This is a genomic window from Mesorhizobium sp. AD1-1 (assembly GCF_020164655.1).
Taxonomy (GTDB): Bacteria; Pseudomonadota; Alphaproteobacteria; order Rhizobiales; family Rhizobiaceae; genus Mesorhizobium; species Mesorhizobium ciceri.
In genome coordinates this window covers 1-56769 of sequence record NZ_JAIUGP010000022.1, presented here as the reverse complement: position 1 = coordinate 56769, position 56769 = coordinate 1, and the positions used below count along the sequence as shown (strand labels likewise).

Below are 56769 nucleotides of genomic sequence, written 5' to 3'. Positions count from 1 at the left end.
GCCAAGGCGAAGGCGCTGATGGCGGAAGCCGGCCAAGCCGACTTCGAACACGAGCTGATCACCGTCGACGAAGACTGGCACAAGAACACCGGCGATGCGATCGCCGCCCAGCTGCGCGACGCCGGCATCAAGGTGAAGCGCACCGTTTTGCCGGGTTCGACGTTCTGGAACGACTGGACGAAGTATCCGCTGTCGATGACCAACTGGAACATGCGTCCGCTCGGCGTCCAGGTTCTGGCCATCGCCTATCGCACCGGCGAGGCCTGGAACGAGGCCGGCTGGTCGAATCCGGACTGGGACGCCAAGCTCAATGCGGCGCTCGCCGTTGCCGACGCCGCCAAGCGCAAGGACATGATGAAGGACATCGAGCAGATCCTGCAGGATTCCGGCATCATGATCCAGCCGTACTGGCGCAAGCTCTACAGCCACTCGGTGAAGGCGGTGCAGAACTACAAGATGCACCCGACCTTCGAGCGCGACTACGGCAAGGTCTGGCTCGACCAGGCTTGATATCGCATCGACATGGAGGGAAGGGGCTCGCTCCCTTCCCTCGCTCTTTGCATTGTCCGTCCCTGCTGGTCCGCACATTCTCAAAAAAGTTGCGGACTCGCGGGCAAGGCCATGCAACAAAAACAGGGTTGATCGCATCCGAAGGCCTGTTTGACAGCCAGCCCCGCCGGTCACGGCAGGGTTGGCTTTCATAGCCGGCTCAAACCCCAACCCATCGGCAGGGGGCCGCCATGCTTTCCTTCGTTATCAGGCGTCTTGGCACCATGGCATTGACGATGCTGTGCCTGACCATGGTCGTCTTCTTCCTGATCAACCTCGAACCCAATCTGAAGAAGCTGGCGATCAGCCAGACCGAAATGCATACGTCGGCCGAGCAGCTCGAGAACTGGCTGGTCAACCATGGCTACCGGCAGAACTTCTTCGTCCGCTACGGCCAGTGGCTTGGCGTCTTGCCCAAGCAGCCGGTAACCGACCCGGCGACCGGTAAGCCGGCGCAGCGTTTCTCCTTCTGCAACGATCCGCTCGTGCCGACCTTTGCCGGCGTTTTCCAGGGCGATTTCGGCTGCTCGACCAAGTTCAAGGCGACCGTCGCCTCAAAACTGTTTCCGGCACTCGGCGCTACCGGCATCCTGATGTTCTGGGTGCTGGCGGTGATGGTGCCGATCTCGCTGCTGATCGGCATTCTGGCCGGCATGCGTGAGGGGTCGCGAACCGACCGGGTGCTGTCCGTGGCGTCGATCGCCTCGACGGCGACGCCTGAATATGTGTCGGGCGTCATCTTCACCGTCATCTTCGCCTCATGGCTAGGCTGGCTGAACGGCTCGGCGGCTTCGGCCAGCCAGGGCATCACCTTCTACAATTTCACACTGCCGGTGATGACGCTGGCGATCTACGGCATCGGCTATATCGCCCGCATGACGCGAGCTTCGATGGTCGAAGTGATGACGCAGCAATATATCCGTACCGCGCGGTTGAAGGGTCTCTCCTTCGGCAGCGTGGTGGTCAAACATGCCTTGCGCAACGCGCTGATCGCACCGTTCACCGTCATCATGCTGCAGTTCCCTTGGCTGCTCACCGGCGTCGTCATCGTCGAGGTGATGTTCCGCTACCAGGGCTTCGGCTACACGCTGGTCGAGGCGGCCGGCAACAACGATATCGACCTTTTGCTCGGCTGCTCGCTGGTCTCGGTGTTCATCGTCTTGATCACGCAGCTCATTTCCGATGTCGGCTACGCATTTCTCAATCCGCGTATCAGAGTTCAGTAGGGAGCGAAGCCGATGCCGGTTCAATACATCAGTGGCTTCACCGTCGTTTTCGAAGTGCTGTCGCGCTTCTGGCCGGTCTGGATCGCGCTCGTCATCGTCATGGGCGCGAGCTTCGCCTACAAGAAGAAGCTGGCGCTCTACGGCCAGCTGTTCGACAGCGGTGTCGGCATCGTCGGCGTCGGCATCTGCCTGTTCTGGCTGTTCACGGCGATCTTCGCCGCGACCATATCGCCCTTCGATCCGCTGGCCCAGATTCCGATCATGAAGGACGTGCTGCCGGGCGCCGTCGAACCGCAGTCGGGGCTGACCTATCTGTTCGGCGGCGACAAGCTGGCGCGCGACGTGTTTTCGCGCATGGTCTATGGCAGCCAGATCGTGCTGATCATCGCGCCTGCCGCGACCGGCTTCGCGCTGATGGTCGGCATCACGCTCGGCCTGCCCGCCGGCTATTACGGCGGCAAGATCGACACCGTGCTGTCGTTCCTGGCCAACCTTGTGCTCGCCTTCCCGGTGATCCTGCTGTTCTACCTCTTGGTGACGCCGGGCATCATGGACACGCCGATCCCCTATGGCATGGCCGGCGTCTTCTTCCTGTTCCCGATCATCTTCTTCAGCGTGCTGTTCTGGACCCGCTACAAGAATCGGCCCGACCGGCTCTACATCCTGCTCGGCATCACCCTGATCCTCGGTGGCTGGATCTATCTCGGCCTTGTGTTCGATAAGGACCCGCTGCACATCGTCCATATCGATCCAAACCAGCTCAACATCTTCGTGGCGGTGGTGTTCGCCTCCAGCCCCGGCGTGTTCCGCATCGTGCGTGGCCTGGTGATGGACATCAAGACGCGCGACTATGTGGCGGCGGCGCAGACGCGCGGTGAATCGCCCTGGTACATCATGCTGTGGGAGATCCTGCCCAATGCGCGCGGGCCATTGATCGTCGATGCCTGCCTGCGCATCGGCTACACCACGATCCTGCTCGGCACACTCGGTTATTTCGGCCTTGGCCTGGCGCCGGAAAGTCCGGACTGGGGCACCGCGATCAAGGACGCCAGCCGCCTGCTGCGCTCCTTCATCCATCCGGCGCTGCCGCCGACCATCGCACTGATGTCGTTCGTGCTGGGCTTGAACCTGCTCGCCGACTCGCTGCGCGAACAATCGATGAAAGACTGATGTCGCGGGTTTCGACCCGATGGGCCTGAGAGAAACAGGCCTGGAAGAACCAGGATTGGAGCGACCCATGAACGAGGCAGTTCGAAATCCCGCCAAGCCGACCCCCGGGCCAACCAAAGGGCCGATCATCGAGATCGAGAACCTGTCGATCTCCTTCTTCACCCGCAAGGGCGAGATACCGGCGGTCATGGATTTTTCCTGCACCGTCATGCCGGGCGAGGCGATGGGCATCGTCGGCGAATCCGGCTGCGGCAAGTCGACCGTGTCGCTCGGCATCATGCGCGACCTCTCCAACATCGGGAAGATCGTCGGCGGCAAGATCAAGTTCCAGGGCAAGGACATGGGCGAACTCTCCGACGAGGAGTTGCGTTCCATCCGCGGCAACAAGATCGCCATGATCTACCAGGAGCCGATGGCGAGCCTGAACCCGGCGATGAAGGTCGGCCAGCAGCTGATGGAAGTGCCGCTGATCCACGACAAGGTGTCGAAGGAAGAGGCCTATAAACGCGCCCTCGATATGGTGCGCTCGGTCAAATTGCCCGATCCCGAGCGTATGATGCGCTCCTATCCGCACCAGCTCTCCGGCGGCCAGCAGCAGCGCATCGTCATTGCCATGGCGCTGCTGTCGAAGCCGGCGCTGCTTTTGCTCGACGAGCCGACGACGGCGCTCGACGTGACGGTGGAGGCGGGCATCGTCGATCTGGTCAAGGGGCTGGGCGAAAAGTTCGGCACGTCGATGATCTTCGTGTCGCACAATCTCGGCCTGATCCTGGAAACCTGCGATCGCATCACGGTGATGTATTCGGGCGAAGCGGTGGAGACCGGCAAGATCAAGGACGTGTTCGACCGGATGCGCCACCCCTATACGCAAGGGCTGTTCCGCTCGATCCCGCTGCCGGGCGCCGACAAGAACTCACGGCCGCTGATCTCCATCCCCGGACAGCTGCCGCTGCCGCACGAGCGGCCCAAGGGCTGCAATTTCGGCCCGCGCTGCCACCATTTCGTCGAGGGTGTCTGCAACGCCGCCGAAATCCCGATGATCGAGGTCGCTGGTCACGAAGGCCATTTCTCGCGCTGCGTGCGCTTCAACGAGATCGACTGGGAAGCGCTGCCACCCGGTGCCAAGAAGGTCAATGAGCGCGTCATGCCCGGCGCGCCGGTGCTCAAGATCGAGGACCTCAGAAAATATTACAGGGTCGGCGGCAGCGAGGTGTTCGGCTCGAGCGAGGGCCGCGTCGTCAAGGCCAACGAGACGATCTCGTTCATGGCGCGCGAATCCGAGACGGTCGCCATCGTCGGCGAATCCGGCTGCGGAAAGTCGACGCTGGCCAAGGTGCTGCTCGGGCTGGAGACGGCAAGTGCCGGCACGGTGACGCTGGGCAACACGGAAATCCAGTCGACGGGGATCGACAAACGGAGCGTCGACACGGTGTCGTCGATCCAGATGGTGTTCCAGAATCCGTTCGACACGCTCAATCCCAGCCATTCGGTCGGTTCGCAGATCATCCGCACGCTGGAGAAGTTCAATGTCGGCAAGACGGTTGCCGATCGCCGCAAGCGCATGCTGGAGCTGCTCGACCTGGTGAAGCTGCCGCGGGCATTCGAAACCCGCAAGCCGCGTCAGCTTTCGGGCGGCCAGAAGCAGCGCATCGGCGTGGCGCGAGCCTTTGCCGGTGACGCCAAGGTGGTGGTGGCCGACGAGCCGGTCTCGGCATTGGACGTGTCGGTGCAGGCGGCGGTGACCGAACTGCTGATGGACATCCAGCGCAAGAACAAGACGACGATGCTGTTTATCAGCCACGATCTGTCCGTCGTTCGCTACATCGCCGACCGCGTCGTCGTCATGTATCTCGGCTACATCGTCGAGCAAGGCACGACCGACCAGATCTTCGCACCACCCTATCATCCCTATACCGAGGCGCTGCTGTCGGCGATTCCGATCGCCGACACGAGTGTCGTGAAGAAGCACATCGTGCTGGAAGGCGACATCCCGTCGGCGATGAACCCGCCATCCGGCTGTCCGTTCCAGACCCGTTGCGGCTACAAGAAGCTGGTGCCGGACAATCTCTGCGAGACCAAGGTGCCGCCGGTCAAGCATCTCGGCGACGGTCATATGAGCCTGTGCTGGCTCTCCGACGACGTGCTGGCCAAGATGGAGCCCGTGATCAAGTTCGACAAGGAACACGCCGCGCACGAAGGTATGCCGGACGACGCGCCGCATGGCGATGGCCCCGGTTTTGCTGGCACGCCACCAAAGCGTCCGCGTGGCAAAAGGCCGAGCTGACCGTCCGAAGATCGAGATCAACGATGCGGCAAGATCAGTTCCCGCACTCGCTCAACTGCTGGGCATAGTCCCGCGCCATCTTGTCGGTGGCCCGGGCATAGCCCTGCACACCGGCATCGCCCCTGTTGCCGCGGCCATAGGCGGTCCAGCCGAGATAGTAGGCAAGGTAGAGATTGTAGGTGTCGTTGCGGGCGACGCCGTAGGTGTCAGATGTCTTGGAATGATACCAGCCGACGAAATCGACCGCATCGGCGAATTTCGTCCGCCGCGCCGCCCAGTTGCCGGTCTCGCGCTGATATTGCGACCAGGTGCCGTCCAGCGCCTGCGAAAAGCCGGTGGCCGTGGAGACGTGCTTCCACGGAATGAAGCCGAGCAGCTTGGTACGCGGCGGCCTTGCATTGCTCTTGAAGCCCGATTCCTTGCGCACCGTCGCCATCAGTACGGGAACGGGGATGCCATATTTCTGTTGGGTGCGCTCGGCGGCAGACTGCCAGTTGTCGAACCAGCCGTCATTCTGGTCGAAGACGGCGCAGACATTGTTGATGTGATTGGGCGGCGTGGCGCAGGCCGAAAGCGCCAGCAGCACGCAAACCGCACCAATTTTACTAAAACTCGAACTACGCATCGGCAGAGCAATAGGCCGAAATCATAAAGGGAATCTTGCAGCGTCCATTAACGCTTCGCCCGAGCGGTCGCTCGGGGAAATCCCATATCAACAATCCGACATATTTCGTCGTGTTCTCTAAATGGATACTGCGGAAATGCCGCCGTGGCTAAAATCACGCCCGCAAACGGCGTATTTATGACAGCTTGCCTGGTTTGCCGGGGCTTTGATGCCAGGCATGAACGAACCAAGACGCAAACGCGGCGCCGAGCGCACCAGCAATCGGGGGCCATCGGCCATTCCGCAACTGCCGCTCAGGCGGGTGACCAATCCCTATCCGCCAATGGCCATGCTGTCGCCCGATCAGATCGAGCAGATCCATCAGGCGTCGATGCACATATTGGAGAATTTCGGCATCGAGGTGATGAGCCCGCGGGCGTTGTCGCTGTTCGAGAAGGCCGGCGCCAGGGTCGACCATGCCTCAGCGAATGTCCGCATCGATCGCGGTCTGATCGAAGACGTGCTGAAGACCACGCAGCCCAGCTATGTGTTGACGCCGCGCAACCCGGCCAACGCGGTTCATCTGGGCGGCAACACCATTAATTTCACCCTCGTTGCCGGGCCGCCCAATGTCCATGACATGGAGCGCGGCCGCCGCGCCGGCAATTTGCGCGACTATTCGGATCTCACACGGCTGGCGCAGCATTTCAACTGTATCCACATGCTGGGCAACCAAGTCTGCGCGCCGGTGGAGCTGCCGGCAAACTCCCGCCATCTCGACACTTATTTCACCAATCTGACGCTGACCGACAAGAGTTTCCACGTCTCGGCGATCGGCCGGGGCAGGGCGCTTGATGGCATCGAGATGATGGCGATTTCGCGTGGGCTGACGCTCGACCAGATGCGCGACGATCCCGGCATCACCACCATCATCTCGGTCAACTCGCCGCGCCGCTTCGACGAGATGATGGCCGAAGGCCTGATGACCATGGCCGAGTTCGGCCAGTCGGTGGCGGTGACGCCGTTCACGCTGATGGGGGCGATGAGCCCGGTGACGCTGGCCGGGGCGCTGGCGCAGCAGAATGCCGAGGCGCTGTTCGGCGTCGTGCTGACGCAGCTTGTCCGTCCGGGCGCGCCGGTCATGTATGGCGCCTTCACCTCAAATGTCGACATGAAGTCGGGCGCGCCGGCCTTCGGCACGCCTGAGAACACCAAGGCCAACATTGCGTCAGGGCAACTGGCGCGGCGCTACGGGCTGCCCTACCGCACGACGCCGGGCTCGGCCTCCAACGCCGCCGATGCGCAGGGCGCCTATGAGACGCTGATGGCACTGTGGGGCGCGGTGCTCGGCCACGGCAATCTCGTTTACCACGCCGCCGGCTGGCAGGAGGGCGGGCTGACGGCGTCGTTCGAAAAACTCATCATCGATGTCGAGATGATCCAGCATATGATGGAGTTCTTGCGCCCGATCGAAGTCAATGAGGCGGAACTCGCCGTCGAGGCTTTGGGTGCGGTGCCAACCGGTGGGCATTTCTTCGGCGAGCCGCACACGCTGGAGCGCTACGCCACTGCCTTCTACCAGCCGATGCTGTCCAACTGGCAGAATTACGAAGCCTGGCAGGAAGCCGGCGGCCTCGACGCCACGGCACGCGCAACGCGGCTGTGGAAGAAAGCGCTGGAGGACTATGTCGAGCCGGTGATGGATATCGCCGTGCGCGAGGCACTAGAGGCTTACATGGCCAGGCGCAAGGAAGCGATCGGGCAGGGCGAGCCGTGATCGTTCCCCAGCTTGAATCCATTCACCCATTCAACTCACTGATATCAGAGAAAAAATCCATGAAATCGCATGCAAAGGTCGTGGTCATTGGCGGTGGCGTCGTCGGATGCTCCGTGTTGTTCCATCTCGCCCGCCACGGCTGGACCGATGTTGTCCTGCTGGAGCGCGACGAGCTGACCTCAGGCTCGACCTGGCACGCGGCCGGGGGCATGCACACCATCAATGGCGACCCCAACGTCGCCAAGCTGCAGAAATACACGATCAATCTCTACAAGGAGATCGAGGAGCTTTCCGGCCAGGCGACCGGCGTGCATCTGACCGGTGGCGTGCTTCTGGCAGCGACCGAGGCGCGGCTCGACTGGCTGCGCGGCGTCGTCGCCAAGGGCCGCTATCTCGGCATAGAGCTCGAGGAGATCTCGCCCAACGAAGCGGCCGAACTGATGCCGCTGCTCGATCCCAAGCAGTTCGTCGGCGCGGTCAGGAACAAAGAGGACGGCCATCTCGATCCCTCCGGCGTCACCCACGCCTATGCCAAGGCCGCGCGGAAACTTGGGGCGGAAGTGGAGCGTTTCACCAAGGTCGAGGACATCGTGCGGCGCCCTGACGGGCTGTGGCGGGTCATCACCAACAAGGGCGAGGTGGTGGCCGAGCATGTCGTCAACGCCGGCGGCCTGTGGGCGCGCGAGGTCGGCCGCATGGTCGGCCTCGAACTGCCGGTGCTGGCCATGGAGCACATGTACCTGATCACCGAGGACATGCCGGAGGTCGCCGCCTGGAACGCCAAGACCGGCACCGAGATCATCCACGCGGTCGACTTCGATGGCGAGCTTTACCTGCGCCAGGAGCGCGGCGGCATGCTGATGGGCACTTACGAAAAGGCCAACAAGCCATGGTCCGAATACCAGACGCCATGGAATTTCGGCCATGAATTGCTGGCGCCCGACATCGACCGCATCGCGCCGTCGCTTGAGGTCGGCTTCCGCCATTTCCCGGCCTTCCAGAACACGGGCATCAAGCAGATCATCAACGGGCCTTTCACCTTCGCGCCCGACGGCAACCCATTGGTCGGGCCGGTGCGCGGGCTGCCGGGCTTCTGGGTCGCCTGCGGTGTCATGGCCGGGTTTTCGCAAGGCGGCGGCGTCGGCCTCGCTTTGTCGAACTGGATGATCGAGGGCGATCCCGGCGCCGACATCTGGGCGATGGATGTCGCGCGCTACGGCGACTGGGCGACGATGGCCTATACCAACGCCAAGGTGCGCGAGAATTATTCCAGGCGCTTTTCGATCCGCTTCCCCAATGAGGAGCTGCCCGCCGGGCGGCCGCTGAAGACGACGCCGGTCTACGACCTGCTGTCGGCCAAGGGTGCGCAATGGGGCGTTGCCTATGGGCTGGAAGTGCCGCTGTGGTACGCGCCGGAAGGCGTCAAGGACGAATTCTCCTGGCGCCGCTCGAGCGATTTCACGCAGGTCGCCAAGGAGGTCGCCACAGTTCGCGACGGTGTCGGCCTGTCGGAGATTTCGAGCTTCGCCAAATACAAGGTGACGGGTGAGGGAGCGGCCGCTTGGCTCGACCGGATGCTTGCCTGCAAACTGCCCAAGCCCGGCCGCATGACGCTGGCGCCGATGCTGAAGGAAGACGGCAGACTGATCGGCGATTTCACCCTCGCCAATCTCGGAAGCGAGGGCTGGTTCCTCGCCGGCTCCGGCATCGCCGAGCAATACCATATGCGCTGGTTCGAGAAGCACCTGCCTGACGATGGATCGGTCCGCATCGAGGCGCTGGGCGCGAAGCTCACCGGTCTGTCGATCGCAGGCCCGAAGGCGCGGGATGTGCTGGCAAAGGCGACGCGCTCGGATGTCTCCAATGCGGCCTTTTCCTTCATGGCCATTGGCCGGATGGATATCGGCATGGCGCCGTGCCTGGTCGGCCGTGTGAGCTATACCGGCGATCTCGGCTACGAGATCTGGGTGGCGCCGGAATACCAGCGCGCCGCCTATCAAGCGCTGATGGCGGCGGGCGGGGAATTCGGCATCGGCCTGTTCGGCTCGCGCGCCCTCAATGCGCTGCGGCTGGACAAGAATTACGGCTCATGGGGGCGCGAGTACCGGCCGATCTACGGGCCGCTGGAAGCGGGGCTCGACCGCTTCGTTGCTTACGGCAAGGACGCCGATTTCATAGGCAAGGCCGCGGCGCTGGCCGAGCGCAGGCAGGGCGGCAAACTGCGCCTGCGCGCTTTTATCGTCGATGCCGATGATGCCGATGTCATTGGCGATGAGCCGATCTGGTTCGATGGTGCGGTGCGCGGCTGGGTGACGTCGGGCGGCTATGCGCATCATTCGAAGAAATCAGTCGCCGTCGGCTATGTGCCGAAGGAGATCGCTGATGAGGGCGACGGCTTCGAGATCGAGCTGCTGGGCAAGCGCCATGCGGCGCGCATTCAGGCGGTGCCGCTGTTCGACGCCAATTTCGAACGGATGCGTGCTTGAAGCGCTTCGGCTTCGCCGATGCGCTTCAGATTCCTGTTTTGTGCATGTCGTTGTCCCAAAACCGCCGGGCACTTTTGGGCAACATGCACCAGGCCCGCATCCTCTTTCTGGCGTCAGGCGCTGCGGCGGCTGTCCAGCGCGAAGGCGCCGGCGCCGGCAAACACCAGATAGAGGAAGATGAAGCAGAACGAGATCGCCGAATCGCCGCCATTGTTGACCGGGAAGAAGTCGCGCGGCATGTGCGCCATGAAATAGGCGATCGCCATTTCGCCGGCCAGAAGGAATGCCACCGGTCGCGTGAACAGGCCCAGCGCGAGCAGGATGCCGCCGGCGAATTCGAGGATGGCGGCAGTCGTGGTCAGCCCGGAAAGGGCGTGGGGATCGACGCTGACGGGGAAGTTGAACAGTTTCTGGCTGCCATGCTCGATGAACTGCAGCGCGGTCATGATGCGCAACACGCCGAGCGCCTGCGGCTGGTATCTGGAGAGGCTTTCGAAAAGCTTCATAATGACTCCATTTTCAATCCGTCCGGCCATAGATTATCGCCCAGGAATGGACCATTCACTTCCCATGGCCTGGCGTCAACAATCGGTGATCGAAAATGTCCCCAGCTTGACCCTTCATATTTTTCCCGCAAGGGTTGCATTTCTATCGTTGCGGTTGTATTAGTGCGGCCACTCTAGAAATGTGGGTTCCCTTTGCCATGAAAAAAGTCGCCAGCAGCCTCTTCGCAATTCTTGCAGGCACCAGCTTTGCCATGGCCGAGGACGCCGGCTGTGAGGCCTTCAAGTGGCCCGTGACGCGGGAGCAGACCCTGTTTGCCGCGGCACCGGCAACGCCGTCCGGAGCGGCACTGGCGGTTGGTGCGGCTGCGGATCTGGCGCTGGTGCCGGTAGAGAAAGCCGGTTTTGCGGTAGCGCCCGAACGTGCGCCGGCATCAGACAGTTTCGGGGCCGTCGCCAGCGTGGAGGTGCCATCCGAGGGAGCCATCCAGATAAGTCTCTCGGGGGAGGCCTGGATCGATGTCATCCAGGATGGCCAGGCCATCAAGTCGGCGGGCTACAGTGGCGTGAAAACATGCCCTGGCATCCGCAAGAGCGTGCGCTTCAAGCTTGCGCCCGGCCCGGCCACCGTCCAGTTCAGCGGCGCGAAAAAAGCTGAGTTGAAGGTTGCGGTGCTGGCGCCGGAATGAGGCGGCGCCAGGCAGGGGGAGAGGCCTTCATCGGTGGTCCGATGAAAGCCCGCACTTTGTGTCAGCGGTGTTCGATCGCCGTCAGCGGACTGGCGCCATCAAGGCGAAGTGCGCGCCTTGCGGGTCCTGGCACTGCACGATCCAACTGCCGCCGGGGACCTCCATCGGCCCCATCAGGATCTTGCCGCCATTGTCGGTGACCCGTTTGGCCGCCGCGTCGATGGCCGCAACGTTGAAGTAGAATTGCCAGACCGGCACCGGGATCTGCGCGGGCTTGTTCATGATGCCGCCGCCGGATTCGGGGCCGGCCGTAAAAGTCTGGTACGTGCCCATCGGGCCCATGTCGAAATCGCCGGCGTCGACCCAGCCGAACTGGTCGGAATAGAAATCGAACGCGGCTTTCCAGTCCGACGTGTAAAGCTCGTGCCAGCCGATGTGGCCCGGCGTGCTGGCCGGCACGACAGGCTGGTCGGGACCGTTCGGCTGCAGGAACATGAAGGTCGCGCCTTGCGGGTCGGCGACGACGGCAAAGCGGCCGACGCCCGGAATGTCGTCGGGCTGGCGGTGAACGGTGCCGCCGGCTTTCTCCAGCGATGCAGTTGCGGCATCGACATCCCTGGTGTGGATATAGCCGAGCCAGGCAGGCGGCATGCCCATCTTGGCGGCATCCTCGGGCAAGGTCATCAGGCCGCCGACGCCACGTTCGCCGACATTCATGACGATGTAGCGCGGCATGCCGGGTGCCTTATCGAAGGGCTGCGCCGTCCAGCCGACCACTTGGGTGTAGAACGCCTCGGCGGCGTCGAGATCTGATGTCATCAATTCGTACCAGAAGAAGGGCATCGGGGTTTTTGGCATTTTCGGTCTCCTCACCTTTCATGGATCGATCGTCGTCCATCATAGGACGATCCTCACGACGGAAATCCGACACCGCCCGGACAACAATGGGTGTGTGTGCCAAGCGTTCCCTGATTGCGCATCCAGCGGTTTTCGATTTCTCTGCGGTCATGAGGGGTTGTCGTCCATGCGCTTGATGTCGCTCACGCCCGAGCTTGTCGCACTGTGCCATCGGGAAGAGGCCGATCCCGGTCCGGACCCGAGCTGGACAGACATGAACGACGAGGACTTTCGAACCCTCGCCTTGCGACTGTCCAATGAAGCCGATGAGGGACCGTTATGGGTGTTCGCCTATGGGTCGCTGATCTGGAAGCCGGAATTCGAGTCGGTCGAGCAACAGCTCGCCACGGCCTTCGGCTGGCACCGCTCCTTCTGCCTCGACATGGTGCGCTGGCGCGGCAGCGCCGAGCAGCCTGGGTTGATGATGGCGCTCGAGCGGGGCGGGCGCTGCAACGGCGTGATCTATCGCTTGCCGGAGGGTGAGAAGCCGGCGCAGATCGAAAGGCTGTTGCGGCGCGAGATCAGCGACCATGAAAGCATCGAGACGGTTCGCTGGCTGCCGGTGCATACGCCGCAGGGTAAGCTGCGCGCGCTCGGCTTCTGGGTCGGCGTGAAGGGCAGGGGAACGTCGCTGAACCAGCCGCTGGACAGAGTGGCGAGCGTGCTGGCCAGAGCCTGCGGGCATATCGGATCCGGCGCCGAATATCTCTACAACACGGTCAGCCATCTCGAAGCATTCGGCATCCGCGACCGCAATCTGTGGCGATTGCAGGAATTGGTGGCGCAGGAGGTCAGGGCCATCCATGGCCGCAAGCTTGAGCCTGGCCTTTCGCTCGCACTGCAAGCCCGACCGCAGTCGCAATAATATGAGTAAAAAAATCATATTATTGCCGAGCCTTTTCAGTGACTTGCGCCGAAAATTGACCAATTGATAAAAAAATAAAACGTGCTAGCCTTCCCCAAAAGAAAACATGGGGAACTGACGATGCCAGAAGGCCAATTCAGGGAAGGCATTGCGGGCGGCAGGCTCTCGGCCGACCAGTATGCGGATAATTTTTCCGACCTGCATCCGCCGCTCGATCACCACGAGGCGCTGGTCGAATCCGATCGCTGCTATTTCTGCTACGACGCGCCGTGCATGAATGCATGCCCGACCTCGATCGACATTCCGCTGTTCATCCGCCAGATCTCGACCGGCAATCCGATCGGTTCGGCCAAGACCATCTTCGACCAGAACATATTGGGCGGCATGTGCGCCCGCGTCTGCCCGACCGAGACGCTGTGCGAGGAAGTCTGCGTGCGCGAGGTGGCGGAAGGCAAGCCGGTGCAGATCGGCCGCCTGCAGCGCTACGCCACCGACGTCGCCATGGGCGAGAACAAGCAGTTTTATCCGCGCGCCGAGCCGACCGGCAAGACGGTCGCCGTGGTCGGCGCCGGGCCGGCCGGCCTTGCCGCCGCGCACCGGCTCGCCCGCCACGGCCATGACGTGACCATCCTGGAGGCGCGCGCGAAGGCCGGCGGCCTCAACGAATACGGCATCGCCGCCTACAAGAGCGTCGACGATTTCGCCCAGGCCGAAGTCGACTACGTGACCGCGATCGGCGGTATCGACATCCAGAACGGCAAGGCGCTCGGCCGCGACTATCAGCTGTCGGATCTGATCCGCAATTACGACGCGGTGTTTCTCGGCATGGGCCTTGGCGGTGTCAATGCGCTGCGTGCCGATGGCGAGGACGCTGACGGCGTCATCAACGCGGTCGAGTTCATTGCCGAGCTGCGCCAGGCCAGCGACCTTTCCGGCCTGCCGGTTGGTCGCCGCGTCGTCGTCATCGGTGGCGGCATGACGGCCATCGACGCCGCGGTACAGTCGAAGCTGCTCGGCGCCGAGGAGGTGACGATCTGCTACCGGCGCGGCCAGGAGCACATGAATGCGTCTGAGTTCGAGCAGGATCTGGCCGCTGCCAATGGCGTCAGCATCCGTCACTGGCTGCAGCCGAAGCGGGTGATCGCCGAGAGCGGCAAGGTCACTGCCGTCGAACTCGAATACACCGCCCTCAACGGCGACAGGCTTGCCGGCACCGGCGAGACGCTGACGCTCGTTGCCGACCAGGTGTTCAAGGCGATTGGCCAGAGTTTTGTCCCGGCCGCCCTCAACGGCAGCGGTGCATCGATCGACCTCGAAGCCGGCCGCATCAAGGTGGATTCGGAAGGGCGCACGTCGCTTGCCAAGGTCTGGGCCGGTGGCGACTGCATCTTCGGTGGCGACGACCTGACCGTCTCGGCGGTCGCGCAGGGACGCGACGCTGCGGAGAGCATCAATCGGGCACTGACCTCGAACGGGAGGGCATGAGCATGGCGGATATCAGAAACAATTTCGTCGGCATCAAGTCGCCCAATCCGTTCTGGCTGGCCTCGGCGCCGCCGACCGACAAGGCCTACAACGTCATCCGCGCCTTCAAGGCCGGCTGGGGCGGCGTGGTGTGGAAGACGCTGGGCGAGGAGGGCCCACCGGTGGTCAACGTCAACGGTCCGCGCTACGGCGCGATCTGGGGCGCCGACCGCCGCCTGCTCGGCCTCAACAACATCGAACTGATCACCGACCGCGACCTGCAGGTCAATTTGCGCGAGATCAAGCAGGTCAAGAAGGACTGGCCCGACCGCGCCATCGTCGTCTCGCTGATGGTGCCCTGCGTCGAGGAAGCCTGGAAGGCGATCCTGCCGGTGGTCGAGGAGACCGAAGCCGACGGCATCGAGCTCAATTTCGGCTGTCCGCACGGCATGTCGGAACGCGGCATGGGCGCCGCCGTCGGCCAGGTGCCGGAATATATCGAAATGGTAGTGCGCTGGTGCAAGCAGAACACCCGTATGCCCGTCATCACCAAGCTGACGCCCAACATCACCGATGTGCGCAAGCCCGCGCGCGCAGCACATGCCGGCGGCACCGACGCGGTGTCGCTGATCAACACCATCAATTCGATCACTGGTGTCGATCTCGACAGCTTCGCGCCGCAGCCGACCATCGACGGCAAGGGCTCGCATGGCGGCTATTGCGGGCCGGCGGTAAAGCCGATCGCCATGAACATGGTGGCCGAGATCGCGCGCGATCCGGAAACGCAGGGCCTGCCGATCTCCGGCATCGGCGGCATCACCACCTGGCGTGACGCGGCCGAATTCATGGCGCTCGGCGCCGGCAATGTGCAGGTCTGCACGGCGGCGATGACCTACGGCTTCAAGATCGTGCAGGAGATGATCGCGGGCCTGGAAAACTGGATGGACGAGAAGGGGCACGCCTCGCTCGACGACATCGTCGGCCGCGCCACGCCCAATGTCACCGATTGGCAGTATCTCAACCTGAACTACGTCGCCAAGGCGCATATCGACCAGGATGCCTGCATCAAGTGCGGCCGCTGCCACATCGCCTGCGAGGACACTTCGCACCAGGCGATCACCAGCATGGTCGACGGCGTCAGGCACTTCGAGGTCATCGAGGCCGAGTGTGTCGGCTGCAATCTCTGCGTCAATGTCTGCCCGGTCGAGAACTGCATTACCATGGAGCCGCTGGCAGCCGGTGTGATGGACCAGCGCACCGGCAGGCCGGTATCGCCGGTCTACGCCAACTGGACCACGCACCCGAACAACCCGATGGCCAAGGTGGCTGCGGAGTAGGAACTACCCCCAAGAGAAAATCGGCGCTTTCGAGCGCCGTTTTTCATTTTCCTATTGCAGATATGAATTATCCACGATAGTATGTATCCATGAATAAGGAACCTGTTCGATGAAGCTGGGCGAGGGTGTTGAAGCAGCCATCCATTGCGCCGCCACGCTGGCCAGTGTGGAAGGCAATAGCACCATGCCGGGCGCCGCTCTCGCCGAGGCCTTTGGCCTTTCGCCGAGCTATCTGCTCAAGCATCTCAACATGCTGAGCGCGGCGCGCGTCCTGGAATCGGTGCCCGGGCCTGCCGGTGGCTATCGGCTGGCGCGGCCAGCCGAGCGCATCACGCTGCTCGACATCGTGCTGGCCGTCGAGGGCCGCGAGCCGGCCTTCCGCTGCGGCGAGATCCGCCAGCGCGGTCCGGTGAAGCTCGATGCGTCGGCCTATGTGAAACCCTGCGGCATCAACGCCGCGATGCTGAAGGCCGAACGCGCCTATCGCGCCGCGCTCGCCGAGACCAAGCTGTCCGATATCGTGGCCACCTACGCGGCAGAAGGCGATCCCAGGTCGCTTGCTGCGAGCTGCGCCTTTGTCGAGCGCCACCAGCGGCCGCAGAAATCCAGTTAACCCCAAAACCTCAAAACCCAAGCAGACGTGAAAGGACGAGACGATGAAACAGAGGCTGCAATTTTTCGCCAAGGCGCCGGAGATCATGAAGGCGGTGTCGGCGCTCAACAAGGCGGTGGACGAATGCGGGCTCGAGGTGAGCCTGCTGCACCTGATCAAACTCAGGGCTTCGCAGATCAATGGCTGCTCGTTCTGCGTCGAGATGCACAGCCGCGAGGCCAGGCGCGACGGCGAGACCGAGCAGCGGCTCTATCTGGTTTCAGCCTGGAAGGAATCGCCGCTGTTCTCGGAGCGTGAACGCGCGGCTTTGGCCTGGACCGAAGCCGTCACCCTGATCGCCAACAACGGCGTGCCGGACGAACTTTATGCACGTACGCTGGAGCATTTCTCAGAAGAGGAGCTGGTCAAGCTGTCCGTTGCGCTCGGCATGATCAACACCTGGAACCGGCTGTGCATCCCGTTCCAAGCCATACATCCGATGCCGGCGGCCAAGGCCGCCTGATTGTCCAATCATGTTGGGAGCGCCGTGGAGAGCGCGCTCCCACTGCCTTAAACCTTTAAAGGGGAGAGTTTGATGCCTGCGGATTTGCCTTCGACCTTGTTGTTTCTCGCTCGCTTGCTGCTCGGCGGCGCCTTCGTTTTCGCCGGCCTGCGCAATATCCAGAACGCGGCCTTCCTGACCCAGCTGATGGCCGCGCGCGGTGTGCCGCAGGCGCGGTTGGCACTGTGGACTGGTATCGTGCTTCAGGTCGCCGCCGGTGTGCTGGTCATCGCAGGATTGTGGACGGCACTCGCGGCCACGGTGCTGCTGCTGTTCCTCATCGTCGCCACGCCGATGTTCCACAATTTCTGGGACCATCAGGGTCCGGACCGTGCGTCCCGCATCAATGGCTTCGTCGGGAATGTTGCCCTGAGCGGTGGCTTTCTGACCCTGATCGCGCAATCCGTTTGACGCACAGTTCCATGCCGACTGCGGCCTCTGGTGCCGACGGCTCAACCATAAAATCGGAACCAATCGAGCCGTTGACGCATTTCACACCTGCATGCCCAGCATCCAGGATGAAATATGAAAATCGCCCATGTCGCGCCGCTTTATGAATCGGTGCCGCCAAGGCTCTATGGCGGCACCGAGCGCATCGTCTCGTATCTGACCGAAGCGCTGGTCGATCTGGGTCATGAGGTGACGCTGTTTGCCAGTGGCGACAGCCAGACCTCCGCGAAGCTGGTACCCAGCCGGGAACGCGCGTTGCGCCTCGATCCGCGTCCGCTCAAATCCGAGATCGCGGCGCATCTTTCGATGCTTGCGCAGGTGAGGGAACGGGCGTCGGAGTTCGACGTCATCCACTTCCACCTCAGCCACTTCCTGCATTTTTCCTTCTTTGAGGATATTGCGGAGCGGACGGTGACGACGCCGCATGGCAGGCTGGATTATGTCGACCTGGCGCCGGCCTATGAAAGGTTCCCGCGCTTTCCCCTGATTTCCATTTCGCACAGCCAGAAGGCGGGCCTTGCCAACGCCAACTGGTTGGCGACGATCCATCACGGATTGCCGACTGCTCTCTACGAACCGACGTTCGAGACGGCCGCCGAAGAACCCTACCTTGCCTTCCTCGGCCGGTTCTCACGCGACAAGCGCCCGGATCGCGCCATCGAGATCGCCTTGCGTTCGGGGCTCAAGCTCAAGCTCGCGGCAAAGATCGGCGACGACGATCGCGCCTATTTCCGTGAGGTGGTCGAGCCTTTGATCGATGGCGATCGCGTTGTCTATGTCGGTGAGATCGAGGAAAACCAGAAGGCGGAATTTCTCGGCAAGGCGGCCGGCCTGCTGTTCCCGATCGACTGGCCGGAGCCGTTCGGCCTTGCCGCCATCGAGGCAATGGCCTGCGGCACACCGGTCATCGGCTGGAGTTGCGGTGCGCTGCCGGAGATCATCGATCAAGGCGTCACCGGTTTTATCGCTGACACAATGGATAGCGCGGTCGCTGCGGTGCCGGACTTGCTGCAACTCGACAGGCGAAAGGTGAGGGCCGTTTTCGAAAAGCGGTTCTCCGCCCGAAGAATGGCCGGCGACTATCTGGCCGCCTATGCGGGCCTGATCGGCGTCCCGAGCACGGCGAAGGCGTCTTGAGCAGCGACGTGCTCGAGCCACGGCAACGAAACAACAGGGATCTTTGACGAATGGCCCAACTCGATGAGCGCCAGCTCGATCCTGCGGTTGCGCTTGCATCGCTCGACGCCACCGCCCCTCGCGAGCCGCATCGGTTGTTTGCGCTCAAGCAGGGCGATTGCTTCGCCGTTGCCGACGCCTATGGCGACATACGTGGCGCCGGCGACGGTTTCTTTCGCGACGACACGCGGGTTCTTTCCGAGTTCCGGCTGACCGTCGGCGGCAGGCAGACATCTCTGCTCGGCGCCTCGCTCAGCCAGGACAATGTGCTGTTCACCACCAATTTGACCAATCTGCCGATACAGAGCGCCGGTGGACGCGACATCCCGCAGGGAGCCATTCACATCGAACGCGTCAGACTGCTTTGGCAGGACAGGCTGTTTGAACGCATCACCCTTTCCAATTACAGCCGGGAACACTCGACGATCAGCGTTTCCCTGCACTATTCCGCCGATTTCCGCGACATGTTCGAAGTGCGTGGCTCGACACGGCCGAAGCGCGGGCTGGCCCATGCCGCCGAAACAAACGCGACGTCGGTCCTGCTGCGCTATGATGGGCTCGATGGCCTGGCCCGCCTCTCGGCGATATCGTTCTCGCAGGCGCCGGACCAACTGAGTGCCAACCGTGCCGATTTCCTGATCGCCGTGACCAAGCGTAGCAGGAAGGTGCTTTATGTCGAGGTCGGTCCCGAGGTGGCCGACAAGCCCGACCGCGACCGGTTCCGCGCCGCTGCCGCCCGCGCCCGCTTTGGCATGCGGGCCAAACGTCGCCATGGCGCGACGGTGCGCAGCTCGGGCCGTGTCTTCAACGACTGGGTCGAGCGCGCCCGCGCCGATGTCGCGCTGCTGACCACCGAGCTGGCGACCGGCCCCTATCCCTATGCCGGCATCCCCTGGTTCTCGACGGCGTTCGGCCGCGACGGCGTCATCTCGGCACTGCAGATGCTGTGGCTCAATCCGGGATTGGCGCGGGGCGTGTTGGCCTTTCTGGCCCAGCATCAGGCGACCGAGACATCGCCGTTCAGCGATTCGCAGCCGGGCAAAATCATGCACGAGACCCGCAAGGGCGAAATGGTGGCGCTGCGGGAGCTTCCCTTTGGCCGCTACTACGGTGGCGTCGATACGACACCGCTCTACATCTATCTTGCCTGTGCCTACGCCGATCGTACCGGTGACATGGCGTTCATCGACGGCCTGTGGCCGTCGCTGTGCGCCGCGGCCGAATGGACGGAGGAGGCGGGCCGGGAGACCGGATTCGTGACTTACCAGCGAGCGGCGGAGTCCGGCCTCGCCAACCAGGGATGGAAGGACAGTTTCGATTCGGTCTTCCATGCCGATGGCCGCATTCCCAAGGGCCCGATCGCCCTTGTCGAAGTGCAGGGCTACGTCTTTGCCGCCTTCCGGGGGCTGGCGGCACTTGCCCGTCGCCGGGGCGAGAACGACAGGGCCGACCACTGGGATGATCGCGCCGAAGCGATGCGGGTTGCCGTGGAACGGGATTTCTGGCTTGACGATCTCGGCTTCTATGCGCTGGCAATCGACGGTGCCGGCGAGCCCTGCAAGGTGCGGACCTCGAATGCGGGGCATCTGCTCTTTGTCGGATTGCCTGAGCCTGCGCGGGCCCAGATGGTGGCTGACCAGCTGCTTTCCGCCTCCTTCCATTCGGGCTGGGGACTGCGGACGCTCGCCGACGATGCCGTGTTCTTCAATCCGATGTCGTACCACAATGGCTCGATCTGGCCGCACGATACCGCCCTTTGCGGTGCCGGGCTGGCGCGCTATGGCGAGCGCGAAAGCGTGGTTCGCCTGATGAGCGGCACGTTCGAATCCGCGGTCCATTTCAACATGCGGCTGCCCGAACTGTTCTGCGGTTTTACACGTGCGCCGGGCGAAGCACCCATCGCCTATCCCGTCGCCTGCCTGCCGCAAGCGTGGTCGGCGGGCTCCGCTTTCATGTTGATGCAGGCCTGTCTTGGCCTGGAGATCGACGGCTGGGAGGGTGAGATTCGCGTTGGCCGCCCCAGGCTGCCGATCGGCATCGACACGCTGACACTGCGGCACCTGGGCGTCGGCGACCGGGTCGTCGATCTCACCTTCCAGCGCGTCGGCGACCGGGTTGTCGCTTTCCTGGCCGACCGCCATGAAGGGCTGGTGCCGCTCATAGTAAGAACATGATCCGAACAAAATTGGCGGAACCGATCCAGGCCTTGTGCGTTGCAAAAACACTGGTCCGAACGCCGACCACGTGGCCGGCGGACCGTTTCAAACGGGAAACACGAACAAACGGTCGCCGACGGCCGGGGTGAGTTGACGTTCAATGACAAACTACGGTGCGGACCTGCTCTGGGTTCTGATTTTCGCGAGCCTCGGTTTTTCCGCTCTTGCCGTATTCCTCTCCATATCGCGGCACCGTCGCCGTCATCCTCCTGCCGTCCCACATACGGCAGGCGAAGATGTGGCGGCGGAGGCCGCGCGCAAGGTGATACGGGAGTTCGAAAAGAACGGCCAATCGGCCGATGCCGCGCTGGTGACCTGGTCGCCCGAAACATTGCGCAAGATCCTGGCCGACGATCTGCCCGATGCGCAGGTTATCGTGGTGTCCAATCGCGAGCCGTACATCCACAATGTGAAGGACGACGGCGTCGAGTTGCTCGTCCCGGCCAGCGGGCTGGTGTCGGCGCTCGAGCCCATTACCCGCGCCTGTGCGGGCACCTGGATCGCCTATGGTGGCGGAACGGCGGACCGCCTTACCGTCGACGACCACGATCGCGTGCAGGTGCCGCCTGGCAACCCGTCCTACACGTTGCGCCGGGTCTGGCTGACGGAGGAAGAGCATCAGGGTTATTATCTCGGTTTCGCCAATGAGGGCCTTTGGCCGCTTTGCCATATCGCCTTCACCCGGCCGATTTTTCGTGCCTCCGACTGGGCTGCCTATGAAGCCGTCAACCGGAAGTTTGCCGATACGGTGGTTGCCGAGGCGCGCAACGAGCGGCCGATCGTGCTGGTCCAGGATTACCATTTCGCGCTGCTGCCGCGCATGATCCGCGAGCGCTTGCCGGAGGCGATCGTCATCACTTTCTGGCACATCCCGTGGCCAAATTCGGAAGTGTACAGCATCTGCCCATGGCGTGAACGCATCCTCGAAGGCCTGCTCGGCAGCTCGATCATCGGCTTCCACACCCAGTTCCATGCCAACAATTTCACCGAAAGCGTCGATCGCTTCCTGGAAAGCCGCATCGAGCGGGCCGATGCGGCCATCTCCTACGGCGGACGGACCACATTGGTGCACGCCTATCCGATCTCGATAGAATGGCCGGCGGACCTGCTGGCGAAACTTCCCGCTGTCGACGATTGCCGCGCTCGCATGCGCGAGAGGTTCGGCCTTAAAGCGGATGTGAAGCTGGCCGTCGGGGTCGAGCGCCTCGATTATACCAAGGGCATTCTCGATCGGTTTCACGCTTTGAACGAATTGTTCAAGCGACAGCCTGAGTGGATCGGAAAACTGGTCTTCCTGCAGATCGCGGCACCCAGCCGCGGCACGCTGCCCGCCTACAAGCTGCTCCATGACGAGTGCCACCGTTATGCCGAAGAGCTCAACCGGCGTTATGGCAGCGAGGGCTACAGGCCGGTGATCATGGTGGCCGAACATCACTCGCAAGAACAGGTCTACGAGATCTATCGGGCCGCCGACATATGCATGGTCACCAGCCTGCATGACGGCATGAACCTCGTCGCAAAGGAATTCGTCGCCGCGCGCGACGACGAGCAGGGCGTTTTGATGCTCAGCACATTCGCCGGCGCCTCGCGCGAATTGCTGGAGGCGCTTATCGTCAACCCTTACGATGCCGCCATGATGAGCGGAGCGCTGTTGCAGGCACTGACCATGTCGCCCGAAGAACAGCGCGAGCGCATGCGCCCCATGCGCGAGACAATCCGCAACAACAATGTCTATCGCTGGGCCGGCAGCATGCTTCTGGATGCGGCGCGTTTGCGCAAGCGCGGGGACCTCGATCGGGTGACCGGTGCCGTCAGGGACCCGCCGCCCAGCGTCGACAATGTCGTCTCCATTTTTGAGCGCAGACGGGTGGCGATGTCATGAGCGATGCGCTGCAAAATATTGTTGGCGAGACCCCGCACAAGCCGCAGGCCGTCATGGAGAAACCGCACACTGTGCTGACCGGCGAATGGGCGTTGTTCCTCGACATCGACGGCACCCTGCTGGAACATGCCGAACACCCGGACGCCGTCTCGGTCAGCGACGAGCTCCGCTCCTTGCTGCAAGGCCTGGATCGCAAGCTGAACGGGGCATTGGCCTTCGTAACAGGCCGTTCCGTCGCGGCTGTCGATCATCTGTTCCAGCCTTTGAAGCTGCGCGCCGCCGGGCTCTATGGCCTGGAACATCGGCTCCTACCGAACGACGACGTCGAAGTCGCGGATGAGCCGGCGGATATTTCTGCGCTTGCCGACGAGATCGAGGCCGAGCTAGGTCGTGGCGCCTATATCGAGCGCAAAGGACGGGTGCTGGCCATCCACACGCGCGCCGCCCCGCATCTGCTTCCGCGCGCGACGCAGCTTGTCGAGCAGGCGCTGGCCACGCTGCCAAAGGGCTACCGGGTGGTTCCCGGCAATGCCGGTGTGGAACTGCTGCCGCTCGAGGCCGCCAAGGGCGCCGCGATCCGGCGTTTCATGGAAATTGCGCCATTCACGGGCCGTCGCCCGGTCTTCCTGGGCGACGACACGTCGGATGAAAACGGTTTTGAGGCCGTCAATGATGCCGGCGGCATATCGATACGCGTCAAACCACCAGCGCACACCGCAGCGCGGTACGGGCTTGCCGACGTTGTCGAGACGCTGGCCTGGCTGAGAGGTCAACTTTAGATCCAGCCGACGCAACCGCGATCGCGCCTCCTGGAAAGGGCAAGGAAAGGAACGGTTTCGATGGGACGCTTTGCACAATTGGTCCGAGAGATCACCCCGAACTGGCTGCACTCTCGCTCCTCCCGCCATGACATTGCCGACGTTTCACCGTCCGACGCGGATTTCAGCTGGCAAGAGGCGATCGACAACAAGATGTATGGGGCTGATACGCCTGATTATTCCTATGTTCCGGAAAAGACCGCTTCAGATGCGGTGAGACCGGGCGGTGACAGCCCCGGCGAAAAGAGCGTGCGGGGTGATCCAAAGAGAGCCAATTGAGGGTGAAAGCCTGTCGGCGCCCGATGAACGCTAGGCCGCAAATCGCAGTCCGCCGTCGCAGGTCAGCACCTGACCGGTCATGAAGCCGTTGGAGACGAGGAAGGCTATTGCCGCGGCGACGTCTTCGGCGCGACCGATGCGGCCGACCGGGGTCCTGCCGGCATAGTCGGCAAACAGCGCCTGCCTCTGCTCTTCGGCCAGAAAGTCCCACCAGGGCGTGTCGATGACGCCTGGCGCCACGACATTGACGCGCAGCGGTTTCAACTCCATCGCCAGGATCGGCACCACGGTCAACAGCATGCCGTTGATGGCGGCGATACCGGCGACGCCGGGCGTTGCGAGCTGCGCCGACACCGCCGAGATGAAGGTGACCGATCCGGCCTTGTTGAGTGTCGGCAAGGCGGCCTGCAGGCAGGACAGCTGCGGGCGGACCTTTTCCTCCACGCCACTGCCGATGTCACTCAGGTCAAGCGCCGGGAACGGGCCGAGGCCCTTGCCGCCGCTGGCCGCCAGCACCAGATGGTCGAATGGACCAAGGCGCTCGAAGAACCGGGTGACTTCATCCGGCTTCGAGGCGTCGAATGCAGCCTTCCCGGCAGCGCCGCCAAGACTCTTCCAAGCGCTCTTCAGTTTCTCCTCGTTGCGCCCGGTGATGGTCACCTTCATGTCCGGGCCAAGCAGTTTGCGCGCCGTCGCCAGCCCGATGCCGGACGAGCCGCCGATGATGACGGTGTGTTGGATTGCCTTGGTCATCAATGCTGTTCCTTCGATGTGGGGGAGGCCGGGCCGATGAGATCGAGGCTCAAGCTTCTCAGCTGTTGCCTTGCCTTGGCGTCGTAGGCCTGAGCATCGGCGCGGGATTCCCGCAGGCCGTCGAAATAGAGGCCGCTTTTTCCGTTGAGCGCGGGTGAGGTTGCGAGGTTGAGGATGGCGTCGGCACCGGTCTCGACCGAACTCCACGGCGTCACCCCGGCCTGCCGGACCATGGTTGTGTTCATGTAGCTCGCCGGATGCAATGCGTTGACGGTGACGCCGGTGCCTTTCAACTGTTCGGCCAAATCGACGGTGAACAGGATCTGCGCCAGCTTGCTCTGGCAATAAGCGCGCACCCCGTCATAGGAGCGGGTCAGCATGACATCGCTGAAGTCGATCGCCTGCTGCCCCGCAGAGGCGACATTGACGATGCGCGCCGGCGCACTGGCCTTCAGCAATGGCAGGAGCTCCGATGTCAGCAGGAAACCGGCGAGATAGTTGACCGCGAAGCGCAGTTCATAGCCGTCGGCACTCACCTGCCTTTTGGCACCTTGGCCCGCTGTGCCGATGCCGGCATTGTTGATGAGGATGTCCAGCCGGTTCGTCCGGGCGCGCACCGCCTCGGCGAGGTGGCGCACCTCGGCCAGCGAAGAGAGGTCGGCGACCAGAAGCTCGGCCTTGCCGCCGGCGGCTTCGATCTCGGTGACAACAGCCTTGCCGCGCGTTGCATCGCGGCCGTGCACCAGCACACGGGCGCCCGCGGCGCCGAGCCGTTGCGCGACAACGCGGCCGACGCCGTCTGTCGAGCCGGTGATGAGGATCGTCTTGTCTTTGGGTTCCATGTTCAGAGCCTCCGTTCTGTTGCTCTGAACGGAAGATGGGGCAGTTGGCGCTGGCCAAACAGTTCAAACTTTATCCTGGTATCAATACTGCTATAATACGCGCATGGAGTCCCAACCTCACGCGGCCCCCACACGTTCGGCTGAAGACAGCCGCCGGCGCGAACTCGGCGCCTTCCTGCGCTCGCGCCGCGAAAGGCTGACGCCATCGGCCGCAGGCATCACCACCGGTCTCAGGCGACGTACGCCGGGCTTGCGCCGCGAGGAGGTGGCGATGATCGCCGGTGTCGGCACGACCTGGTACACATGGCTGGAGCAGGGGCGGGAGGTCAGGCCCTCGGTCGAGGTGCTGACGGCGCTCGCCGAAGCACTGCGCCTCGACGCCGCCGAAAAACAGCATCTGTTCATCCTTGCCGACCGCCAGCAGCCGGAGCGCCGTGCCGTAGCGCCGGAAAAGGTCGATGGCCCGTTGCTGCACATGCTGCAGAGCCTGGTGCTGCAGCCGGCCTATGTCGTCGGGCGGCGCTGGGACGTGCTGGCCTGGAACCCGGCGGCGGTGGCGGTGTTCGGCGATTATGGCCTGCTGGAGGGTGACGCCCGCAACATCGTCCACATGGTGTTCACGAGCCCGCATCACCGGCACCTGCTGGTCGACTGGGAGCAACTGGCGCACACCGTGCTGGCCTCGTTCCGGGCCGCGAGCGCCCGCTATGTCGGCGATCCGGATTTCGAGCGGCTGATCGAGTTGATGACGCGTTCGAGCCCCGAATTTCGTGCCTGGTGGCCGCAGCGCGACGTCGCGCATCGGTTGTCGGGGGTGAAACATGTCCGGCACCCGAGCGCGGGCGCCATGACCTTCGAGCATATGAGCCTGTCGATCGGCGACGGCTCGGACATGAAGCTGATCGTCTACACGCCGTTAGCCGAGCAGAATTCGATCGCCAAGCTGCAGGCATTGCTGGACGCGCTGCCGGCCGAGCGGCGCAGCGCCTGAGGTTGGCTGGCGTCCCCCTCGGCTTCGTCATCCACGGGCGAAGCGGACGCGGAGACCCGAGGATCCATGCCGGGACGTTTGCCGAAGAGTACTACGGAGCAGAATTTGGACCTTTGCGGCGCGTTGAAGTCGCGGCATGGATTCTAGGGTCTGCGCCGCGTCGCTTCGCTCCTTGCTTCGCCCTAGAATGACGAAACCATTTAGCCCTTCGGCTTCAGCCCATCGAGGAACAACTGCTCGAGAAATCTTGCCGCATCCTCGAAGCGGCCGTCGCCGCCGCGGTTCGGTCCGAGCACGGCGCGGACCTGGACGTCGAAATCGGCATAATGCTGCGTCGTCGCCCAGATCGAGAAGATCAGGTGCCAAGGGTCGGTCTTGGCGATCTTGCCGGCGCGCATCCAGCCCTTGATGACGGCGGCCTTCTCGTCGACCAGCGTTTTCAGTTCGCCCGCCAGCAGCGGCATGATGCGCGGCGCGCCTTGCAGGATCTCGTTGGCGAACAGCCGGCTCTCGCGCGGAAAATCGCGCGCCATCTCCAGCTTGCGCCTGATGTAGCTGCGCAGTTCGGTTAGGGGATCGCCAATGTCGTCGAGTTCGCGCAGTGGCGCCAGCCAGGTGTCGAGCAGGCGCTGCATCAGCGTTTCGTGGATGTCTTCCTTGCGCCGGAAATAATAGAGCAGGTTCGGTTTCGACATGCCGGCGGCTTCGGCGATCTGGTCGATGGTCGAGCCGCGAAAGCCGTTGGTGGAGAAGACCTCAAGCGCCGCCTCCAGGATGAGTTCGCGCTTTTCCTGCTGGATGCGGGTGCGGCGAGGGGCATCCGTGCCGATGGTCACCGTTGCAAGCCCTCGTGTTGAGGCTCATCTGGACCAATTCTCTGGACCAGTTTTTCCCTAGCCTGTGGAACGCACTTCAGGTGCCGCATTTCCGCTAGTAATCCTTGACCGCCTAAAGGGCGGTGCTAACGTTTGTCCAATCGGTCAAAAATTTGCGTAGCATGAAAACGCGGCAAAGACCAAGCGTTGGGCGCAGCGAAACAGTTTACAAGGGGAAGTCCTGGTCATGTCCAACCGGCTGAAAGTCACGCCGAACGATCTCAGTGCATTCTGGATGCCGTTCACGGCAAACCGGCAGTTCAAGCAGGCGCCGCGCATGATGGTGTCCGCCAAGGACATGCATTACACAACCAGCGACGGCCGCAAGGTGCTCGACGGCACCGCCGGCCTGTGGTGCGTCAATGCCGGCCACTGCCGTCCGAAGATCACCGAGGCGATCCAGCACCAGGCTGCCGAACTCGATTATGCGCCGGCCTTCCAGATGGGCCATCCGATCGTGTTCGAACTGGCCAACCGCCTGGTCGACCTGGCGCCCAAGGGCATGGACCATGTCTTCTTCACCAATTCCGGCTCGGAATCGGTCGAGACCGCGCTCAAAATGGCGATCGCCTATCACCGTGTGAAGGGCGAGGGCTCGCGCACCCGGTTGATCGGCCGCGAGCGCGGCTATCACGGCGTCAATTTCGGCGGCATTTCGGTCGGCGGCATCGTCACCAACCGCAAGATGTTCGGCACGCTGCTCGGCGGCGTCGACCATATGCCGCACACGCATCTGCCGGAAAAGAACGCCTTCACCAAGGGTGTGCCGGAGTATGGCGCGGAACTCGCCAACGAGCTGGAGCGTATCGTCGCCCTGCACGACGCTTCGACCATCGCCGCCGTCATCGTCGAGCCGGTCGCCGGCTCCACCGGCGTCATCCTGCCGCCGAAGGGTTATCTGGAGAAGCTGCGCGAGATCTGCACCAAGCACGGCATCCTGTTGATCTTCGATGAGGTCATCACCGGTTTCGGCCGTCTCGGCACACCGTTCGCCGCCGACTATTTCGGTGTCACGCCCGACATCATGACCACCGCCAAGGGCGTCTCCAACGGCGTCATCCCGATGGGCGCGGTGTTTGTGAAGAAGGAGATCCACGACGCCTTCATGACCGGCCCCGAGCACATGATCGAGTTCTTCCACGGCTACACCTATTCGGGCAACCCGATCGCCTGCGCGGCCGCACTCGGCACGCTTGACACCTACAAGGAAGAGGGCCTGCTGACCCGTGGCGAGGAGCTGGCGCCGTACTGGGAAGACGCGCTGCATTCGCTGAAAGGCGAGCCGAACGTCATCGATATCAGGAACATCGGCCTGATCGGTGCGATCGAGCTGGCGCCGATCGCCGGCCAGCCGACCAAACGGGCCTTCTCGGCCTTCGTCAAGGCGTTCGAGCGCGGCGCGCTGATCCGCACCACCGGCGACATCATCGCGCTCTCGCCGCCGCTGATCATCACCAAGGGCCAGATCAACGAATTGATCGACCATGTTCGCGATGTGCTGAGGTCAATCGATTGACGGACTGACGCGGTCGGTTGAGGTCGGCGCGGCAGCGCGCCGACCTGACCTTTGGCTTGCAACGAACCATTACAGTCAGGCGGGCAACGCACCGATCCCGGTCAGGATCACCCGCTTGATATTTTCCTTGGCTTCCCGCCATTGCCGGTCGGACAGAGGTTTTCCGCCATTGAGTGTCTCGATCTGATGGCCGAAATCGGCGTAGTGCTGGGTCGTGGCCCAAAGCATATAGAGCAGATGGCGCGGATCCACCGGGTCCATCTTGGCTTCCTCGATCCAGCGCCTGATGATCTCGACGCGGCCGTCGGTCCATTCGCGCAGCGTCGATTCCATATAGTCCTGAAGCACCGGCGCCCCGTGCATCACTTCGGAGGCCCAGACCTTCGAGCCGTCCGGATGGCGGCGTGATATTTCCATCTTGGCGTCGATATAGGCACTGATGCCGTCTATGGGCCCGCGCGCCGCGTCGAAGCAATTGGCCGCCTGTAGCCAGATTTCAAAGATGTTTTGAACGACCGACCGGTAAAGCTCTTCCTTGGTGGCGAAATAGTAGTGGAGATTTGCCTTCGGCAATCCCGCCAGATCCGCAATCAACTGCATCGTGGCGCCGCCAAACCCTGCCTCCGCAAACACCTTCTCTGCAGCGACGAGAATGGTTTTTTCATTCTCTCGGCGGATCTCCTGTCGCCGCATGGGGCGGGTGGGTTCTGCCATGTCTACCCCAAGATTCTAGTTGACCGCTTGGTCAGGTTGTGTAGTTTAAAAGCTGACCATACGGTCAAGCTGTAAATCACTCAAGGGGCGACAAGACCCCTGGTGTAGATGGGAACTCGAGATGGCCGCACCCGGCGAGAATCTGCGAATCAATTCAGACCGTTTGTGGGATTCCATCATGGAGATGGCGAAGATTGGCCCCGGCATTGCCGGCGGCAACAATCGCCAGACCGTGACCGACGAAGACGGCGAAGGGCGGCATCTGTTCAAGCGCTGGTGCGATGCGGCCGGGCTCGAAATGGGCGTCGATGAAATGGGCACGATGTTTGCCCGCCGCGAAGGCACCGATCCCAGCCTGCCGCCGGTCTATGTCGGCAGCCATCTCGATACGCAGCCGACCGGCGGCAAGTATGACGGCGTGCTCGGCGTACTGGGCGGGCTTGAAGTGGTGCGCTCGCTCAACGATCTCGGCATCAAGACCAAACATCCGATCGTCGTCACCAACTGGACGAACGAGGAGGGCTCGCGCTTTGCGCCGGCTATGATGGCGTCCGGCGTGTTCGCCGGCGTGCTCGACCAGGCCGATGTGTACGGGCATGTCGACAAGCAGGGCAAGAAATTCGGCGAGGAACTGGAGCGCATCGGCTGGAAAGGCCCCGAGAAGGTCGGCGACCGCAAGATCCATGCCTTCTTCGAACTGCATATCGAACAGGGTCCGATTCTCGAGGACGAAGATATCGACATCGGTGTCGTTACCCATGGCCAGGGCCTTAAATGGCTGCAGGTGACGCTGACCGGCAAGGAAGCCCATACCGGCTCGACGCCGATGCCCAAGCGCCGCAATGCCGGGCTCGGCATGGCGCGGGTGATCGAACTGGTGCACGAGATCGCCATGGACTACCAGCCCGATGCCGTCGGCGCGGTCGGCCACATGGAGGTCTATCCCAATTCGCGCAACATCATCGCCGGGCGCACCGTCTTCACCGTCGATATCCGCTCGCCGGAAAAGGAAGTGCTGGACGCGATGGATGGCCGCATCCGCGAAGGCATCGACACGATCTGCGATGCACTCGACATCCGCTACGAGATCGAACAGGTCGGCGCTTTCGATCCGGTGACTTTCGATGCCGGCTGCGTCAAGGCGATCCGCGATGCCGCCGACCGCCTTGGCTATTCCCATCGCAACATCGTTTCCGGTGCCGGCCACGACGCCTGCTGGATTAACCGTGTCGCGCCCACCGCGATGGTGATGTGCCCTTGCGTCGATGGCCTCAGCCACAACGAGGCCGAAGAGATCACCAAGGAATGGGCTTCGGCGGGTGCCGATGTCTTGTTCCACGCGGTGGTGGAGACGGCTGTCATCGTGGAGTGAGCTTAGAATCCACCTTCCAAACGACGCTCGTAAAGAAGCGCGAAGAGAACAAGGGAACAGTCAATGACCAAAGTCATCCGAAACGGCACCATCGTCACCGCCGACCGCACCTGGAAGGCCGATGTGCTGATGCAGCACGGCAAGATCGTCGCCATCGGTTCGGGCCTGCATGGCGACCATGAGTTCGACGCCACCGGCTGCTACGTCATGCCGGGCGGCATCGACCCGCACACCCATCTCGAAATGCCGTTCATGGGCACCTATTCGGCCGATGATTTCGAATCCGGCACGCGCGCGGCGCTCTCCGGCGGCACGACGATGGTGGTCGATTTCTGCCTGCCGGCGCCGCAGCAGTCGCTGCTCGAAGCCTTGCAGATGTGGGACAACAAGACCTCGAAGGCGTCGTGCGATTACTCCTTCCACATGGCGATCACCTGGTGGGGCAAGCAGGTGTTCGACGAGATGGCCACGGTCGTCGACAAGGGCATCACCTCGTTCAAGCATTTCATGGCCTACAAGGGAGCGCTGATGGTCGACGACGACGAGATGTATGCGTCGTTCCAGCGCTGCGCCGATCTCGGCGCGCTTCCGCTCGTTCATGCCGAGAATGGCGACGTGGTGGCGGCACTGTCGCAGAAGCTGCTGGCTGCCGGCAACAACGGCCCCGAGGGCCACGCCTATTCACGGCCGCCCGAAGTGGAAGGCGAGGCGACCAACCGCGCCATCATGATCGCCGACATGGCCGGCGTGCCGCTCTATGTCGTGCATGTCTCCTGCGAGCAGAGCCACGAGGCGATCCGCCGGGCGCGCCAGAAGGGCATGCGGGTGTTCGGCGAGCCGCTGATCCAGCACCTGACGCTGGACGAGAGCGAGTATTTCGACAAGGACTGGGACCATGCGGCACGCCGCGTGATGAGCCCGCCCTTCCGCAACAAATCGCACCAGGACTCGCTGTGGGCCGGCCTGCAGGCGGGTTCGCTGCAGGTGGTGGCGACCGATCATTGCGCTTTCACCACCAAACAGAAGCGCAACGGCGTCGGCGATTTCACCAAGATCCCGAACGGCACCGGCGGGCTTGAAGACCGCATGCCGGTGCTGTGGACCACAGGCGTCAACACCGGCCGGCTGACGATGAACGAGTTCGTCGCGGTGACCTCGACCAACATCGCCAAGATCCTCAACATGTATCCGAAGAAGGGCGCAATCGTAGAGGGCGCCGACGCCGACATCGTCGTCTGGGATCCCAAGCGCAAGAAGACAATTTCGTCCAAGAAGCAGCAATCGGTGATCGACTACAATGTCTTCGAGGGTTTCGAGGTGACCGGCCTGCCGCGGTTCGTGTTCTCGCGTGGCGAACTGTCGATCCAGGAGTCCGAGGTCAAGGCCAAGCCCGGCCATGGTGAATTCGTCGGCCGCGAGCCGAATGCGGCCGTCAACCGGGCGCTGTCGACGTGGAAGGAAATCTCCGCGCCGCGCAAGGTGGAACGCACCGGCATCCCGGCGACCGGGGTTTGAGGTGCGGCGCGGGGGACTTCTTTTCGCGGCAGTTTTGGTTCTGGTGGCCAGCCAAGTGTCGGCGGCCAGCATCGACCTAGCCAAACCTTATGGCAACAAGTCCGGCTGCATCAACAAGAACGGCCAGGAAGTCTACGCCGAGGACATGCTGCTTCTAACCAACACCGACTTCATCACGGCGACGAGCGCTTGCACCTTCACCGGCAATAGGGTCCAGGCCGACGGCTCGCTTGTGGTGAAGGCGGAGTGCGAGGCCGAAGGCGAAGAGGGCAAGTCGCCCGCCACCTTCATCATCAAGCACAGCACCAAGAACGCCAAGAAACTGGTGGTCGCGGATGCGGACGGCACCGTCTATGGGGAAGTGTCTCGGTGCCGATGATTGCCGAAGCTGGCGGGCGCAAACCTCTAGCAATTGGCCGACGGGCGCCTAGCCCGGCGAAGTCAGCTTCCGGCGACCAGCGCATCCAGTTCCGGCAGCAGGACGACGCTCTCCTGTTCGTTGGGATCGGTGCGCGCAATGACGGCAGAGGACGGGGCGCCGCTCAGGTTGGCCGGCAGATGCGGCACGCCGGCGGGGATGTAGAAGAGATCACCGGCCTTGACGACGATATGATGCTCGAGCCGGTCGCCATACCAGGTGTGAACTTCGCCGGAGAGCACATAGATCGCCGTCTCGTGGCTCTCGTGCATATGCGCCTTGGCGCGGGCGCCGGGCGGCATGGTGAGCATGTGCATGCAGATGCCGGACGCACCGACGGTCTCGGCGGCAATGCCGGCGAAATAGGTCAGCCCCTGCTTGCCTTCATAAGTGCTTTCAGGGCGGATAAGATGACAAGTGGGTTTGGGCGACATCGGGGAAACTCCGGGCGTCGATCGCGTGGGACAAGGTCAGAGGGACAGGGCCAAATGGGACAGGGCAAGTGGAAAACAACATCGCGATAAAAGCAATCGGATTCCAGCCGCCGCAGGAACGGAAACAGGCAGGCGGCAGCCGATGACGGGGAATTCGCCAGCCGTCGTCGCGGCAAGCAAACTCGGGCTGACCTTCCAGACCAATGACGGGCCGGTGCAGGCGCTGTCCAATGTCGATCTGACCATCGGCAAGGGCGAGTTCGTCTCCTTCATCGGGCCTTCGGGCTGCGGCAAGACCACGCTGCTGCGCGTCATCGCCGATCTGGAGAAGCCGACCTCGGGGGCGATTTCCGTCAATGGCATGACAGCAGAGCAGGCGCGCGAGAAACGCGCCTATGGCTATGTCTTCCAGGCGGCGGCGCTGTTTCCGTGGCGGACCATCGAGCGCAATGTGGGGCTGCCGCTGGAGATCATGGGCCTATCCAGGGCGGAGCAAGGCGAGCGGATCAAGCGCACGCTCGGCCTCGTCAACCTCTCTGGATTCGAGAAGAAATATCCCTGGCAGCTCTCGGGCGGCATGCAGCAGCGCGCCTCGATTGCCCGTGCGCTGGCATTCGACGCCGACCTGCTGCTGATGGACGAGCCGTTCGGCGCGCTGGACGAGATCGTGCGCGACCATCTCAACGAGCAGCTGCTGGAATTGTGGGGACGCACCAACAAGACCATCTGCTTCGTCACCCACTCCATTCCGGAGGCCGTCTATCTGTCGACGCGCATCGTCGTCATGTCGCCGCGCCCGGGCCGCGTCAGCGACATCATCGAATCGACGCTGCCGAGAGAGCGGCCGCTCGACATCCGCGAGACGCCGGAGTTTCTGGCGATCGCAGCGCGGGTGCGGGACGGGCTGCGCGCGGGGCACAGCTATGACGATTGAGGGAGCAAACGACGGGCTCCCTCCTCTCCCCAACGGGGAGAGGGTGGCCGGAGCGAAGCGGAGGTCGGGTGAGGGGGCGGCGCCGACGGATCCGACCAAGAGAAAGGTCGGGGCAACCGCTCGCGCCCGAAAGCTGCGGGTTGACGAGACCGAGGCTGAATACAGGCTTTGGGGGGAACTGAGAGACCGTCATCTCAATGGCTACGAATTTGTGAGGCAAGTGCCGCTTGGACCGTTCATCGCGGATTTTGTTTGTCGCGAGGTAAGCCTGATTGTCGAACTTGATGGTAGTCAGCACGCAGATTCTCCAACCGACCCTTCCAGGACAGCTTGGCTGAACGGACAAGGTTATTCGGTTCTCCGGTTCTGGAATCATGAGGTTTTGGCCGAACGTCGAGCGGTCCTGGATACGATCTTGGCTTGCCTTGACGGAAAGATTTCCACCCCCTCACCCGACCTCCGCTTCGCTCCGGCCACCCTCTCCCCGTTGGGGAGAGGAGGGCGCCAGTCGGCTGAGGCCCGCTAGATGGACACCTTCCGCGACAAGCTCGTTCCCGTCACCTCCATCCTCGTTGGCGTGGTCGCGCTCTGGTATGTCTTCGCCGTCATCCTCAACACGCCGTTCCAGCGCGATCTCGATCGTCGCGCCGGTGAAACATCCACGTTCAGCGAACTCATCGGCAAGACGCTGTCGCAGCCGAAGCCGACATTGCCGGCGCCGCACCAGGTGGCGGTGAATTTCTTCGAGAACACCTTCCTGCGGCCCATCACCTCCAACCGCAGCCTGGTCTACAATGCCTGGGTGACGCTTTCGTCGACGCTGCTCGGCTTCGCTTTCGGCACGGCGCTCGGCATCATCATCGCCGTCGGCATTGTCCATGTGGCGACGCTCGACCGCAGCCTGATGCCGTGGATCATCGCCTCGCAGACCATTCCCATCCTGGCTGTGGCGCCGATGATCATCGTCGTGCTGGGGGCGATCGGCATCAGCGGGCTGGTCCCGAAGGCGATGATTTCGACCTATCTGTCGTTCTTCCCGGTGACTGTCGGCATGGTGAAGGGCCTGCGCTCGCCCGAGATCATGCATCTCGACCTGATGCACACCTACAATGCCAGTCGCGCGCAGACCTTCTGGAAGTTGCGCGTGCCGGCCTCCGTGCCGTTCCTGTTCACCTCGATGAAGGTGGCGGTGGCGGCAAGCCTGGTCGGCGCCATTGTCGGCGAACTGCCGACAGGCGCTGTCGCCGGCATCGGCGCCAAGCTGCTCGCCGGCGCCTATTACAGCCAGTCCATCGACATCTGGTCGGCGCTGGTCGCCGGTTCGGTGGTGGCAGCCCTTCTGGTCATGGTGGTCGGCATTGCCGGGCGCCTCGTCGACCGCGCCATGGGCGGGAGGCCGGCATGAACTGGCTGAAACCCTCCTGGCAGGCAGTGCTGGCGATCGTGCTGTGCCTGATCGCAGTGGCGCTCGGCCCGATCGCCGCGCCGAAAGTCGATGCACTGGCGCAGCCTGCAGGGACGTTGATATACCCCTATGTGGCGACGACCTGGCTGATCTTCGGCGTGCTGCTTGTCGCCGCTTTGATCTCGATGGCCAGAATACCGTCCATCGTCGAAGCCGTTGTGCTTTTCATCGGCGCGCATCTGGCCGCCTGCCTGCTGATTGGCGGCATCACCGGCTTCGAAGGCCTGGCGCGGACGCCGTACTTCCTGCTTCTCACCGCCGCATGGCTGCTTGGCTGGCGCTGCGTGGCGGTGCTGTCATCATTGCGTCCGTTCGCCAAATGGGCTCGCACCGCGCTGCGCCTGATCATCCCGGCCATCTTCGGCGCCTGGATCCTGATCATCTGGGAAGCGGTGACGCGTGGGGCCGGCATACCCTTCATCCTGCTGCCGCCGCCAAGTGCCATCGGCGCGCGCATCGCCGGTTCGCTGCCGGTGCTCGGCGCCGATGTCCGCCAGACCATCTTCAAGGCGGTCATCTTCGGCTATGTCGTGGGCAGCGGCGCCGGCTTCATCACCGCGGTGCTCGCAGACCGTGTGCCGTTCCTGCGGCGCGGGCTGCTGCCGATCGGCAATATGGTCTCGGCGCTGCCGATCATCGGCGTCGCGCCGATCATGGTGATGTGGTTCGGCTTCGACTGGCAGTCCAAGGCGGCGGTGGTCATCATCATGACCTTCTTCCCGATGCTGGTGAACACGGTCGCCGGTCTGGCCGCCTCCGGCCATATGGAGCGCGACCTGATGCGCACCTACGCGTCGGGCTACTGGCCGACGCTCTTGAAGCTTCGGCTGCCGGCAGCAGCTCCCTTCATCTTCAACGCGCTGAAGATCAATTCGACGCTGGCGCTGATCGGCGCCATCGTTGCCGAGTTCTTCGGCACGCCTGTCGTCGGCATGGGCTTCCGCATCTCGACCGAGGTCGGGCGGATGAACATCGACATGGTCTGGGCCGAAATCGCAGTTGCAGCACTTGCGGGTTCGGTCTTTTATGGCGTGGTCGCTCTTGTCGAAAGAGCCGTCACGTTTTGGCATCCCTCTGTCCGTGGTGGATAGGGGCGGTGGGTTTAGGGCACTAACTTCAGAGGGTAACAAAATGAAAAGACTGATTATTCCCGTTCTGGCTGGCGCGATGTCGCTTGCCGCTTTCCAGGCAATGGCCGCCGACAAGGTGACGTTGCAGCTGAAATGGGTCACGCAGGCCCAGTTTGCCGGCTACTATGTCGCCAAGGCCAAGGGTTTCTATGAGGCCGAGGGTCTCGACGTCGACATCAAGCCGGGCGGTCCCGATATCGCGCCCGAGCAGGTGATCGCCGGCGGTGGTGCCGACGTTATCGTCGACTGGATGGGCGGTGCGCTGGCTGCCCGCGAAAAGGGCGTGCCGCTGGTCAACATCGCCCAGCCGTTCAAGAAGGCCGGCATGGAGCTGGTCTGCCCGAAGGACGGCCCGATCAAGACCGAAGCCGACTTCAAAGGTCACACGCTCGGCGTCTGGTTCTTCGGCAACGAGTATCCGTTCTACGCCTGGATGAACAAGCTCGGCCTGAAGACCGAGGGCGGCCCGGACGGCGTCACGGTGCTCAAGCAGAGTTTTGACGTGCAGCCGCTGATCCAGAAGCAGGCGGACTGCATCTCGGTCATGACCTACAACGAATACTGGCAACTGATCGACGCCGGCTACAAGCCGGAACAGCTGACCGTGTTCAACTACTCGGCCATGGGCAACGACCTGCTCGAGGACGGGCTCTATGCGTCCGAAGACAAGCTCAAGGATCCGGCCTTCGAAGACAAGATGGTGCGTTTCGTGCGCGCCTCGATGAAGGGCTGGAAATATGCCATCGACAACAATGACGAAGCCGCAGGCATCGTCATGGACGGCGGCGGTCAGGACGAGAACCACCAGAAGCGCATGATGAGCGAAGTCGCCAAGCTGATCGACAATGCCGACGGCAAGCTTGACCCGGCGACCTACGAGCGCACCGCCAAGGCGCTGCTCGACCAGAAGATCATCACCAAGGAGCCGACCGGCGCCTACACCACCGCCATCACCGACAAAGCGGTCAAGTAAGCCTAGCCGGCAACACATCTATCCAGAAAGCGGCGCCTCCGGCAGAAATGTCAGAGGCGCTGTTCCTTTATGGTGTTCATGACGAAGCTGGTCTCGATCGAGGCGACGCATTTCAGCCGCGCGATCTTTTCCTTGATGAAGCGCTCGTATTGTTCGAGGCTTCCCGTCACCACTTTCAGCACATAGTCGCGCGAACCGGTGACGAGGTGGCATTCCAGCACCTCTTCCCAGCCGCGGATCGCGTCCTCGAACATCACGATCTCGTCTTCGTTCTGGCGGCTGAGCCGGATGGTGGCGATGGCGACCATGCTCCAGCCGAAGGCTGAGGGATCGACCAGCGTGGTGTAGCCTCTGATGACCCCGGTCTCCTCCAGCCGCCGCACACGCCTCAGGCAGGGCGACGGCGACAGGCCGATGCGCTCGGCAAGCTCGTTGTTGGTGATGCGGGCGTCGGCCCGCAGCTCACGCAGAATTTTCAGGTCGAAATCGTCGGCTATCTTCTGCTGCACTTTCGGTCTCTCCAGGCAATTTGTTGCGGGGATGCAGCCATGTGAGCCCAAAAATAGCAAGGACTGGCGGAACGAGATCGCATAAATTGCCGTTCACTATTTCACTCGAACAGGCAGGAAAAGCCATGACCGCGCCACGCCCGTCGAAAACCCATATCGGCAACCACAAGCTCCATCCGGAGACGCTGATGCTGAGCTATGGCTTCGATCCGCAGCTGTCGGAGGGCGCCGTCAAGCCGCCGGTGTTCCTGACCTCGACCTTCGTGTTCAAGTCGGCGGAGGAGGGACGCGACTTCTTCGACTACACATCCGGCAGGAAGGAGCCGCCGAGCGGCACCGCCTCCGGCCTGGTCTATTCGCGCTTCAATCATCCCAACAGCGAGATCGTCGAGGACCGGCTGGCGATTTATGAGGGGACGGATGCCTGTATCCTGTTTTCATCGGGCATGTCGGCGATCGCCACGACACTGCTCGCCTATGCCCGTCCGGGCGACGTCATCCTGCATTCGCAGCCACTCTACGGCGGCACGGAGACGCTTTTGACGCGCACGCTCTCCGGTTTTGGCATCGGTGCTGTCGGTTTCGCGGATGGCGTGGATGAGTCGGCGGTGCGCACGGCCGCCGACGCGGCCGTCGCGAAAGGCCGCGTGTCGGTCATCCTGATCGAGACGCCGTCAAACCCGACCAACAGCCTGGTCGACCTCGCGCTGATGCGCAAGATCGCCGACGAGATCGGCGCGAGCCAAGGGTCAACGCCGATCATCGTGTGCGACAACACATTGCTGGGTCCGGTGTTCCAGCGGCCGATCGAACATGGTGCCGACGTGTCGGTTTATTCGCTGACCAAATATGTCGGCGGCCATTCCGACCTGATCGCGGGTGCCGCCATGGGCAGCAAGGCTATCACCAAGCCGATCAAGGCGCTGCGCGGCGCGATCGGCACGCAGCTCGACCCGCATTCCTGCTGGATGCTCGGCCGCTCGCTGGAGACGCTGTCGCTCCGCATGGAGCGGGCCAACGACAATGCTCGCCTGATCGCCGAATTCCTGCGCGACCACGCCAAGGTCGACAAGGTGCACTACCTGCCGTTTCTGGGCGAGAATACGCCGGCCGGCCGCGCCTACAGGGCGCAATGCAGCGGCGCCGGATCAACCTTCTCCTTCGACATCAAGGGCGGGGAGAAGGCGGCTTTCGCCTTCCTCAACGAATTGCAGATCTTCAAGCTGGCGGTGAGCCTCGGCGGAACGGAATCGCTGGCCAGTCACCCCGCGGCCATGACCCATTCGGGCATTCCCTTCGAGGTGCGCCAGCGCATCGGCGTGCTGGAGACCACGGTCAGGCTGTCGATCGGCGTCGAGCATCCGGACGATCTGATCGCCGACCTGACGCAGGCGCTGGCGGCGGTCTGACCGCTATCGCTGAAGCCGGACAGGACGGCCCCTAGGATCTCTATACGTCATCACAAAAACGTGTGGTTGGATACATTGTGCCGCCAGGCCGTTCCGTTGGCGCATGCGCGCGCCGGGGAGCCGCGACGCATGCACAGTCAATCGGAGGTTCTTCATGCGCATCCAATCCTTCTTACCGGCGCTGTCGGCGCTGGCCATTTCGACCGCTTTCCTGTTCGCATCGCCGGCCTTGGCAGCCATGGAAAAGTTCAAGGCGACACTAGACGGCAGCCAGCAGAGCCCGCCCGTCACCACGAAGGGTAAGGGCACGGCCACTTTCACCTTCGACACGACCAAGAAGAAGCTCAACTGGAACGTCAAATATTCCGGCCTCAGCGGACCGGCGACGGCCGCGCATATCCATGGCCCTGCGGCGATGGGTGAAAACGCCGACCCTGTCATCCCGTTCAAAAAACTCAAGAGCCCGATCAAAGGGTCGGAGACGCTCACTGATGCCCAGGCGGCTGACCTTGAGGCCGGCAAGTATTACGTCAACGTCCACACCAAAGCGAACCCGAATGGGGAGGTCCGCGGCCAGATCGAGAAGGCGAAGTAGCTGGCCGTTGAAGGTTGGCGGGACAGCGCCCCCTCTGTCCTGCCGGACATCTCCCCCTCAAGGGGGGAGATCGAATGTACTTCGGGTTTCGCCAATCGCCAGTGTTGGAAGAAGGGCGAGACGACGAAACTGCAAATCTCCCCCCTTGAGGGGGAGATGCCCGGCAGGGCAGAGGGGGCGTGAAGGAACTCGACTTGACCCGGTCGGCTCTCAAACCTTGTCGCGGATCTGGGTCATCGTCCGGGTCGGGGTGATCGCTTCGGGGTCGAGCCTGATCTCGACGATCGCCGGCTTGCCGCTGGCGCGGGCGCGTTCGAAGGCCGGGGCGAAGTCCGCCGTCTTCTCAACCGTTTCGCCATGGCCGCCATAGGCGCGGGCGAGAGCCGCGAAATCGGGGTTCTTGAGGTCGGTGGCCACCACGCGGCCGGGATATTCGCGCTCCTGATGCATGCGGATGGTGCCGTAGATACCGTTGTTGACGACGACGACGACGATCGGCAGGTCGTATTGCACGGCAGTGGCGAATTCCTGCCCGTTCATCAGGAAGCAGCCGTCGCCGGCGAAAGCGACCACGGTGCGCTCTGGAAACAGCTCTTTGGCGGCGACTGCCGCAGGCGTGCCATAGCCCATCGAGCCTGACGTCGGCGCACCTTGAGTGGCGAAGCGGCGGAAGCGATGGAAGCGATGCACCCAGGTGGCGTAATTGCCTGCGCCGTTGGTGAGAATGGCGTCGTCGGGCAGCATCTTTTCGAGATAGTTCATGATCGGGCCCATCTGGACCGGGCCGGGGCCGCTTTCGGGTGGTGTCGACCAGTCGAGATAGGCGGCATGCAGCTTTGGCGTCTCGGCTGCCCAGACGGGTGCGGAGGCCGGCTTGCGTTTGGCGAAAGCGTCGACGAAGGCGGACGGCGAGGCGTTGATCGCCAATGCCGGCCTGTAAACGCGGCCGAGCTCGCCGGAATCGGCATGGACATGGACCATTGTCTGGGCGGGGTAGGGGCTTTTCAGCAGCGTGTAGTCCGAGGAGGGCATTTCGCCCATGCGGCCGCCGATCAGCAGCACGAGGTCGGCCTGCTTGATCGCCGTGGCCAGCTTCGGGTTGATGCCTATGCCGACATCGCCGGCATAGTTCGGATGCAGATGATCGAACAGCATCTGGCGGCGGAAGGAACAGCCGACCGGCAGCGACCAGGCCTCGGCGATCGCGCGCATTTGTGCAACCGCCTCGGCGTCCCAGCGCGTGCCGCCAAGGATGACGAAAGGCCGCTTGGACTTAGCCAGCAGCTTTTCCAGCGCATCGAGTTCCGCTTCGCCGGCCCGTGTTTCCACCGGTGTGTGCGGCAAGGCGACGGGCGCCTCGACGACACTGGTCAGCATGTCTTCGGGCAGCGAGATCACCACCGGGCCGGGACGGCCCGATGTCGCCACGGCGAAGGCGCGGGTGACGAATTCTGGGATGCGCGAGGCGTCGTCGATCTCGACTACCCATTTGGCGATGTCGCCGAAGAACCTCTTGTAATCCACCTCCTGGAAAGCCTCGCGCTCTTTGGCGTGGCCGGCGACCTGGCCGATGAATAGGATGACGGGTATCGAATCCTGCATGGCGATGTGGATGCCGGCCGAGGCATTGGTGGCGCCGGGGCCGCGGGTGACGAAGCAGATGCCGGGCTTGCCGGTCAGGCGGCCGTGGCAATCGGCCATCATGGCGGCACCGCCTTCCTGGCGGCAGACGATGGTGCGGATCGCTGAATCGTGCAGCGCGTCGAGCACCGCCAGATAGGATTCACCGGGCACGCAGTAGATGCGGTCGGTGCCGTTGGCTTCGAGAGCGTCGACGATGAGTTGTCCGCCAGTCTTCATTGTCCAGACTTCTCCAGTTCGGCAAGGATTTCTTGGGTGTGCTCGCCCAGGCGCGGCGAGGGGCGCTCATAGACCAGCGGCGTGCCCGACATCACCATCGGCGCGCGCACCGAAGGCAGAAGATTGCCATGGCCGTCGTCCAGGTCGAGCCGCATGCCGCGCGCGATCGTCTGCGGGTCGGCGAACATCTGGCCGATCGTGTTGATCGGGCTCGCCGGCACGCTGGCCGCTTCGAGCTTTGCCAGCAGCGGATCGCGGTCAAAAACCTTCAGCGCCTCGACCATGCGTTCGCGCAACTTGACCCGGTTGGCGACCCGGGCGGGATTGGTGGCGAAGTCGGGATTGGCAGGCAGGTCGTCCAGCCCGACGGCAGCGCAGAATTTGGCGAACTGGCCGTCATTGCCCACCGCCAGGATGATGTGCCCATCCCGGACCGGCACCACCTCGTAGGGGGCGATGTTCATATGCGCATTGCCCATCTGCACCGGCGATTTGCCGGAGACGAGATAGTTCAAATTCTGGTTGCCGAGCGCCGAGATCTGGGTGTCGAAAAGCGCCATGTCGACATGCTGACCGTCGCCGGTCTGCTCGGCATGGCGCAGTGCTGCCTGGATGGCGATGACCGAATAAAGGCCGGTGAAGATGTCCGAGATGGCAACGCCCGCCTTTTGCGGCTCGCGGCCGACCTCGCCGGTGATCGACATCATGCCGGCCATGGCCTGGATGATGAAGTCGTAGCCGGCGCGCGGTGCGTACGGACCGTCCTGGCCGAAACCGGTGATCGAGCAGTAGACGAGGCGCGGGTTGATCTTGCGCAGGCTGTCATAGTCGAGGCCGTATTTCTTCAGGCCGCCGAGCTTGAAGTTCTCGATCAGCACGTCCGAAGTGGCGACCAGCCGGCGCACCGTCTCGGCGCCTTCCGGGGTCGAGAAATCGATGGCGATGGAGCGCTTGCCGCGATTGCAGGAATGGTAATAGGCGGCCGACAGGTTCTCGCCGTCCTTGCCCATGACGAAGGGCGGGCCCCATTTGCGGGTGTCGTCGCCGCCATCAGGGCTCTCGACCTTGATGACATCGGCGCCGAGATCGGCAAGCAACTGCCCGGCCCATGGCCCGGCAAGGATGCGGGCGAGTTCGACGACGCGGACGCCTTTCAGCGGGGGCTCAGCCATGGATCACCGTGGTTGCCGCAATCACTGCGATTGCTGCGAAAGCAGAGCCTCTATCAAGCCCTGCAACGGCTGTCACGGCTCTTGCAATGGGCCAATCCGTCACGCTTTGAGGACTTCGTCGGCCCAGGCGGCGAAATCATCCATGATAATGTCGCGATTCATCTCGTTCAGGCTTTCGTGGCGGGTGTCGGCGTAAACCTTTGAAACCAGATTCGAAAAGCCCATCTTGCGCATGCGATCGGCAAGATGGGTGATCCCTTTGCCATAGTCGGAAGCCGGATCCTTCTCGCCTCCGACGATGCTGACGGGCAGGTCGCGCCGGATACCGGCAAAGCCGGCATCCTTGCCGCCGTTCAGCGCCATACCGACGACGTCGCGCCACATCGACACCGAAGCGTCCCAGCCGCACAAGGGATCGGCAATGTATTTCGCCACTTCCGCTTCGTCGCGCGACAGCCAGTCGAACAGCGTGCGGTGATTGGGCACCGCCTTGCCCCAGGCCTGGAAGGTGAGTTTCGGCAACAGGCGCGATGGCACGTCGGAGCCGAGCCGCATCCGTTCCCAGGCAAGGATGCCGAGCGCAAGCTGCCCAAGCGGGCCTTGGGAGAAATTGCCGTTCCAGATTGCTGCCGCGTGAACGCGTGGCGAGTGGCGCAACAGGTAGTTCAGCGCCACCGACGCACCCATCGAATGGCCAAACAGGATGACCGGTCTGTTTGGCCGTTCGCGGGCGATGAGATCATGGATGACGTCGACGTCGGCGATCACCTTGGCGGCACCGTCCCTGTCGGCGAACCTGCCGAGCGGAGCGTCGGACGCCTTGGTCGCGCCGTGGCCGCGATGATCGTGGACATAGACGTCGAAACCGCGCGAGCCAAGAAAATCGGCAAAGCGGGCATAGCGCGCTGCGTGCTCGGCTAGCCCGTGATTGATCTGGACGACGGCGCGTGCCCGGCCATCGGCCTGCCTGACGAAAAGATTGAGCTCGGCACCGGTCGGCGAGGCAACCACGCGCTGCTGGCTGAATGACATGCCGCCTGATCCCGCCCCTGCTTTTGTCGTCGTTGGCTTTGTTTGCGCCGGCCCACATTATGCGTCAATCCGGCAAACCCGCTTTTCGCGACGATGTTTCTTGCGTTCGGTCAGCAAAATATCGCAATTCTGACATGGAGACAGCTTCAGTCTGTCGCCCACTTCTTCAGCCGGGGATTCTCCATGCGCATCGGTGTCGTTTTCGGATTGGCCATGTTGGCGGCGTCGCTGGCCGGGGCCGCGCATGCCGACGTGAAGATGAGCGGCAGCTTCGTCGCCGACGCCGCCTGTCCGGCGACGCAAGCGATCAAGAACGGCAAGAACCCCGGCAATGTCTCGACCGATGCCGGGCAGAGCTATCAGTTGCTTGCCGGCAACAAGGATACGCCGACGCATTATCTCATCCTGGTGCCGGGCGCCGATCCGGAGCGCCGCTGGGTGAAGGTCAGCTGCGGCCATGTTTCCGGCAGCAGCGCGGCGACCGTGCCGGCCGCGCCTGACGGGCAAGGCAAGCCGGCGGCATCGGGGAAGCCCGAATACGTCTTCGCGCTGAGCTGGCAGCCGGCGTTTTGCGAGACAAAGTCGAACAAGACCGAATGCAGGGCACAAAGTGCCGGCGATTTCGACGCCACGCATTTCACCTTGCACGGCCTGTGGCCGCAGCCGAATGGCAATTTCTATTGCCAGGCGACGGCGAGCGACAAGGCCAACGACAATCCGGCCCACTGGAAAGACCTGCCGCCGGTCAATCTTGACGCCAACACCCGCACAGAACTCGACCAGGTGATGCCTGGAACGGCCTCCCACCTCGAACGGCATGAATGGATCAAGCACGGCACCTGCTACGGCAAGAGCCAGCAGGACTATTTCTCCGACGCGCTGAATTTGATGCGCGCGGTGAACAGTTCGCCGGTGCGCGATCTCTTTGCCAAGAACATCGGCGGCAAGCTGACGGCCGACCAGATCCGCGGCGCTTTCGACACTGCCTTCGGAGCGGGAGCAGGGGACCGCGTGCGCGTTTCCTGCGTCATCGATCCGTCGAGCGGCAGGCGGCTGATCGGCGAACTGACCCTCGGCCTCGCCGGCCCGATCGGCCCGAACAGCGCGCTCAAGGACCTGCTGCTGGCTTCGGTGCCGACCAACAAGGCAGGCTGCCCGACCGGCACCGTCGACGCTATCGGGTTCCAGTAAGGGCGGCTGAACGGCCCCCAGACTGCACGAGCAGCGGTCCACACTTGTCCGTGTGATTGGCCTGATCTGGCAAAAGCGATTGCCGTTCGCCGCCGCATCGCCTACATAGCGGCCAACCTCCATTCAATTCGACAAATCCAGTCGGTTTTTCAGGGAAAGCGCGCGTGGCACGCCAGTTCATCTATCACATGGCCGGCCTCAACAAGGCCTATGGCACCAAGAAGGTGCTCGAGAATGTCCATCTCTCCTTTTATCCGGACGCCAAGATCGGCATCCTCGGCCCCAACGGTTCGGGCAAGTCGACGATCCTCAAGATCATGGCTGGGCTCGACAAGGAGTGGAACGGCGAAGCGTGGCTCGCCGAAGGCGCCACTGTCGGCTACCTGGCACAGGAGCCGGCGCTCGATCCGGACAAGACCGTGTTCGAAAACATCATGGAAGGCGTCGCCGCCAAGACCGCCATCATCGAGCGCTACAACGAATTGATGATGAACTATTCCGACGAGACGGCCGACGAGTCGGCCAAGCTCCAGGACGAGATGGACCGGCTGAACCTGTGGGATCTCGAACAGCAGGTCGAGATGGCGATGGAAGCGCTGGGCTGCCCGCCCAAGGATTCGGAAGTCACCAAGCTTTCGGGCGGCGAGCGCCGCCGCGTCGCGCTTTGCCAGCTTCTGCTGCGCCAGCCCGACCTTCTGCTGCTCGACGAACCGACCAACCATCTCGACGCCGAAACCACGGCATGGCTGGAAAAGCATCTGCGTGCCTATCCGGGCGCCGTGATGATCATCACCCACGATCGCTACTTCCTCGACAACGTCACCGGCTGGATCCTCGAACTCGATCGCGGCCGCGGCATTCCCTATGAGGGCAACTACACCAAGTACCTCGAAGCCAAGGCCAAGCGGCTCAAGCAGGAAGGCCGCGAGGACGATGCCCGCCAGCGCGCTATCGGCCGCGAGCGCGAATGGATCCAATCGAGTCCGAAGGCCCGCCAGACCAAGTCCAAGGCGCGTATCCAGGCGTTCCAGGACCTTTTGGATGCAGCCGACAAGCGGCGTCCGAGCGATACGCAGATCGTCATCCCGCACGGCGAGCGGCTCGGCAATGTCGTGATCGAGGCGGAAGGCCTGTCGAAGGGCTTTGGTGACACGCTGCTCATCGACGGCCTGGAATTCAAGCTGCCGCCCGGCGGCATCGTCGGCGTCATCGGCCCGAACGGCGCCGGCAAGACGACGCTGTTTCGCATGATCACCGGCCAGGAAAAGCCGGATGCGGGTTCTGTCCGCGTCGGCGAAACGGTGAAGCTCGGCTATGTCGACCAGAGCCGCGATGCTCTCGATCCGTCGAAGACGGTGTGGGAAGAGATTTCCGGCGGCGCAGAAGTGGTCAAGCTCGGCAAGTTCGAGGCCAACACGCGCGCCTATTGCGCGTCGTTCAACTTCCGTGGCGGCGACCAGCAGCAGAAGGTCGGCAACCTCTCCGGCGGCCAGCGCAACCGCGTGCATTTGGCCAAGATGTTGAAGACCGGCGGCAATGTGCTGCTGCTCGACGAACCGACCAACGATCTCGACACCGAAACGCTGGCCGCGCTCGAAGACGCGCTGGAAAATTTCGGTGGCTGCGCGGTCATCATCTCGCACGATCGCATGTTCCTCGACCGCCTGGCGACGCATATCCTCGCCTTCGAGGGCGACAGCCATGTCGAATGGTTCGAGGGCAATTTCGAGGATTACGAGCAGGACAAGATCCGCCGCCTCGGGCCGGATGCCGTCAACCCGCACCGCATGACCTACAAGAGGCTGACGCGGTAAGGGGTTTTCCGGGCGGCGATCTCAACCGGCATGAGGAGCTCAAATGGCTGATTGGTCCGCCGCCCAATATCTGAAATTTGAAGACGAGCGCACGCGGCCCGCGCGGGATCTTGTGGCGCAGGTGCCCGTCGACTTTCCACGCCGGGTCGTCGACATCGGCTGCGGGCCTGGCAACTCGACCGAACTGCTTGTCGAGCGCTGGCCGGATGCTGAGGTGAGCGGCTTCGACACTTCGCCCGACATGATCGAGAAGGCGCGGGCTCGCTTGCCCGAGGTCACCTTTGATCTGGCCGATGCCTCCAAATGGCAGCCGGCGGAGCCGGTCGACGTGATTTTTGCCAATGCGGTGTTCCAGTGGCTGCCCGAGCGTCCCGCAGTCTTCCAGCGGCTGATGGGTTTCCTCGCGCCAGGCGGCGCGCTTGCCGTCCAGATGCCCGACAATCTGGGCGAGGACTCCCACCGCCTGATGCGCGAGACCGCCGCCGAATTGCCGTTTGCCGAAAAGCTCAAGGGCGCGGCACGCGGGCCGTTGCCGCCGGTGTCGTCCTACTATGACCTCCTGTCGCCGCTCAGTGATCGGCTGGATATCTGGCATACCATCTACAACCACCCGCTTGCCGACGCGCAGGCGATCGTCGAATGGGTGAAGTCGACGGGCCTGAAACCGTTCCTCGATCCGCTGGATTCCGACGAACGGGCGATGTTCCTCGAAAGCTACACGGCCAAGATCGCCAAGGCCTATCCGAAAACGGCTAGCGGTAAGGTGCTTTTGCGCTTTCCACGCATCTTCATCGTTGCCAAGCGGGCCTGATTATCCATGTTGCACGAGGACCAGTCCGGCCTAAACCTTTGGTTTAAGCCGGCGTAAACCGCCGCGGTGAGAAAACTGTTGCGCCGGAGCGTTCCGGCGCCCACATGAAGCCCGCAACGCCTGCGGATGGGACGGACTGGACATGCATCGCGTCATCATCAGCGGCATCGGCGTTGAAATCCCTGAAGCCACAATCACCAATGAAGAGCTGGTGGCCAGCTTCAATGCCTGGGTCGACGCGGAGAATGCGCGCCGCCTGGGCACCGACGAGCCGCCGCTGGCGAAATCGGATAGCGACTTCATCGTCCACGCTTCGGGCGTGCGCACCCGTCATGTCATCGAGCGCGAAGGCATTCTCGACCCGACCCGCATGTCGCCGCGCATTCCGGCTCGGCCCGACGATGCGCTGTCGCTCGAAGCCGAGTTCGGCATCGCCTCGGCGAAGAAGGCTCTCGAGCATGCGGGGCTACAGCCGTCGGATATAGACCTGGTGATCTGCTCGGCCTCGCATCACCAGCGGCCCTATCCGGCGATCGCCATCGAAATGCAGGAGGCGCTGGGCACGAAGGGCGCAGGCTTCGACATGGGGCTCGGCTGTTCTTCGGCGGCGGCGGCCTTGCACATCGCCGTCAATTTGGTGCGGTCGGGCGCGCACAAGCGCATTCTGGTGACGACGCCCGAGATCATCACCGGCCATCTCAATTTCCGCGACCGGCAGACGCATTTCATTTTCGGCGACGCTTCGGTGTCGATGGTGGTCGAAGGCCTGGCCAAGGGCGACAAGCGGCCGGGGCGCTTCGAGGTGCTCGACACGCGCATCTGGACGCAGATGTCGAACAACATCCGCACCAATCTGGGCTACCATACCCGCACCGCCCAGGATGATCCCTACATGATCAATCTGGAAGGCAACCTGATCAAGCAGGTCGGCAACAAGGTGTTCAAGGAAGTCACCGTCGCCGGGCAGAAATTCATCGTCGAATTCCTCGCCGAGCACGGGCTGACGCCGCAGGCGATCAGGCGCTTCTGGCTGCATCAGGCCAATGCGCGGATGAATGCGATGATCCTGAAGCTGTCGTTCGGCCACGAGGTCGATCACGACCGCGCGCCAATGGTGCTGGAGCGGCTGGGCAACACGGCGGGCGCCGGGGCCATCGTCGCGCTGTCGGAGAACCACGCCGATATGAAGCCGGGCGATTTCGGTCTGATCTGCGCCTTCGGCGCGGGCTATTCGATCGGCGGCGCGCTGCTGAGAATGCTTTGAGGCTGCCGCGTCATGCTGGTGCGAACGGCACCAGCATCGGAACGCGCGCGGCATAGTCGTCATAGGCGCTGCCCAGTTCGCCGCGCAGGAAATTTTCTTCCAGCCTGGCTTTCGTCACGATGCCGATGATGAGCAGCGCGGTTCCGGCTATGCCCCACATGGTGCCCTTGGCTGCCATGGTGGCGAGGATCGCCAGCAGCAATCCGGTGTAGATCGGATGCCGGACAAGGCCATACGGGCCGGTGTTGACGACACGGTGCCCGGCCTTGGCGGTGATGGTGCCCGACCACAGCCTGCCGAGATGCAGGCGCGCCCACCAGGCAAAGGCGATGCCGATGGCGATCAGGGCGACACAGATCCAGGCTTCGGGGAGATCAGGCATCCACAGCCTGAGCCGGCCTTCATAGCCGTGCGCCGGAATGAACAGCAGCACCGCGCCGGCTATCCAGAGACCCCGATAGCGGGCCTCCGCCTTGAACCCGGCGCGCTTCTGGGCAGGGTCGGACCACAAAGCGGCGACGGCCCAGCTTCCTGCCCAGATCAACCAAAGCAACGTGATTGCCGTCACAGGTCGCATTGATCAGCCTCCGCAAACCGTCTGGACGTCACTATGAAACCGGCACCGCGCGCCGGCAATGCGGTGCGAGATCGATGACAGGTAAGAAAAGCGTGATCGCGATCCTATCGGTGCTGTTGATCGGACGATCAGCACTTTCGACTGGACGCCGCGAAGCGCGCCCGGCTAACTCGCTGGATGACGAATGGAAAGAACGCCATGCCGGATCTCTTCCCCGAGGCTGAAAAGCCGGTTGAAATCATCGCCGCGCGAAAGCTTGCCGCCAGGGCGGCAGCGCTTTACGTGGCGCCGGCGGATCATTTTCAGACGCGCCCGGTGGACGAATTGCGGCTGGGTTTCGACGGCATATCAGGCGATTTCCATGCTGGACCGACGCGGCGCTCGGGCGGGCGCGAGCCCTGGTATCCGCGCGGCACTGAAATGCGCAACGAACGGCAGCTGTCGATCGTGGCAGCGGATGAACTCGCCATCGTCGCCGAGCGCATGCGCCTGGCCGAGATCAGGCCGGAGTGGATCGGCGCCAATCTTGTGATCGAAGGGGTGCCGAACCTCTCCATGCTGCCGGCCGGCACGCTGCTGTTCTTCAAGGGCGGCGTGACAGTCAAGGTCGACGCGCAGAATGGCCCGTGCCGCATCGCCGGCCGGTCGATCGCGGAGAACGCCGGAATGGCCGACGTCGAAGCCGGCGCTCTGCTGTTCCCGAAAGCGGCGAAGCGGCTGCGCGGCATTGTCGCCTGGGTAGAGAAGCCAGGCACGGTTAGGGCAGGCGAAGAGATATCGCTGCGCGTGCCGGAGCAGTGGATTTATCAAGCCTGAGGGCCGGCTACGCCGCCCATGGAGCGGCGCAGCAAAAGCGCTGGACTTCAGCCCTTGCGGTTCTTCTTCACGCCTTGCGCCATGATGGAAACGTCGTCCCACATCTCCCAGGTGGCAATGCGGTTGGCGTATTCCTGCTTGATCATCGGCAGGCCGCCATCGCCGAAGAACACCCGCAGCGGTGGCTCGGCGGCGTCGACAATGGCCAGCATGGCCGGTCCGGTGGCGTCTGGATCGCCGGCGACCGAATTGGCGCGGCGCTCGGCCATCTTGGCACGGGCGGGCGCATAGGCCTCGATCGGTTGGGACACCTTGGCCGACGGCCCGGCCCAGTCGGTGGAGAAACCGCCCGGCTCGACCAGCGTCACATGGATGCCGAATTCCGCGACCTCGATGCTGAGCGACTGGCTGAAGGCCTCCAGCGCCCATTTCGAGGCGTGGTAGAGGCCGAGCGAGGCAAAGGCATTGACGCCGCCGATCGACGAGATCTGGATGATGTGGCCGGAACGCTGTGCCCGCATGATCGGCAGTGCGGCCTGAGTGACCCACAGAGCGCCGAAGACATTGGTTTCGATCTGGTCGCGAGCTTCCTGTTCGCTGACCTCCTCGATGGCGCCGAAATGGCCGTAGCCGGCATTGTTGATGACGACGTCGAGCCGGCCAAAACGCTTGTGCGCCTCGGCGACAGCGGCATCGACGGCTTTCTTGTCGGTGACGTCGAGCTTTATCGCGGCAACCCTGTCGCCGTATTTCTCGACGAGATCGGCGAGCGTGCCAGCATCGCGGGCGGTTGCCGCGACGCGGTCGCCTCGGGCGAGTGCAGCCTCGGCCCAGACGCGGCCAAAGCCCTTCGACGATCCGGTGATGAACCAAACCTTGTTTGTCATGATCTTGGAGTCCTTGCCCCTGCGGGCGTGATTTTGGATGAAAGCGGAGGCTTCTCCGCTTTCGGGCATATACGGTCGATCCTCTGATTTTCCAGAGGCGACGGGAATCTTTTGACAAAGACGCCTGAATTATCGGGGATAATTCACCTGAGACGACCAGGCCGGGTCATCGTGCTTTTGCCAGTAGCGCGCCATCAGCCGGCTGGTGATCGGTCCGACCTTGCCATTGGCGATCGCCGCGCCGTCGATCTCCGTCACCGGCATGATGCCGCCCGCAGTGGAGGTGATGAACACCTCGTCGGCCTCGCGCAATGCGGTGACGCTGACATCGGTCGCCGTGGCGGCAAGGCCTTCTTCTGCACAGAGATCGAAGACGGTGCGGCGGGTGACGCCGGGCAGCACGCCGGTGGCCGGCGTCGACAGTTTGCCGTCCTTGACGCAGAAGACGTTGAAGCCCGGGCCTTCGGCGACATTGCCGTTGAAGTCGAGGAGCAACGCGGTCTCTGCACCGCGGTCATAGGCATCGTAGAGGCCGCGCACCAGATCGAGCCAGTGGTAATTCTTGATCGCCGGGTCGATCGAGGCCGGCGGAATACGCATCTTGTCGCTGATGGCGACGCGCAGACCGCGCTGCAGCTGCTCGGCGTTGGCGACCGAGCCGAACGGCACGGCGAAGGCCATGAAGCGGTTGACCGCCTGGCGCGGGTCGCGGCTGAAGGTCGGCGAGGCGCCGCGCGTGCACAGCATCTCGACATAGGCGGCGCGATGACCGGACAGCGCCACGCAATTGTGCAGGATTTCGGTCACGCCGTCGCGGTCGAAGGGAATGGTCATGCGCAGCTTTTCCAGCCCGCCGAGGAAGCGGTCGAGATGCAGATCGAGGCGGAAGAAGTGGCCGTTCCAGACATGCACGGTGTCGTAGGTGGCGTCGGAATGCAGAAAACCCCAGTCCAGCACCGAGATCTTGGCCTGCGACATCGGCAGGTATTGGCCGTCGAGAAAGGCGATGCCGTCGGGGTAGGAATGCGGGTCGACATGGCGGTCGCCAACCACGGGCAGTTGCTTCTCGTCCTGTGTCGTCGCCGTGTGGCTCATTGGGGCTTCCTGTCACGCAAGGCAAGATCAGTAGGCTATCGGCGCTGGGCAGAAGGCATAGAGCCACCCGCCCGGTGCTGTTCGGCCTCGATGACGATCTCGTCGATACATTGGATCGGAATTGCCTTAGATTGCGCGCTCTGAACGGGAGGGGGAAGATGGGCAGGCTTGGGGCCGTCATAGCAGCCATGACGATGTTCGCCGCCGCGGGCGAAGCCAGCGCCCAGTGCGCGCGCGAAGGCGAGGAATTGTGCCAGGGCGGGCAGACCTATCGCTGCGAGAAAACCGGCAGCGAATTGACACCGATCTTCCAGAACCCGCCTTGCGCGGTGCCGTCGCTGAGCGGCACCTGGGTCGGCAGCGGCCATCAAAGCCCGGCGGGTGACGCCGGGGCCGACTGGCCGATCGCCATGACCATCAACGATGGCAGCGCGTCGATCGACTATCCGTCACTCGGTTGCGGCGGATCGCTGTCACAGACGTCCAGTGACGGCATTTCGGCGGAATACCACGAGAGCATCACCTACGGTCAGGACAAATGCGTCGACGGCGGCAACATCACCGTCAGGTTTTTCAAGGGAAATCTGTCCTGGACCTGGATCGGCCAGGCCGATGGTCAGCCCTATAATGCGGTCGCAGTGCTTAAGCGGAAGTAGCCGTGGTCATTCCTCCTCGTCATCCGCGTCGAGCAGGCGCGTCGCGCGCCAGCGAGTGAGCACGACGTTGGTCTGCTCGATGACGAAGAAACGCGCCGAGTCGCGGTCGTAACCTTCGCTCAGCAGTTTCTCGTAATCTGTGTGCATGTGGCGGATATGGGCAATCGTCGCCAGCCATACGGCGATGCCTGGTGGCAAGGTCTTCATGTGGACCGCGCCGGCGTCGCCGCGGATCTTCTCCATGTCGGCATAGGGTGCCAGCGGCAGAAGTGCTGTCAGCGCCTTGGCGATGGCGCGGCGGCGACCGGTGGGCGCCGTCATCGCCGAACCCCGTTGGGCTCGTCGCGCCCTTCGATGGTCGCCTCGGCAATGGCGTCGGTCGAGGCGAAATAAGGTTTGATGTCGATGACCGGAGTGCCGTCGAGCACGTCGATGGCGTCGAGATCGATGCGGCCGGTGTTTTGGTCGAGCCCGACGAGCCTGGCCACATGCAGCCCGATTGGGTTGGGGCGGGCAGGGGAGCGCAGCGAAAATACGCCTTTTGCTTCGGCCGCATGGCGTGGTTTCTGCACAATCAGGTCCCGCGGCGCGTGATGCAGCCAGGACAGGATGATGACGTGGCTGGCGCGCTCCAGCCCCCGTAAGCCATTTCGGTAGGGCGCGTCGATGGTCAGCACTGCCTTCTGCCCGGTCTCGCGCGCGGCGCGCATGTTCTTCGGGCAGGTTTCGCGCGTCGTCCACGGCGAGGCAATGCGGCCGATGAAGACGATGCCGTCATCCGGCGGCATCAGTGCGGGATCGTTTTCCAGCCTCTGCTCGCCTTCGCGGGCCTCGAACATCTCACGCGGTCCAGTCATGGCCCATGTCTCTTAAAACGCCACACAAGCGGCATTTTCTTGTCCGGAAGCGACATAGCGCTTGCAAGGTTTCGAAAACTGACATAAACATATGTTTATATCTTTTCAAAGAGAATACGCTGATGCATGTCTCGCTCGACACTATGGTGGATACGTTAAAGGCGGCGGCCGAATCCAGCCGATTGCGCATACTGGCACTTCTGTCGCGCGGTGACCTCACCGTTTCCGATCTTACCGAAATTCTCGGCCAGTCGCAGCCGCGCGTTTCGCGGCACCTGAAGCTGCTTCTGGAGGCAGGGCTGATCGGCCGCTACCAGGAAGGGTCCTGGGCCTTCTTCCGCCTGTCGGATGCGGATTCCGCGCGTGACTTCGTCATGGGCCTGGTTTCCGGCATTCGCGGCGCCGATCCGCAGGTCGAGCGCGATCTTGAGCGCCTGGCCTCGGTCAAGCGCAAGCGGCAGGACCGGGCGGTCGAGTATTTTTCCGTGAATGCGGCAAGCTGGGACCATATCCGCTCGCTTCATGTGCCGGACCGCGCCGTCGAAGCCGCAATGCTGAAACTGGTCGGCAAGCGGCCGTTCCAGTCGATGCTCGATCTCGGCACCGGCACCGGGCGGCTGCTCGAAATCTTCTCGCCGCTCTATCGGCGCGGTGTCGGGATCGACATGTCGCGCGAGATGCTGACCGTGGCGCGCGCCAATCTCGACAAGGCCGGCGTTTCGAACGCGCAGGTTCGGCAGGGCGACATCTTCGCGCCGCCGGTCGAGCGCGATGCCTTCGATCTCGTCACCATCCATCAGGTGCTGCACTATCTCGACGATCCCGCCCGCGCCATCCACGAGGCGGCGCGGCTTTTGCGTCCGGCAGGACGCCTGGTCATCGTCGATTTCGCGCCGCATGCGCTGGAATTCCTGCGCGAGGAGCATGCGCATATGCGGCTCGGCTTTTCCGACCGGCAGATCGCCGACTGGTTTTCGGAAGCCGGCCTCGATCTCGAAGATTCGCAGGAGTTCGAGCCGCGCGGTGGCAATGAGGCGAGGCTCACCGTGAAACTCTGGCTCGGCCGCGATCGGCGCCTGCTGATTGCCGATCCTTCCAACGACACAAGGCAGGCCAAAGCGAACTCGATGGGGGAAATCGCATGAACCAGTTCCGCTTTTCCCGCCGCCCCGACATCGGCGACAAGGTCAGGGTTTCCTTCGAATTCTTCCCGCCGAAGACGGACGAGATGGAAGCGAGGCTGTGGGAGACGGTCACAAGGCTGGAGCCGCTGAAGCCGAAATTCGTCTCGGTGACTTACGGCGCCGGCGGCTCGACACGGGAGCGCACCGCGCGCACTGTAAAGCGCATCTTGACGGAAACCGGTATTCCTGCAGCGGCGCATCTGACCTGCGTCGGGGCAACGCGCGACGAGGTCGATGCGGTCATCCAGGATTACAAATCGATCGGCATCAACCGGTTCGTGGCGCTGCGCGGCGACCCGGCCTCCGGAGTCGGCGAGCCCTACCGGCCGCATCCCGGTGGCTACGAGAATGGCGCGGAACTGGTCGCCGGGCTCAAGACGATCGCGGATTTCGACATCTCCGTCGCGGCTTACCCGGAAAAGCATCCGCAAAGCCCCGATTTCGCCACCGACATCGAGATGCTGAAGCGCAAGGTCGACAATGGCGCGACGCGGGCGATCACCCAGTTCTTCTTCGACAACGATCTCTACGAGCGCTATGTCGAGCGCGTCCGCCGCGCCGGCATCTACATCCCGATCGTGCCGGGTATCCAGCCGGTTCACAGTTTCAAGCAGGTCGCGAACTTTTCAGCGAGGGCGGGCGCGCATGTGCCCGGCTGGCTGGCGGAGCGTTTCGAAGGCCTCGACAAGGACCCGCAGACGCATGCGCTGGTGGCATCGGCGGTGGCAGCCGAACAGGTCATGGACCTGGTCGAGCGCGGTGTCGGCGATTTCCACTTCTACACCATGAACCGCGCCGATCTGGTCTTTGCCATCTGCCATATGATCGGTATTCGCTCGCACGAGGCGGCGGCCGCCGGATCAGCCGCGGCATGAGGTCGGGCTCAACAACAAAAGGCCGGGAAAACCCGGCCTTTTGAATTGGTTGGACTATTTGGGTGCTGGTCTTCCCCGCTTTGGCGGTCAGGGAAGGAAGCCCATAATGAGGGCTCCGATAAAGGCGAACGCAGCACAGATCATCAATGCGTTGATAGGCCTCGTAAGTCCCATGACATAGCCTCCTCTTAAAGAGCTATGTCATGGAGTCTAGGTTCATTTGTGCCACAGGCAAGCGGAAAATGTGCTGCATTGCGACGTGATTGTGAAATCCGCGACATGTCTTTTGCCGTTAGGCTTTGAAACTCCTAGGCAAATACCGACTTCAGACCTGTGAATAAAATGTGGCCGGCTCGTGTCGCTGCCGTGTCATGGCAGCGCTACCGCCCCGAAAGTCGAATTCGACT

General features: G+C 63.0%; 55 protein-coding genes (1 of these 55 only partly in view). 38 read left to right on the top strand and 17 right to left on the bottom strand.

All coding sequences use genetic code 11. The annotated features are described in order from the left end of the window. The 4 genes from LB519_RS29275 to LB519_RS29260 form a co-directional block, all read left to right on the top strand. Positions 1–510: the 3' portion of an ABC transporter substrate-binding protein gene (locus LB519_RS29275; RefSeq protein WP_013530882.1), read on the top strand. The gene continues 1143 nt to the left of window position 1, outside the view; 510 of the gene's 1653 nt are visible here — the last part of the coding sequence; its start codon lies beyond the left edge, outside the window; it ends in the stop codon at positions 508–510. A gap of 230 nt (positions 511–740) precedes the next feature. After that, the gene (locus LB519_RS29270; RefSeq protein ID WP_224621776.1) at positions 741–1775 is read left to right on the top strand and encodes an ABC transporter permease; all 1035 of its coding nucleotides are present in this window, start codon (positions 741–743) and stop codon (positions 1773–1775) included. A gap of 12 nt (positions 1776–1787) precedes the next feature. Continuing rightward, complete coding sequence (locus tag LB519_RS29265; RefSeq protein ID WP_013530884.1) at positions 1788–2945, top strand: ABC transporter permease; 1158 nt, start codon at positions 1788–1790, stop codon at positions 2943–2945. A 67-nt stretch (positions 2946–3012) separates the two neighbouring features. Continuing rightward, a complete protein-coding gene (locus LB519_RS29260; RefSeq protein WP_063168510.1) occupies positions 3013–5229 on the top strand; it encodes an ABC transporter ATP-binding protein in 2217 nt (738 codons plus the stop codon). A gap of 34 nt (positions 5230–5263) precedes the next feature. Here LB519_RS29260 and LB519_RS29255 read toward each other — a convergent pair whose 3' ends face one another. After that, positions 5264–5854 (bottom strand): transglycosylase SLT domain-containing protein, encoded by a 591-nt coding sequence (locus tag LB519_RS29255; protein ID WP_013530886.1) that lies wholly within the window; start codon positions 5852–5854, stop codon positions 5264–5266. Positions 5855–6071: 217 nt separating this feature from the next. Here LB519_RS29255 and LB519_RS29250 point away from each other — a divergent pair, with 217 nt between their 5' ends. Together LB519_RS29250 and LB519_RS29245 are read left to right on the top strand one after the other, a co-directional pair. Further along, a complete protein-coding gene (locus LB519_RS29250; RefSeq protein WP_024501515.1) occupies positions 6072–7610 on the top strand; it encodes a trimethylamine methyltransferase family protein in 1539 nt (512 codons plus the stop codon). Between the two features lie 59 nt (positions 7611–7669). Continuing rightward, positions 7670–10096 (top strand): FAD-dependent oxidoreductase, encoded by a 2427-nt coding sequence (locus LB519_RS29245; protein WP_224621775.1) that lies wholly within the window; start codon positions 7670–7672, stop codon positions 10094–10096. A 113-nt stretch (positions 10097–10209) separates the two neighbouring features. Here LB519_RS29245 and LB519_RS29240 read toward each other — a convergent pair whose 3' ends face one another. Further along, on the bottom strand, positions 10210–10602 hold the full coding sequence (locus LB519_RS29240; RefSeq protein WP_013530889.1) for a DoxX family protein: 393 nt from the start codon (positions 10600–10602) through the stop codon (positions 10210–10212). A gap of 197 nt (positions 10603–10799) precedes the next feature. Between LB519_RS29240 and LB519_RS29235 the strand changes: the two genes are divergently transcribed. Then, on the top strand, positions 10800–11288 hold the full coding sequence (locus LB519_RS29235) for a hypothetical protein (RefSeq protein ID WP_224621774.1): 489 nt from the start codon (positions 10800–10802) through the stop codon (positions 11286–11288). Positions 11289–11369: 81 nt separating this feature from the next. On the opposite strand, the gene LB519_RS29230 is transcribed toward LB519_RS29235, so the two are convergent. Continuing rightward, a complete protein-coding gene (locus LB519_RS29230) occupies positions 11370–12146 on the bottom strand; it encodes a VOC family protein (protein WP_013530891.1) in 777 nt (258 codons plus the stop codon). A 166-nt stretch (positions 12147–12312) separates the two neighbouring features. Between LB519_RS29230 and LB519_RS29225 the strand changes: the two genes are divergently transcribed. The 11 genes from LB519_RS29225 (at position 12313) to LB519_RS29175 (ending at position 23826) form a co-directional block, all read left to right on the top strand. Next, entirely contained in the window at positions 12313–13050 is a 738-nt protein-coding gene (locus LB519_RS29225) for a gamma-glutamylcyclotransferase (RefSeq protein ID WP_024501513.1), read from the top strand. Between the two features lie 120 nt (positions 13051–13170). Continuing rightward, entirely contained in the window at positions 13171–14535 is a 1365-nt protein-coding gene (locus tag LB519_RS29220) for an NAD(P)-dependent oxidoreductase (RefSeq protein ID WP_013530893.1), read from the top strand. Positions 14536–14537: 2 nt separating this feature from the next. Beyond that, positions 14538–15851, top strand: coding sequence for an NAD-dependent dihydropyrimidine dehydrogenase subunit PreA (preA, locus tag LB519_RS29215; protein WP_013530894.1), 1314 nt, complete (start codon positions 14538–14540; stop codon positions 15849–15851). Positions 15852–15960: 109 nt separating this feature from the next. Then, a complete protein-coding gene (locus LB519_RS29210; RefSeq protein ID WP_013530895.1) occupies positions 15961–16464 on the top strand; it encodes an RrF2 family transcriptional regulator in 504 nt (167 codons plus the stop codon). Between the two features lie 43 nt (positions 16465–16507). Further along, complete coding sequence (locus tag LB519_RS29205) at positions 16508–16966, top strand: carboxymuconolactone decarboxylase family protein (RefSeq protein WP_024501510.1); 459 nt, start codon at positions 16508–16510, stop codon at positions 16964–16966. Positions 16967–17038: 72 nt separating this feature from the next. Then, positions 17039–17416, top strand: coding sequence for a DoxX family protein (locus LB519_RS29200; protein WP_013530897.1), 378 nt, complete (start codon positions 17039–17041; stop codon positions 17414–17416). Between the two features lie 114 nt (positions 17417–17530). Then, a complete protein-coding gene (locus LB519_RS29195) occupies positions 17531–18592 on the top strand; it encodes a glycosyltransferase family 4 protein (RefSeq protein WP_013530898.1) in 1062 nt (353 codons plus the stop codon). A 50-nt stretch (positions 18593–18642) separates the two neighbouring features. Then, positions 18643–20805: an amylo-alpha-1,6-glucosidase gene (locus tag LB519_RS29190; protein ID WP_027160673.1), complete on the top strand. Its 2163-nt coding sequence runs from the start codon at positions 18643–18645 to the stop codon at positions 20803–20805. 142 nt (positions 20806–20947) lie between these two features. Further along, positions 20948–22729 (top strand): trehalose-6-phosphate synthase, encoded by a 1782-nt coding sequence (locus LB519_RS29185; protein WP_224621772.1) that lies wholly within the window; start codon positions 20948–20950, stop codon positions 22727–22729. Next, positions 22726–23508 (top strand): trehalose-phosphatase, encoded by a 783-nt coding sequence (gene otsB, locus LB519_RS29180; RefSeq protein WP_411909266.1) that lies wholly within the window; start codon positions 22726–22728, stop codon positions 23506–23508. The genes LB519_RS29185 and otsB overlap by 4 nt, the downstream gene beginning before the upstream one ends. A gap of 60 nt (positions 23509–23568) precedes the next feature. Further along, a complete protein-coding gene (locus tag LB519_RS29175; protein WP_063168507.1) occupies positions 23569–23826 on the top strand; it encodes a hypothetical protein in 258 nt (85 codons plus the stop codon). Between the two features lie 30 nt (positions 23827–23856). Here LB519_RS29175 and LB519_RS29170 read toward each other — a convergent pair whose 3' ends face one another. Next, on the bottom strand, positions 23857–24579 hold the full coding sequence (locus tag LB519_RS29170) for an SDR family oxidoreductase (RefSeq protein WP_224621770.1): 723 nt from the start codon (positions 24577–24579) through the stop codon (positions 23857–23859). Continuing rightward, positions 24579–25421, bottom strand: a complete 843-nt coding sequence (locus LB519_RS29165) for an SDR family oxidoreductase (protein ID WP_224621769.1) — start codon at positions 25419–25421, stop codon at positions 24579–24581. The genes LB519_RS29170 and LB519_RS29165 overlap by 1 nt, the downstream gene beginning before the upstream one ends. Before the next feature lie 103 nt (positions 25422–25524). Here LB519_RS29165 and LB519_RS29160 point away from each other — a divergent pair, with 103 nt between their 5' ends. Further along, positions 25525–26412: a helix-turn-helix transcriptional regulator gene (locus tag LB519_RS29160; RefSeq protein WP_224621768.1), complete on the top strand. Its 888-nt coding sequence runs from the start codon at positions 25525–25527 to the stop codon at positions 26410–26412. Positions 26413–26612: 200 nt separating this feature from the next. Here the strand turns inward: LB519_RS29160 and LB519_RS29155 are convergent, their stop codons facing one another. Further along, positions 26613–27248 carry a TetR family transcriptional regulator C-terminal domain-containing protein gene (locus LB519_RS29155; protein WP_013530906.1) on the bottom strand — a complete coding sequence of 212 codons (636 nt, stop codon included), beginning with the start codon at positions 27246–27248 and terminating at the stop codon, positions 26613–26615. 226 nt (positions 27249–27474) lie between these two features. On the opposite strand from LB519_RS29155, the gene LB519_RS29150 reads away from it, so the two are divergent. Next, positions 27475–28803 (top strand): aspartate aminotransferase family protein, encoded by a 1329-nt coding sequence (locus tag LB519_RS29150; RefSeq protein ID WP_013530907.1) that lies wholly within the window; start codon positions 27475–27477, stop codon positions 28801–28803. Between the two features lie 75 nt (positions 28804–28878). Here LB519_RS29150 and LB519_RS29145 read toward each other — a convergent pair whose 3' ends face one another. Further along, a complete protein-coding gene (locus tag LB519_RS29145; RefSeq protein ID WP_013530908.1) occupies positions 28879–29517 on the bottom strand; it encodes a TetR/AcrR family transcriptional regulator in 639 nt (212 codons plus the stop codon). Between the two features lie 121 nt (positions 29518–29638). Between LB519_RS29145 and LB519_RS29140 the strand changes: the two genes are divergently transcribed. The 3 genes from LB519_RS29140 to LB519_RS29130 all read left to right on the top strand — a co-directional run bounded on the left by LB519_RS29140 (position 29639) and on the right by LB519_RS29130 (position 32783). Beyond that, positions 29639–30889 (top strand): Zn-dependent hydrolase, encoded by a 1251-nt coding sequence (locus LB519_RS29140; protein WP_013530909.1) that lies wholly within the window; start codon positions 29639–29641, stop codon positions 30887–30889. A 63-nt stretch (positions 30890–30952) separates the two neighbouring features. Further along, complete coding sequence (gene hydA, locus LB519_RS29135) at positions 30953–32404, top strand: dihydropyrimidinase (protein WP_024501503.1); 1452 nt, start codon at positions 30953–30955, stop codon at positions 32402–32404. A 43-nt stretch (positions 32405–32447) separates the two neighbouring features. Further along, the gene (locus LB519_RS29130; RefSeq protein WP_224621767.1) at positions 32448–32783 is read left to right on the top strand and encodes a hypothetical protein; all 336 of its coding nucleotides are present in this window, start codon (positions 32448–32450) and stop codon (positions 32781–32783) included. A 62-nt stretch (positions 32784–32845) separates the two neighbouring features. Here LB519_RS29130 and LB519_RS29125 read toward each other — a convergent pair whose 3' ends face one another. Then, positions 32846–33256: a cupin domain-containing protein gene (locus LB519_RS29125; RefSeq protein ID WP_013530912.1), complete on the bottom strand. Its 411-nt coding sequence runs from the start codon at positions 33254–33256 to the stop codon at positions 32846–32848. A 142-nt stretch (positions 33257–33398) separates the two neighbouring features. Here LB519_RS29125 and LB519_RS29120 point away from each other — a divergent pair, with 142 nt between their 5' ends. The 5 genes from LB519_RS29120 to LB519_RS29100 are packed head-to-tail and all read left to right on the top strand — an operon-like array spanning position 33399 to position 37758. Next, positions 33399–34190, top strand: a complete 792-nt coding sequence (locus LB519_RS29120) for an ABC transporter ATP-binding protein (protein WP_013530913.1) — start codon at positions 33399–33401, stop codon at positions 34188–34190. Next, positions 34180–34716 (top strand): endonuclease domain-containing protein, encoded by a 537-nt coding sequence (locus LB519_RS29115; protein ID WP_224621766.1) that lies wholly within the window; start codon positions 34180–34182, stop codon positions 34714–34716. The genes LB519_RS29120 and LB519_RS29115 overlap by 11 nt, the downstream gene beginning before the upstream one ends. Continuing rightward, positions 34717–35595 (top strand): ABC transporter permease, encoded by an 879-nt coding sequence (locus LB519_RS29110; protein WP_224621764.1) that lies wholly within the window; start codon positions 34717–34719, stop codon positions 35593–35595. Then, positions 35592–36746 (top strand): ABC transporter permease, encoded by a 1155-nt coding sequence (locus tag LB519_RS29105; protein ID WP_224621763.1) that lies wholly within the window; start codon positions 35592–35594, stop codon positions 36744–36746. Before LB519_RS29110 ends, LB519_RS29105 begins: the two co-directional genes overlap by 4 nt. 40 nt (positions 36747–36786) lie before the next feature. Continuing rightward, positions 36787–37758: an ABC transporter substrate-binding protein gene (locus tag LB519_RS29100; RefSeq protein WP_013530916.1), complete on the top strand. Its 972-nt coding sequence runs from the start codon at positions 36787–36789 to the stop codon at positions 37756–37758. A 50-nt stretch (positions 37759–37808) separates the two neighbouring features. Here the strand turns inward: LB519_RS29100 and LB519_RS29095 are convergent, their stop codons facing one another. Next, positions 37809–38267, bottom strand: a complete 459-nt coding sequence (locus tag LB519_RS29095) for an Lrp/AsnC family transcriptional regulator (protein WP_224621762.1) — start codon at positions 38265–38267, stop codon at positions 37809–37811. A gap of 125 nt (positions 38268–38392) precedes the next feature. On the opposite strand from LB519_RS29095, the gene LB519_RS29090 reads away from it, so the two are divergent. Beyond that, entirely contained in the window at positions 38393–39676 is a 1284-nt protein-coding gene (locus LB519_RS29090; RefSeq protein WP_224621761.1) for a cystathionine gamma-synthase family protein, read from the top strand. A gap of 154 nt (positions 39677–39830) precedes the next feature. After that, positions 39831–40271: a CHRD domain-containing protein gene (locus tag LB519_RS29085; protein ID WP_027160661.1), complete on the top strand. Its 441-nt coding sequence runs from the start codon at positions 39831–39833 to the stop codon at positions 40269–40271. Between the two features lie 210 nt (positions 40272–40481). Here the strand turns inward: LB519_RS29085 and LB519_RS29080 are convergent, their stop codons facing one another. From LB519_RS29080 to LB519_RS29070, 3 genes are all read right to left on the bottom strand, one after another. Continuing rightward, positions 40482–42131, bottom strand: coding sequence for a thiamine pyrophosphate-binding protein (locus LB519_RS29080; protein WP_224621760.1), 1650 nt, complete (start codon positions 42129–42131; stop codon positions 40482–40484). Continuing rightward, a complete protein-coding gene (locus tag LB519_RS29075; RefSeq protein WP_224621759.1) occupies positions 42128–43303 on the bottom strand; it encodes a CaiB/BaiF CoA transferase family protein in 1176 nt (391 codons plus the stop codon). Before LB519_RS29075 ends, LB519_RS29080 begins: the two co-directional genes overlap by 4 nt. A 99-nt stretch (positions 43304–43402) precedes the next feature. Further along, positions 43403–44335 carry an alpha/beta fold hydrolase gene (locus LB519_RS29070; protein ID WP_224621757.1) on the bottom strand — a complete coding sequence of 311 codons (933 nt, stop codon included), beginning with the start codon at positions 44333–44335 and terminating at the stop codon, positions 43403–43405. Positions 44336–44518: 183 nt separating this feature from the next. Between LB519_RS29070 and LB519_RS29065 the strand changes: the two genes are divergently transcribed. The 4 genes from LB519_RS29065 (at position 44519) to LB519_RS29050 (ending at position 49415) form a co-directional block, all read left to right on the top strand. Further along, complete coding sequence (locus tag LB519_RS29065) at positions 44519–45526, top strand: ribonuclease T(2) (RefSeq protein ID WP_013530922.1); 1008 nt, start codon at positions 44519–44521, stop codon at positions 45524–45526. Positions 45527–45690: 164 nt separating this feature from the next. Further along, the gene (gene ettA, locus LB519_RS29060) at positions 45691–47340 is read left to right on the top strand and encodes an energy-dependent translational throttle protein EttA (RefSeq protein WP_013530923.1); all 1650 of its coding nucleotides are present in this window, start codon (positions 45691–45693) and stop codon (positions 47338–47340) included. A gap of 43 nt (positions 47341–47383) precedes the next feature. Continuing rightward, a complete protein-coding gene (gene tam / locus LB519_RS29055) occupies positions 47384–48151 on the top strand; it encodes a trans-aconitate 2-methyltransferase (protein WP_224621756.1) in 768 nt (255 codons plus the stop codon). 142 nt (positions 48152–48293) lie between these two features. Continuing rightward, on the top strand, positions 48294–49415 hold the full coding sequence (locus tag LB519_RS29050) for a beta-ketoacyl-ACP synthase III (protein ID WP_027160654.1): 1122 nt from the start codon (positions 48294–48296) through the stop codon (positions 49413–49415). A gap of 10 nt (positions 49416–49425) precedes the next feature. Here the strand turns inward: LB519_RS29050 and LB519_RS29045 are convergent, their stop codons facing one another. Further along, entirely contained in the window at positions 49426–49992 is a 567-nt protein-coding gene (locus LB519_RS29045; protein WP_063168495.1) for a methyltransferase family protein, read from the bottom strand. 198 nt (positions 49993–50190) lie between these two features. Between LB519_RS29045 and LB519_RS29040 the strand changes: the two genes are divergently transcribed. Further along, positions 50191–50808: an MOSC domain-containing protein gene (locus LB519_RS29040; RefSeq protein ID WP_224621755.1), complete on the top strand. Its 618-nt coding sequence runs from the start codon at positions 50191–50193 to the stop codon at positions 50806–50808. Positions 50809–50855: 47 nt separating this feature from the next. Here the strand turns inward: LB519_RS29040 and LB519_RS29035 are convergent, their stop codons facing one another. Both LB519_RS29035 and LB519_RS29030 read right to left on the bottom strand, forming a co-directional pair. Continuing rightward, the gene (locus tag LB519_RS29035) at positions 50856–51695 is read right to left on the bottom strand and encodes an SDR family oxidoreductase (protein WP_224621754.1); all 840 of its coding nucleotides are present in this window, start codon (positions 51693–51695) and stop codon (positions 50856–50858) included. A gap of 129 nt (positions 51696–51824) precedes the next feature. After that, entirely contained in the window at positions 51825–52790 is a 966-nt protein-coding gene (locus LB519_RS29030; protein WP_224621753.1) for a D-amino acid aminotransferase, read from the bottom strand. Positions 52791–52948: 158 nt separating this feature from the next. Between LB519_RS29030 and LB519_RS29025 the strand changes: the two genes are divergently transcribed. Further along, the gene (locus tag LB519_RS29025) at positions 52949–53446 is read left to right on the top strand and encodes a hypothetical protein (RefSeq protein ID WP_224621752.1); all 498 of its coding nucleotides are present in this window, start codon (positions 52949–52951) and stop codon (positions 53444–53446) included. A 6-nt stretch (positions 53447–53452) separates the two neighbouring features. On the opposite strand, the gene LB519_RS29020 is transcribed toward LB519_RS29025, so the two are convergent. After that, on the bottom strand, positions 53453–53767 hold the full coding sequence (locus tag LB519_RS29020; RefSeq protein ID WP_013530931.1) for a DUF2293 domain-containing protein: 315 nt from the start codon (positions 53765–53767) through the stop codon (positions 53453–53455). Beyond that, positions 53764–54303, bottom strand: a complete 540-nt coding sequence (gene tsaA, locus LB519_RS29015) for a tRNA (N6-threonylcarbamoyladenosine(37)-N6)-methyltransferase TrmO (protein WP_063168491.1) — start codon at positions 54301–54303, stop codon at positions 53764–53766. The genes LB519_RS29020 and tsaA overlap by 4 nt, the downstream gene beginning before the upstream one ends. Before the next feature lie 122 nt (positions 54304–54425). Between tsaA and LB519_RS29010 the strand changes: the two genes are divergently transcribed. Both LB519_RS29010 and metF read left to right on the top strand, forming a co-directional pair. Beyond that, positions 54426–55448 (top strand): ArsR/SmtB family transcription factor, encoded by a 1023-nt coding sequence (locus tag LB519_RS29010; protein WP_024501485.1) that lies wholly within the window; start codon positions 54426–54428, stop codon positions 55446–55448. Continuing rightward, positions 55445–56362: a methylenetetrahydrofolate reductase [NAD(P)H] gene (gene metF, locus LB519_RS29005; RefSeq protein WP_013530934.1), complete on the top strand. Its 918-nt coding sequence runs from the start codon at positions 55445–55447 to the stop codon at positions 56360–56362. The genes LB519_RS29010 and metF overlap by 4 nt, the downstream gene beginning before the upstream one ends. Positions 56363–56769: the final 407 nt, after the last annotated feature.

Coding starts and splice junctions, on each gene's coding strand:
- LB519_RS29270 (WP_224621776.1), top strand. CDS start 741: ATGCTTTCCTTCGTTATCAGGCGTCTTGGCACCATGGCATTGACGATG.
- LB519_RS29265 (WP_013530884.1), top strand. CDS start 1,788: ATGCCGGTTCAATACATCAGTGGCTTCACCGTCGTTTTCGAAGTGCTG.
- LB519_RS29260 (WP_063168510.1), top strand. CDS start 3,013: ATGAACGAGGCAGTTCGAAATCCCGCCAAGCCGACCCCCGGGCCAACC.
- LB519_RS29255 (WP_013530886.1), bottom strand. CDS start 5,854: ATGCGTAGTTCGAGTTTTAGTAAAATTGGTGCGGTTTGCGTGCTGCTG.
- LB519_RS29250 (WP_024501515.1), top strand. CDS start 6,072: ATGAACGAACCAAGACGCAAACGCGGCGCCGAGCGCACCAGCAATCGG.
- LB519_RS29245 (WP_224621775.1), top strand. CDS start 7,670: ATGAAATCGCATGCAAAGGTCGTGGTCATTGGCGGTGGCGTCGTCGGA.
- LB519_RS29240 (WP_013530889.1), bottom strand. CDS start 10,602: ATGAAGCTTTTCGAAAGCCTCTCCAGATACCAGCCGCAGGCGCTCGGC.
- LB519_RS29235 (WP_224621774.1), top strand. CDS start 10,800: ATGAAAAAAGTCGCCAGCAGCCTCTTCGCAATTCTTGCAGGCACCAGC.
- LB519_RS29230 (WP_013530891.1), bottom strand. CDS start 12,146: ATGCCAAAAACCCCGATGCCCTTCTTCTGGTACGAATTGATGACATCA.
- LB519_RS29225 (WP_024501513.1), top strand. CDS start 12,313: ATGCGCTTGATGTCGCTCACGCCCGAGCTTGTCGCACTGTGCCATCGG.
- LB519_RS29220 (WP_013530893.1), top strand. CDS start 13,171: ATGCCAGAAGGCCAATTCAGGGAAGGCATTGCGGGCGGCAGGCTCTCG.
- preA (WP_013530894.1), top strand. CDS start 14,538: ATGGCGGATATCAGAAACAATTTCGTCGGCATCAAGTCGCCCAATCCG.
- LB519_RS29210 (WP_013530895.1), top strand. CDS start 15,961: ATGAAGCTGGGCGAGGGTGTTGAAGCAGCCATCCATTGCGCCGCCACG.
- LB519_RS29205 (WP_024501510.1), top strand. CDS start 16,508: ATGAAACAGAGGCTGCAATTTTTCGCCAAGGCGCCGGAGATCATGAAG.
- LB519_RS29200 (WP_013530897.1), top strand. CDS start 17,039: ATGCCTGCGGATTTGCCTTCGACCTTGTTGTTTCTCGCTCGCTTGCTG.
- LB519_RS29195 (WP_013530898.1), top strand. CDS start 17,531: ATGAAAATCGCCCATGTCGCGCCGCTTTATGAATCGGTGCCGCCAAGG.
- LB519_RS29190 (WP_027160673.1), top strand. CDS start 18,643: ATGGCCCAACTCGATGAGCGCCAGCTCGATCCTGCGGTTGCGCTTGCA.
- LB519_RS29185 (WP_224621772.1), top strand. CDS start 20,948: ATGACAAACTACGGTGCGGACCTGCTCTGGGTTCTGATTTTCGCGAGC.
- otsB (WP_411909266.1), top strand. CDS start 22,726: ATGAGCGATGCGCTGCAAAATATTGTTGGCGAGACCCCGCACAAGCCG.
- LB519_RS29175 (WP_063168507.1), top strand. CDS start 23,569: ATGGGACGCTTTGCACAATTGGTCCGAGAGATCACCCCGAACTGGCTG.
- LB519_RS29170 (WP_224621770.1), bottom strand. CDS start 24,579: ATGACCAAGGCAATCCAACACACCGTCATCATCGGCGGCTCGTCCGGC.
- LB519_RS29165 (WP_224621769.1), bottom strand. CDS start 25,421: ATGGAACCCAAAGACAAGACGATCCTCATCACCGGCTCGACAGACGGC.
- LB519_RS29160 (WP_224621768.1), top strand. CDS start 25,525: ATGGAGTCCCAACCTCACGCGGCCCCCACACGTTCGGCTGAAGACAGC.
- LB519_RS29150 (WP_013530907.1), top strand. CDS start 27,475: ATGTCCAACCGGCTGAAAGTCACGCCGAACGATCTCAGTGCATTCTGG.
- LB519_RS29145 (WP_013530908.1), bottom strand. CDS start 29,517: ATGGCAGAACCCACCCGCCCCATGCGGCGACAGGAGATCCGCCGAGAG.
- LB519_RS29140 (WP_013530909.1), top strand. CDS start 29,639: ATGGCCGCACCCGGCGAGAATCTGCGAATCAATTCAGACCGTTTGTGG.
- hydA (WP_024501503.1), top strand. CDS start 30,953: ATGACCAAAGTCATCCGAAACGGCACCATCGTCACCGCCGACCGCACC.
- LB519_RS29125 (WP_013530912.1), bottom strand. CDS start 33,256: ATGTCGCCCAAACCCACTTGTCATCTTATCCGCCCTGAAAGCACTTAT.
- LB519_RS29120 (WP_013530913.1), top strand. CDS start 33,399: ATGACGGGGAATTCGCCAGCCGTCGTCGCGGCAAGCAAACTCGGGCTG.
- LB519_RS29115 (WP_224621766.1), top strand. CDS start 34,180: ATGACGATTGAGGGAGCAAACGACGGGCTCCCTCCTCTCCCCAACGGG.
- LB519_RS29110 (WP_224621764.1), top strand. CDS start 34,717: ATGGACACCTTCCGCGACAAGCTCGTTCCCGTCACCTCCATCCTCGTT.
- LB519_RS29105 (WP_224621763.1), top strand. CDS start 35,592: ATGAACTGGCTGAAACCCTCCTGGCAGGCAGTGCTGGCGATCGTGCTG.
- LB519_RS29100 (WP_013530916.1), top strand. CDS start 36,787: ATGAAAAGACTGATTATTCCCGTTCTGGCTGGCGCGATGTCGCTTGCC.
- LB519_RS29090 (WP_224621761.1), top strand. CDS start 38,393: ATGACCGCGCCACGCCCGTCGAAAACCCATATCGGCAACCACAAGCTC.
- LB519_RS29085 (WP_027160661.1), top strand. CDS start 39,831: ATGCGCATCCAATCCTTCTTACCGGCGCTGTCGGCGCTGGCCATTTCG.
- LB519_RS29080 (WP_224621760.1), bottom strand. CDS start 42,131: ATGAAGACTGGCGGACAACTCATCGTCGACGCTCTCGAAGCCAACGGC.
- LB519_RS29075 (WP_224621759.1), bottom strand. CDS start 43,303: ATGGCTGAGCCCCCGCTGAAAGGCGTCCGCGTCGTCGAACTCGCCCGC.
- LB519_RS29070 (WP_224621757.1), bottom strand. CDS start 44,335: ATGTCATTCAGCCAGCAGCGCGTGGTTGCCTCGCCGACCGGTGCCGAG.
- LB519_RS29065 (WP_013530922.1), top strand. CDS start 44,519: ATGCGCATCGGTGTCGTTTTCGGATTGGCCATGTTGGCGGCGTCGCTG.
- tam (WP_224621756.1), top strand. CDS start 47,384: ATGGCTGATTGGTCCGCCGCCCAATATCTGAAATTTGAAGACGAGCGC.
- LB519_RS29050 (WP_027160654.1), top strand. CDS start 48,294: ATGCATCGCGTCATCATCAGCGGCATCGGCGTTGAAATCCCTGAAGCC.
- LB519_RS29045 (WP_063168495.1), bottom strand. CDS start 49,992: ATGCGACCTGTGACGGCAATCACGTTGCTTTGGTTGATCTGGGCAGGA.
- LB519_RS29040 (WP_224621755.1), top strand. CDS start 50,191: ATGCCGGATCTCTTCCCCGAGGCTGAAAAGCCGGTTGAAATCATCGCC.
- LB519_RS29035 (WP_224621754.1), bottom strand. CDS start 51,695: ATGACAAACAAGGTTTGGTTCATCACCGGATCGTCGAAGGGCTTTGGC.
- LB519_RS29030 (WP_224621753.1), bottom strand. CDS start 52,790: ATGAGCCACACGGCGACGACACAGGACGAGAAGCAACTGCCCGTGGTT.
- LB519_RS29025 (WP_224621752.1), top strand. CDS start 52,949: ATGGGCAGGCTTGGGGCCGTCATAGCAGCCATGACGATGTTCGCCGCC.
- LB519_RS29020 (WP_013530931.1), bottom strand. CDS start 53,767: ATGACGGCGCCCACCGGTCGCCGCCGCGCCATCGCCAAGGCGCTGACA.
- tsaA (WP_063168491.1), bottom strand. CDS start 54,303: ATGACTGGACCGCGTGAGATGTTCGAGGCCCGCGAAGGCGAGCAGAGG.
- LB519_RS29010 (WP_024501485.1), top strand. CDS start 54,426: ATGCATGTCTCGCTCGACACTATGGTGGATACGTTAAAGGCGGCGGCC.
- metF (WP_013530934.1), top strand. CDS start 55,445: ATGAACCAGTTCCGCTTTTCCCGCCGCCCCGACATCGGCGACAAGGTC.